Genomic DNA, 57,115 nt, shown 5'->3' with positions numbered 1-57,115 from the left:
CGAGGACAGCGACACCGCCTGCGCGGTACCCAGGCCCTTGATCTGTGTCGCGGTGAGGGCGGCAATCTGCGTCGTCGCGGCCTGCACCGAGGTGGTGGTCAATGCCGCAACCTGCGTGGAGCTCAACCCGGCCAGCTGGGTGGTGCCAAGGCTGGTCACCTGCGTCGTGTTCAGCGCTGCCACGGCTGCGGTGCCAAGCCCGGCAACCTGCGTGGAGGCCAATCCGCCGACCGCCGTGCTGGTCAGGCCGGCGATGTTCGCCGAGGTCAGACCCGCCATCGCGCCGGCTGTCATCCCGGGCATGTTGGTCGTGGTCAGCGTGCCGATATCGGTGGAGTTCAGCGCTGCGACCTGGGTCGAACTGAGTCCCGCCAGCTGCGTCGACACCAACGCGCCGAAGTCGGTGGACGTCATCGCAGCCAGGTAGGAAGTCGGCAGCGCTGCGACGTTGGTCGAGGTCAGGGTCGAGACGGTCATGGAGCTCTCTTCTCTGCACGAGACGACGCGCAACGATGCACCGTCTGCTGTCGGAACTGGCGACCTGGCCCGGTTCCTACCGGCGGCAGAGCGGCCGGCACGTACCGGCGGCTCGTTCTCGGCTTTTATTGGTGAAGATCTCGTTAATGGATATTGAGGAAGCCTGCCTGCGCTCCGGGCTGCCGCTGCCCGGTGTCAAAGCAGCTCGAGTGTGAGTTCACGCGACGCCCCCGCATCGATCGCCTGTGGCTGCACAGCGGCCGGGCACCGATCGCGCGCGGGATATCGCGCGGCGAGTGCGGCCATGGCGCCGGCATGACCCTGCTCCGCCGCCCGGCGCAGAAACACCCTGGCAGCCTGCGGATCTTCTGGCTCTTGGTAGTAGCCGAGCGCCATGAGGCCGAGGGCATACAGCGCTCCGGCATGGCCACCCTCGGCCGCCTGGCGGAACAGGATCTTCGCGGTGCCGAGATCCGCCGGCCCACCCCGGCCGTTGAGCAGCATCTCTCCGGCGAGCGCCTCCGCCTCCGGAAGACCCTGTTCGGAAGCTTGCAGCAGAAGCCTGCGGCCAGCGACGAGATCCTGTGCAGCACCCCTGCCCTCGACCAGCATGAGACCGCACGAGTATTGCGCTATGGGAAGATGCTCGGCTGCGATCCGGAACCAGGGCAGCGCCTCCGCATCGTTCGCCGCCATGCCGATGCCCGCCACGCAGCAGACGCCGACATTGTAGGCCGCCGCCGGATCCCCCTGCGTGGCCCGCTCGCGGAACCAGGCGAGGATTGCCCGACTCTCGTCATGCCCGGCGGAGCTTGCGATGCTACGGTTTGCAAGCACGACGGCTGCCAGCTCGTCGCAGGCCGCCTGATCGCCAAGCTCGGCCGCGCCGCGCAGCAGTCGCAAAGCTTCGCCACGGTCGGCTCCGGCTCCGACATTCTGCAAATGCAGCCTCGCAAGCGCGCAGGCCGCACCCATGTGGCCTGACGCCGAGGCGCGTCCAAACCAGAGCATCGCCTCCGCAAAATTCGGCGGCAGAGGAGACGTCGTGTCCGCTGCCCCGCCCGCCGACTGGCCATACAGTTTACCAAGTGCGGCGAATGCCTCCACCTCGCCGGCGAGTGCCGCACGACGGATCCAGCTCTCGCCCTGGAAGGCGTCGGGTCGCACGCCGTCGCCATGCAGCAGGGACAGGCCGCAGGCGAGCTGCGATGGCGCGTGTCCCAGTCGCGCGCCTGCCAGAAAATGAGCGGCCATCTCCGGCGCCGCCTCGGACGCGGGGCTGTCACGCCCGGCCAGCACGCCGAGCAGGTAGTGTGCGATGGGCAGATCCGCCCGCGCCGCCTCGGTTAGCAGACTGCGTGCGTCGTCGGCATTCGCCACCGGATCGGCCCGCAACAGCGCGAGCGACCAGCCGAGCTGTCCATGCGCGCAGCCCGCGTCGGCGGCACGCCGGTAACAATCGTCGCCACGCCGGACATCGCGCAAAGCCGGCGGCCCAGAGGTCAGGATGAAGCCGAGCAGCGCTTGCGATGGCGCATGGCCGCTGGATGCGGCCTGCTCCACCCAGCGTAGTGCCATCGGATAGTCGGCCGCTCCGGCTTTCGCGCCGGAAGCATTCTCGAACCAGTTCTGCGACGGCGAATTCGTGTGGCCCTGCAGGGCAAGTGACGCAATCATGAACTGCGCTTCGACCACGCCGCCCACCGCGGCGCGATCGAGCCAATGCAGCGCCGCCGCGGCACAGTGCGGCAGCCCGATTCCAAAGAGATAGGCGCGCCCGAGTTCGAGACAGGCGGCGCTGGATCCTGCCTTCGCTGCCTGGACGAACAGATCCACCGCTTGCCGATGGTTGCCACGCGCCGCGAGTTGGCACGCATGCTCGACCAGCGAGGGGGGTGACCCGAACAGACGCAGAAATTTCAGGTGGATTGCGCGAAAGACAGACATCCTGCCGGCCCGTATAACCATTTGTCACAGTCTACCGCGACCGTATGAATGAACGGTAAGTAGAGACTAGAGTTAGGTCATCATCAGTCGGTAGGATCTTCGATATTAACAACGCTTTAATGAGAAGTTACTTGAAGGTTGATAATCTCTGCAGCATACGCCGCTGCGAAGCGGCTGCCGTCGACCGCCAGGCTGCTTCTGCTGGACAAAGGAACGTCCCGGACTGTAGTTATCAAACCGTATTGAGTTTGGCCGCTACCCGACCCGGGTGCGGCGCTCGGCCGCGACGCAAGCGCTGCACTGGAAATCCTGATGACCAAGCGTGTCCTGCATGTCGGGTGCGGCGCCCAGACGCCTGGCAAGCTGCACCCTGTTTTCGAGGATCAGGACTGGAACGAGGTGCGCCTCGACATCGACGCTTCCGTATCGCCGGACATCGTCGCCAGCATGACCGATATGTCGCCGGTCGCGGATGGCACCGTCGATGCGGTGTTCTCGTCGCATAACCTCGAGCATCTCTATCCGCACGAGGTTCCGGTGGCGCTGGCGGAGTTCCGGCGGGTGCTGAGATCCGACGGGTTTGCGCTTATCACCCTTCCCGATCTGCAGGAGGTGGCGCGTCTCGTCGCCTCCGAAGGACTCTCGGCCACCGCCTACATGTCGGCACTTGGGCCGATCGAGCCGCTCGACATCCTGTTCGGCTATCGTGGCGCGCTTGCGGGTGGCAACCTGTTCATGGCGCACCATACCGGCTTCACCAGTGCCAGCCTGATGGGTGCGCTCGGTTCGGCCGGCTTTGCCGCGGTCACCGTGCAGCGGGTACCGTCTTCGTTCAGCCTCTGGGCGATCGGCTTCTGCACCCGACCCGGGGAACAGGAACTGCAGGAGGCGCAGGACCGCATGCTGCCGTTGCACGCGGCGGTGCTGGCGGCACGCAGCGAACCCGGACTGGCAGCGACCTGAGGGGGCCACCCGATCCCGTGACCGCCGCCCGGAGTTGACCCGGCCGTTCGGCTCGGCTGGACTGCCGCCCGCGTGCAGGGAGGCATCGGCATGGAGACGTGGCTGAAGCGCGGATCGGAGGCGTCGGGGATTGCCGAGGCCGATGCCCGCGTGCGGGAAACGGTCGAGGCCATCCTGGCGGACGTGCAGGCTCGCGGCGACCAGGCGGTGCGCGACCTCTCGATACGGTTCGACAAGTGGGAGCGCGACGACTACCGGCTCAGCGACACCGAGATCGAGGCCTGCCTGTCGCAACTGCGGCCGCGCGACATCGAGGATATCGAGTTCGCCCAGGCGCAGGTGCGGAACTTCGCGCAGCACCAGCGCGAGGCGTTGCGCGACATCGAGGTCGAGACGCTGCCCGGCGTGGTGCTGGGCCATCGCAATATCCCGGTGCAGGCGGCCGGCTGCTACGTGCCGGGCGGCAAGTATCCTCTCCTCGCGTCGGCGCACATGTCGGTAATCACCGCCAAGGTCGCCGGCGTGCCGCGCATCGTCACCTGCGCGCCGCCGTACCACGGGAAACCGGCGCCGGCCATCGTGGCGGCGCAGCATCTTGCCGGGGCCGACGAGATCTACTGCCTCGGCGGCATCCAGGCAGTGGCGGCGATGGCCCTCGGCACCGAGAGCATCGCCACAGTGGACATGCTGGTCGGCCCTGGCAACGCCTTCGTGGCGGAGGCCAAGCGGCAGTTGTTCGGCCGCGTCGGCATCGACCTGTTCGCGGGGCCGACCGAGACGCTGGTGATCGCCGACGAGACCTCGGACGGCGAGATCTGCGCGACCGACCTGCTTGGCCAGGCGGAGCACGGGCCGGACAGCCCGGCGATCCTGCTGACCACCTCCGAGCGGCTGGCCCGCGATACCATCGCCGAGATCGAGCGGCTGCTGCGCATCCTGCCGACGGCGCCGATCGCTCGCGTCGCGTGGGAAAACCATGGCGCGGTTATCGTCGTCGAGGACGAGGCGGAGATGGTCGCGGTCGCCAACCGCCTCGCCTTCGAGCATGTGCAGGTGATGACGCGCGATCCGGACTACTTCCTCGCCAACATGACCAACTACGGTGCGCTGTTCCTGGGCGCGCGCACCAACGTGGCGTATGGCGACAAGGCGATCGGTACCAACCACACGCTGCCGACGAAGCGGGCCGCGCGCTACACCGGCGGGCTGTGGGTCGGCAAGTTCCTCAAGACCTGCACCTACCAGCGCGTGCTGACGGACGAGGCCTCGGCGCGGATCGGCGGCCATGTGTCGCGGCTGTGCGCCCTGGAAGGCTTCGTCGGCCATGGCGAGCAGGCGAATATCCGCGTTCGCCGCTACGGTGGCCGCAACGTGCCGTATGGCGGGACGGTGGACTAGGCGATGGCGCCGGGAAACATCGGCATCGTCGGCGCCGGGCTGGTCGGGCTCGGCTGGGCCATCGTGTTCGCGCGTGCCGGCCATGCTGTCAGGCTCTACGACAACGCGCCGGGTGCCGCGGCGGAAGCGCGCAGGACCATCGCCCTGCGGCTGGATGATCTGCGGCAGGCCGGCCTGATCGACGAGGCGCCGGCCACGATCCTCGCGCGCGTCTCGGTGGCCGATAGCCTCGCGGAGGCGCTCGAGGATGCGCTCTACGTGCAGGAAAGCGTGCTGGAGCGCGTCGACGTCAAGAATTCCGTGATGCGCGAGATCGATGCGCTGGTCGGGCCCGCGACCTGGATCGGCAGTTCCTCCTCCGGGCTGCCGGCCTCGCTCTACACCGAGGGGCTCGGCTGCCGCGATCGGTGCCTGGTGGCGCATCCGGTCAATCCGCCATACCTGGCGCCGATCGTCGAGCTGGTGCCGGCGCCGTGGACCAGCCCGGCCACCCTCGACAGCGTGCGGACGCTGATGCAGGCGGTCGGCCAGGCGCCGGTGACGATGAGCCAGGAGGCACCCGGCTTCATCCTCAACCGGCTGCAGGCGGTGCTGCTGATGGAGGCGTGGCGGCTGGTCGAGGCCGGGCTTGCCAGTGTGGCCGACGTCGATCTCACCGTCTCGCAGGGCCTAGGCCTGCGCTGGGCCTTCATGGGGCCGTTCGAGACCATCGACCTGAACGCGCCGGGCGGCATCGCCGACTATGCAAGGCGGCTCGGCGGCCTGTATCGCGACATCGCCGCCGAGACGACGGAGCAGCGCGGCTGGGACAACGAATTGATCGCGCGCATCGAGGCGCAGCGGCGGGAGGTACTGCCGGAAGCGGAACTCGTCGCCCGCAGCGCCTGGCGCGATCGCCGGCTGATGGCGCTGGCCCTGCACAAGCGCCGGATGGACTCGGCCGATGCGGCCGGCACGGACCCCGCCGCTACGCCGGGAACGCAGTGACCATCGCCGATGCGTCGCTGCCCCGTACACCGTCGTTCCGGCTCGACGGCAGGCGGGCGCTGGTAACCGGCGGCAGCCGCGGTATCGGGCATGCCGCCGCCGCCGCCCTTGCGGAAGCCGGCGCCTCCGTCACGCTGGCGGCGCGCGGCAGGGCGGAGGTCGAGGCAGCCGCGCAATCGATCTGCGCAGCGGGCGGCGCGGCGGAAGGCTGGGTGCTGGACGTCGCCGACCTCGACGCCGTCCGCGACGGGATCGAGGCCCGGGCGCCGTTCGACATCCTGGTCAACAATGTCGGCACCAACCGGCCGGCGCCGTTCCTCGACGTCAGCGTCGCGGACTTCGACGCGGTGATGGCGCTCAACCTGCGCGCGGCGTTCTTCGTGGCGCAGGCGGTGGCGCGGCGACAGGTTGCGGCGGGATTGGCCGGCTCGATCATCCATGTCTCGTCGCAGATGGGGCATGTCGGGGGTGCCGGGCGCACGGTCTACTGCGCCTCGAAGCACGCCATCGAGGGGTTGACCAAGGCGATGGCGATCGATCTCGCCCCTTCGCGCATCCGCGTGAACTCGCTCTGCCCGACCTTCATCGAGACCCCGCTGACAGCGCCGTTTCTCGAAGATGCACGCTTCAGAAACGACGTGCTGGGCCGCATCAAGCTCGGCCGGCTCGGCACCGTCGAGGACCTGATGGGCGCGATCCTGTTCCTGGCATCGGATGCTTCGGCCCTGATGACCGGCGCCTCGCTGCTCATCGACGGCGGCTGGACCGCGGACTAGTGCTTTTCCGATCGAGGTGGATCGAAAGGAAGCTCCAGCTTGTTGTCTTGCCCAGCATCTCTATCCGATCGAGTAGCAAAATCGGTTGGTTGATGCGCTAGCACGCCACGCAACCGGCCCGCCCCGAGGGCCGGACAACAAGGCTCTGGAGGTTTGCGTTGTCTCTACTGGTCGCCCTGCTCGGGCTCGCCTTCCTGATCCTCGTCGCCTATCGCGGCTTCAGCGTCATCATGTTCGCGCCGGTGGCGGCGATGATCCCGGTGCTGCTGACCGCGCCCTCGGCGATCCCCACGGTGTTCACCACGCTGTTCATGGCCAAGACGGTCATGTTCGTGAAGCTCTACTTTCCGATCTTCCTGCTCGGGGCGGTGTTCGGCAAGCTGATCGAGCTGTCCGGCTTCTCGAGCTCGATCGTGGCCGCGATCCTGCGCCTGGCGGGGCCGCGCCGGGCGATCCTGTCGATCGTGCTGGTCTCCGCCGTGCTCTGCTACGGCGGCGTCTCGCTGTTCGTGGTGGTGTTCGCGGTCTATCCGTTCGCCGCCGAGCTGTTCCGGCAGGCGCGCATCCCCAAGCGCCTGATGCCGGCGACGCTTGCACTCGGCGCGTTCAGCTTCACGATGGATGCGCTACCGGGCACGCCGCAGATACAGAACATCATCCCGACCGCCTTCCTGCATACCACCGCCTGGGCGGCGCCGTGGCTCGGCACCGTCGGCGGCCTGTTCATCCTGGTGGCCGGCCTCGCCTACCTGCAATGGCGGGCCCGGCGCGCCGGCGACGAAGGTTACGGCACCGATCACCTGAACGAGCCGGCGGTACCGGACACCAGCCGCCTCGCCCCCTGGCCGGTGGCGATCGCACCGCTGGTCGCGGTCGGCGTGCTGAACAAGCTGTTCACCAATGCAATCCCGCGTATATTCGGCACCACCGACACCGTGCATCTGGCCGGACTCAAGGAGCCGCTGGTCACGCCGGTTGCGACGGTGACCGCGATCTGGGCACTCGAGGCGGCACTGCTCGCCGGCGTGCTGCTGGTGGTGGCACTGGCGTTCAGGACCATCTGCGGGACCTTTGTCGAAGGCACCAAGGCAGCGGTTGCCGGCGCGCTGCTCGCGGTGATGAACACCGGCTCGGAATTCGGCTTCGGCGGGGTGATCGCCGCGATGCCGGGCTTCCTCGTCGCGCGCGATGCGCTGTCGGCGATCCCCAATCCGCTGGTGAACGCGGCGATCGCCACCACCGCGCTCGCCGGGATCACGGGCTCGGCGTCCGGCGGCCTCAGCATCGCGCTGTCGGCGCTCGGCGACGGGTTCATCGCAGCCGCGCGCGCCCACCACATCCCGCTCGAGGTGCTGCACCGGGTGGTGGCGATGGCCAGCGGCGGCATGGACTGCCTGCCGCACAACGGCGCGGTGATCACCGTGCTGGCGGTCACCGGACTGACCCATCGCCAGTCCTACGGGGACATCTTCGTCATCACGCTGATCAAGACCGCGGCCGTGTTCCTGATCATCGGTATCTACTACGCAACCGGCCTGGTCTGAGACCGAGCCGGCCCGGCGGACGATGCGGCTAGCGCAGGTCCTCGCGGTCGGCGATCGAGCGGATGTCGCCGCGGGTGATGCCGAGGTCGGCGAGCTGGCGGTCGCTGTAGCTCTCGAGCTCCATGCGGACGCGGCTGCGCTCGGCAAGATCGTGCCGGTAGGTGCGGACACGGGTCAGCAATGAGGCGACGAGGCCGGGATTGCGGCCGGTGGTGACGTCGAGAGCGCCGATCGATGCGTTAGCCATTTTGCATGCTCCTGCAGAGGAATGGTGCAGTGCAATATAGCGTGCTTTTCACAGACGTCGAGCAGATTGTGCAGCGCACAAATTCATTACATTGTCGTGTGGCTTTTGCGCCGCATCGCGTTGCGTGCATCAGGCCACCTGGCGCCCCGCTACCCAGACTTCCCTGACCTGCAGGCCGGCATCCAGCACGACGATGTCGGCGCGCATGCCAGCACGCAGGACGCCACGATCGTGCAGCCCGAGATAGCGTGCCGGATTGCCGCTCAGCAGGCGGGATGCGTGCGCGAGACCGGTCGACGCCGTCACCGCGTGCCGCAGTGCCGCGTCCATTGTCAGCAGGCTGCCGGCGAGCGCGCCGTCCGGCAGCCTGGCGATCCCGTCGCGTATGGTCACCGCCCGGCCGCCCAGTTCGCTCTCGCCATCACCCAGGCCGGCGCCGCGCATGGCATCGGTGATCAGCAGCAGACGGTCGCCGAGGATATCGCGTGCGATGCGGAAATTCGCCGGATGAACGTGCCGGGTGTCCAGGATCAGCTCGGCATGGGCATCCCGATCCTGCAGCACCGCGCCGACCAGTCCCGGCGCACGGCCCTCGACGCCGCCCATGGCGTTGAACAGGTGCGTTGCCCCGGCGATGCCGCCCGCATCGCGCACGGTGGCAAAACCCTGCATCGCCTGCTCGAAGCTGCATCGCGTATGCCCGGCGCTGACCCGCACGCCGGACTGCGCGAACAGCCGCATGGCCGCGTCCGCGCCGGCCAGTTCCGGCGCGATGGTGACCACCCTGACCACCTCTGTCGCCAGCGCCTCGCGCACCAGCGGCAGCGACGGCTCGATTGCGAACGGCGGCTGCGCGCCGAGCCGCTGCGGGCTGATGAACGGGCCCTCCAGATGCGCGCCGGCAATATCGGGACCGCCCTCAAGGCCACGCGAGCGCACTTCCGCGACCGCACGCAGGGCATCCATCACCTCGGGCCAGGGCCGCGTCATCGTCGTCGGCAGCAGCGTGGTGGTGCCGTGGCGCAGGTGGTAGCGCGCGAGCCGGTCAATGCCGGCGACCCCATCCATGGTGTCGCCGCCATCGCCGCCATGCACATGGATGTCGATGAAGCCCGGCAGGATGATGCGCTCGCCGCGGTATTCGCCGGCGCCGGCGCCTGCCTCGATGCCGGCGATCGTCTCGCCGAAATCGATGGTGCCGTCGCAGATCCGGTCCTCCAGCACGATCCGTCCGCTCAGCTGCATGATGGTCGCATCCTTCCGCCGGTCAGTGTCCCGGTCCGGATGCTACAACCTGCGCTTCGCCGTACGCGACCGGGTGCGCCACGAGGTGGAGCCTCAGATCCGCTCGCCCTCCAGCAGGACACGCTCAAGGACCAGGTAGGCGGTCTTGGTGCGGTCGTAGAAGTCCGCCTCCGCGCCATGGCGGGATGCCTCCGCCGCCAGTGCGAGCAGGCTCGCCGCCACCATCATCAGGTCACCATCCTCGAGTTGCCAGACCACGCGGCGCAGCACCTCCATGGTCTTCTCGACCACCGGGAATGGAATGATCTCGCACGTCATCGCGTCCAGCATTGCAACCCCTCCACCACTGCATTAGACGCCATCGAGATTGATGCCCCGTTAAAGCCTGGACGATTAGTCGGCCATGGCCGCGTTCGAGGCGCGCCAGTGGCCGGCGGTTCACAACATCGCCCCCCGACTGGCAAGCTGCGGTTCAGGCGGCGGGGGTTTCGATGACAGAGTTCGACTGGTCGAAGCGGATGCGGCAGGCGCCCGGCCTCGTCCTCGAGATGATGGCGAACTTCGTCCTTCCCTATCTGATCTATCTCGAAGCCGCCCCGAAGACCGGCGAGGTCGAGGCGCTGCTGTTGTCGTCGCTGCCGCCGATCCTCTGGAGCCTGGTGGAGTTCGCCCGGTCGCGGCGCATCGACGCCCTTTCCATCCTGGTCGTCGCCGGGATCGTGCTGTCCCTGCTGGCGTTCGTCGGCGGCGGATCGGTGCGGATGCTGCAGCTGCGCGAGAACCTGGTGACCGGCCTGATTGCGCTGCTGTTCCTCGGCTCCGCCGCCATCGGGCGGCCGCTGATGGTGCAACTGGCGCTCGCCACCGCGCGACGCAGATCGGAGGCCGAGGCCGCGCTGCTCGAGCAGGCGAGCGACCACCAGCGTTTCAGGCGCACCATGACGCTGATGACCGTGGTGTGGGGCGCCGGCCTCATGGCGCAGACGATCCTGGCCTGCGTGCTGGTGTTCACGATGCCGGTCGCCAACTACCTCATCGTCAGCCCGATCGTCGGCTATGGCTGCATGGGTGCGCTCGGCCTGTGGACGCTGCTGTTCGCCCGGCGCGCGAGGCGACGCGCAGGCGAAGCGATCCCGATGCCGCCCCCGGCCGATCGGGTCTGAGGCGGGCATGGCCGACCACGACAGCAATGCCACCGGACCGGCCTTCGACTGGTCGTCGACGACGCTCGGCGCGGTCGAAGGCTGGCCGCCCGGCGTGGCGACGGTGCTGGCGGCGCTGCTCGACAGCAGGCTGCCGGGCCTTCTTGCAGTCGGGCCGGATCTGGTCTGCCTGCCGAACGACGCCTGCGCCGCCCTGCTCGGGGATGCGCGCGAGACGATCGGAATGCCGTTGCGGTCGCTGTGGCCCGGAGCACTCGACAGCTTCGACGCCGCAATCCGGCAGGCCCTGGACGGCGCCGGGGTCGTGGCGCCGGTGGCGTTGCGGGTGCGGCGTGGCGGCGTGCTGCGGGAGGCCTGGTTCGATTGCGGCTTCAGCCCGATCCGCGACCCGGACGGACGTGTCCGCGCAATCCTCGTGCAGGGAAACGAGACCACCGTGCAGGTCCTGGCCGGGCGCCGTCAGGCCTTCCGCGCCAGCCTCGCCGCAACCCTGCAAGGCGAGACCGAGCCGCACCGGATCATCATGGCGGGGGCCGGGCTGCTCGGCAGGCGGATCGGCGCCGAGCGGGTCGGCTACGTGGAGTTCGATCCAGCCGGTCATGCGCGCGACCATGGCTGGTGCGCACCGGATGTGCCGGAACTCGCCGGCGGCGTTCTGGACGGCCCGATCGGACCGGCACTGACAGCCGCGTTGCAGGCTAACCGCCTCTCTGCGATTGCCGACCTGGCGCAGGACCCTACCGCCCGGGCGGCGACCCCGGCCGATACATCCGCAAAGCCTGCTGTGCGGGCCGCCATCGTGGTGCCGATGGTCACCGGCGGCGAAACCGCGGCCCTCATCGTGCACCAGGGCACGCCGCGGCAGTGGACCCGCGAGGAGGAGGACTGCGCTGCCATAGCCGCGGCCGAAATCCATCATGAGATCGCGCGCAGCGGTGTCCAGGCCCGGATGCAGGAGGGCGAGGCCAACTGGCGTGCGCTGTTCAATCGCCTGCAGGAAGGCTTCATCATCGGCGAGCTGATGCGCGATCGCGCCGGCCAGGCGGTGGACTGGCGCTATGTCGACGTCAACCCGGCCTGGGAGCGGCTGATCGGCATGTCGAGGACGGCGGCGGTAGGCCGGACGATCCGCGAGATCCTGCCCGGCATCGAGGCCGAGTGGGTAAGCCGTTTCGCGCAGGTGGTCGAGACCGGCCAGGCCACCACGTTCAGCGACCGGGTGGCGTCGTCCGGCCGCTGGTACGAGGGGCACGCCTTCGTGCTTGGCGGCGAGCGCTTCGCGGTGCTGTTCCTCGAAATCACCGCGCGACGGCGGGACGAGGAGCGCAAGCTCGCCCTTCTCGATCTCGGCGACCGGCTGCGCGGACTGCGCGAGCCGGAGCTGATCGCCGAGGCGGCCGCGACCGCCATCGGCGTGGCGCTCGGTACCGCGCAGGCGGCCTATGCCGTCATCCATCCGGATGGCGACAGCGCGAGCGTGCTGCGGCCGTGGCGACGCGACGAGGGCGTGGTTTCGGTCGAAGGTGCGCAGCGCCTCTCGCAATCCGGGCGGTTTGCCGACCGGCTGCATGCCGGCGATGCGGTCGTCGTCGACGACGTCGAGACCACCGGCCTCTCGATCAACCGGCGAGGCCTGGTCGAGCAGGCCGGCATACGCGCCTTCGTCAACCTGCCGCTGCTCGAGGGCGGCAGGCTGGCCGGCCTGATCCTGGCCAGCGACGATCGTCCGCGCGCCTGGACGGTGGAGGATCTGGCGTTCATGCGCAGCGTCGCCGACCGCACCTGGGCGGCGCTGCAGACGGCCGCCGCGGAAGCCGGGCTGCTGGCGCTCAATCTCGATCTGGAGCGCCAGGTCGAGGCGCGCACGATCGAGCGCGATCGGGTCTGGAAGAATTCGCAGGACCTGCTCTGCGTGCTCGAGCGAGGCCTGGTGCAGTCCGCCAACCCGGCATGGACCACGCTGCTCGGCTGGCTGCCGGGCGAGCTTCTCGGGCGCCAGTACCAGACCCTGTGCCATCCGGACGATTTCGCGCCGGCAACCGCACGGGTGGGGCAGGAAGCCGCCGGCAGGCTGCCGCGCACCGAGACGCGGATGCGCCACCGGGACGGCAGCTGGCACTGGTTTGCCTGGGTGGGCACGGTGGAGGACGAGCTGGTCTATGCGAGCGGACGCGACATCGCCGCCGAGCGCGCCGCCGCGGAGGCGCTGGCACGCGCCGACGAGCGTCTGCGGCAGTCGCAGAAGATGGAGGCGGTCGGACAGCTCACCGGCGGCATCGCGCACGACTTCAACAACATGCTGCAGGGTATCGGCAGTGGCGTGGAGCTGATGCGGCGGCGTCTCGATGACGGACGGGCCGACCTCGCCGCACGCTATCTCGACGCCATCGCACAGAGCGTGGAGCGGGCGGCCGCGCTGACCAACCGCCTGCTGGCCTTCTCGCGACGCCAGGCCCTGGCGCCGGCGCGGGTCAACCTCGACGGGCTGCTGCCGGGTACCGCCGAGCTGATCCGGCAGACGGTGGGTCCGGCGATCGCGGTCGAGACCAGCCTACGCGATGGCAGCTGGCCGGTGCGCTGCGACCCGAACCAGATGGAAAACGCACTGCTCAACCTGGCTATCAATGCCCGTGACGCAATGCTGCCGGATGGTGGCAGGCTGCTGATCGAGACCGCGCATGTTGTGCTGGACCGCCACGACCTGACCGGCTGGGACGACGCGCAGCCGGGGGATTTCGTGCGGGTGACGGTGACGGATACCGGCACCGGCATGACGCCGGACGTGCTGGAGCACGCCTTCGAGCCGTTCTACACCACCAAGGCGGCGGGCCAGGGTACCGGTCTCGGCCTGAGCCAGGTGTTCGGCTTCGTCAGCCAGTCGCACGGCGTCGTCCGGCTGCAGACCGAGCAGGGGCGAGGCACCGCGGTGCAGCTGTTCCTGCCGCGCGACACCGGCATTCACGAAGACGAGGTCCGCAGCGCGCCACCGCCGGCCAGCGGCGACGGTCTGCGGGCACGCACCGTGCTGCTTGGTCGAGGACGAATTGCATGTTCGTCGCACGACAGCCGAGGCGCTGCGCGACCTTGGCTGCCGGGTCCTGGAGGCCGGCGACGGAGCCAGGGGGTTGGCCCTGCTCAGGCAGGCTTCCGGCGCCGCCTCGCCGCTGATCGACATGCTGGTGGCCGATATCGGGCTGCCGGGCGGCCTCAACGGGCGGCAGCTTGCGGATGCGGCACGCGAGCTGCTGCCGGGCCTGCCGGTGCTGCTGATCACCGGCTATGCCGGCAGCGCACTGGACGACCCGGCCGGCCTCGGCGCCGGGATGCGCCTGCTCGGCAAGCCTTTCACGCTCGATGCGCTTAGCGCCCAGGTGCAGGCGGCACTTGCCTTGGCCGGACCAGCAACGGGGTGGTCAGCGCCGCAGGACGAGGGTGGCTGACACCTCGGCGGCGACATCCTCGGGTGCCGCAGTCATTTCGGGGACAGGCATCGGCGTCGTCGCGGTGCGGATCGCCGTGGCGAAGAAGCGCAGCATCGGGCGGGGCCGATCGTCGGGACTGTCCAGCTGCAGATCCTGGATGTGGTCGACCTGCAGCCCCAGCGTATGGGCGTCAGACAGTGCCCTCGCCTCCATGTCCCGCAGGGCGGCGATTATCGCCTCGTCTCAACGCGTCCGCTCTTGGTCAATAGCGGTCGGACATGCCGGTGCTTTCAGCGGCGTCCCTGCCTGCTGTCGATCGCGCGGTTGAGCAGGATCGCCAAGATGATGATCAGGCCGGTGATCGTCATCTGGTAGAACGACCCCAGCCCCAGCAGGTTGAAGATGTTGCGCAGCACCTGCAGCAGCATGACCGCGAAGACCGTGCCGACGACACCGCCGCGGCCGCCAAAGAGGCTGGTGCCGCCGAGCACCACTGCCGCGATCGCATCGAGTTCGAGGCCCTGGGCGGCGGTAGGCTGCCCGATACGCAGGCGAGCCGCGAGCAGCACGCCGGACAGGGAGGCAAGCATGCCGGACAGGGCGAAGACGATGGTGACGATTACGCGGACAGGCAATCCGGACAGCCGGGCGGCCTCGGCATTGCCTCCGGTGGCGAACACATATTCCCCGAAGACCGTGTAGCGCAGGACCAGGGCGGCCAAGGCAACGACCGCCAGGAAGAGCAGCGCCAGCAACGGAAAATGCAGGCCGGGCAACAGCGGCACCTGCATCGAGCCGAACTGCCCGAAGGACGCCGGCAGGCCGCCGATCGGCACACCGTTGGACATCAGGTAGGTGACGCCACGCACGGTCACCAGGCCGGCCAGGGTGACGATGAAGCTGGGCACCGCGGCATAGGCGGAAATGGCGCCGAGCACCCCACCGATCGCGGCGCCGACCGCGAGCGCCGCGGCAACCGCGACCAGGGGCGGGATACCGGAGGCCATCAGCAGCGATGCGACCATGCCGCCGCAGGCAACCACGCTGCCGACCGAAAGATCGATGTTTGCGGTCAGGATGACGAAGGTCATGCCGACCGCCACGATGCCCACGACGCTCGCCTGCTGGAACAGGTTGGAGATGTTGCGGAAGGTAAGGAAGTTTGGGGACAGGCAGGTGGCGATGATGACGACGGCGAAGAAAATCACGATGAAGTTGTATCGAAGCATGAGCTCGACCAGCCGCCGGCCGGAGAACGACGCGGCGCTCGTGCCTGGCTCCGAAGCTTGGGTAAGCGTCTTCATGAGAGCGTCTCCGCAGTTGTGTCAGAGCCGACCAGGCCGACCTTCAGGATTTCGTCGCGGGACGCGTGCGTCGGATCGAAACGATGGATGTTCCGGCCCTCGTGGAAGACCCAGATGTAGTCGCAGTTCACATAGATCTCGTCCAACTCGCTGCTCGCCACGATGATCGCGGCACCATCCTCGGCAAGACGGCGGACAAGCGCGTATAGTTCGGCCTTGGCGCCGACATCGAGTCCCCGCGAGGGTTCGTCGAGCAGCAGGATGCGGCTCCCCGCGACGACCCATTTCGCGAACACCACCTTCTGCTGGTTGCCGCCGGAGAGCTGGCGCACCGGCTGGTCGAGCGAATGAAAGCGCGTCGAGAGATCGGACAACACGGGCCGCGCTGTCCCGCGCATGCGTTCGTGCGTCAGCAGCCGTCGATGACGCAGGGAGGGCAGCATCGCGTTGCGGTAGATCGCGGCATCGAGGAACAGGCCCTGCGTCTTGCGGTCCTCGGGCACCAGTGCGACGCCGCGGCCGATCGCATCGCCGGGACGGCGCGGTGCATAGGGGGTGCCCGACAGCATGACCTCGCCAGTGAAGCGCAGGTCGCCGAAGAGGGCGTGCAGGAAGCTGGTGCGGCCCGAGCCGTTCAGGCCGGACAGGCCGATGATCTCGCCCTGCCGGACACGCAGGTCGCGTATGTCCAGGCCCTGCGGACCGCGCAGCCGCCGGACGTCGAGCGCCAATGCCTCGCCCGCCGGCCGACGCGCCTGGCGCTCCAGCAGCGCCTGGTTCCGGCCTAGTACGGCTTCGACCAGGATCTGTTCGGTCGTGGTGGCGACGGCAAAGGTATCGACGGTGCGGCCGTTGCGCAGCACCGTCACGCGGTCGCCGATGGCCCTGATCTCGCCGAGGCGGTGGCTGACATACAGGATCGCGACGCCCAGCCTGGTGATCTCGCGTATCACCTCGAAGACGCGCTCCAGCTCGGTCTCGTTCAGGGCGGCCGACGGTTCATCCATGATGATGACCTTGGCGTCCATGGTCAGCGACCGGGCGATGGCGGTGAGCTGCTGGTTGGCGATGGAGAGCGAGCCCACGGCAGCGCTCGCGCTGAAGTTCGCTCCGACCCGGGCCAGGGCGGCCTCGGCCACGCGCAGGCGCCGGGCGCGGTCGATCATGCCCCATCGTCCCGGTACGCGGCCGAGCAGCATGTTCTGCGCCACGGTCAGCTGCGGCACCAGGTCGAGTTCCTGGTAGATCATCGAGATGCCCGCGAGCGCTGCTTCCTGCGGCGAGCGGAAGCGGCACGGAACGCCATCGAGCAGCAGGGTGCCGCGCGTCAGCGAATGGGCGCCGGCAATGATCTTCAGGAGCGTGCTCTTGCCGGCACCGTTTGCGCCGAGCAGGCAATGCACCTCGCCGCGCCGGATCGAGAGCGACGCATCCTCCAGCGCCACCACGTTGCCGGAAAAGATCTTGGCGGCACCGGCCACGTCGAGCACGATGTCATCGAGCGACGGGGCCGCGGCTTCGGAATGCAGGGCAGCGTCAGGCGCCACGGGCGGCCTCCAGGGCGGCGAGCGCCGTCTGTTCGTCGGTAACCAGGACGTTGATCAGTCGGGCCTTCAGGGCCGCCTGCACCACCAGATGCTTGCGCAGGCCCACCGCGACGCCGATCGAAATCGCCTTGCCGCGCAGTGCTGCGGGAGACAATCCGATGGTGCGGGCATCCAGCTCCGCATCGACGATCCTGGCGTCGGCGTCGATGAAGCGGCCGAGCACGTCGCCGACCGCACCGGCCTTGCGCAGCCGCGCGATCTCGGACTCCGCAATGTAGCCCGAGCGCACCAGCACGGATTCCGGCGTCATGCTGCCGAGTCCCAGGCAGACCACCGGCGCCTGCTCGCCCAGGGCAAGCACGGTCTCGATGACCGGATCGCGCTCCAGCACCATCCGGGTCTCGGAACGGCCGACCATGGCGGGCACCGGCAGCAGCGTCGCGCGACCGTTGCCGGCGACCGCGAACAGCTCGGCGATGTTGTTGGTGCGGGTCGCGGTGGCGTGCACGTTCATCGCGCCGTTCAGCAGCACCACCTCGACACCGTCGTTCCAGCGCCTGGGCAGCCAGTGCGCGACGGATGCCATGGTGCGGCCCCAGGACACGCCGACCAGGGGTGGCCGTGGCGTGAGGGCGGCGAGGAACTGGCCCGCCGCCTGGGCGACGCTGTCGACCGCCAGGCCGTCGTCGTCGCCCTCGCCCGGCACCACGATCGCCTCGATCAGGCCGTAGGCGCGCTGCAGCCGGGTTTCGAGTTCGGGGCGGCGCTGGGCGCGCGGAATGATCTCGATGCGTACGACGCCCTGCTCGCGTGCGTCCTTGAGCAGGCGGGCCACCTGCCAACGGGTCAGGCCGAGCTGCTTGGCGATGTCCGCCATGGTGCGGTCGAGATTGTAGTAGCCCTTCGCCGCCTGCAGCATCAGGACCTCGCGCCCCTCGGTCGAGAGGCTGCGCAGGTCGACGTCGTCGGAGTCAGGACGCACGGGCATGCGGCGCCTCCTCGCAGGCAGCGCGCGGCACGGTGTCGGTCGCGCGCGGCTTCTGCATCGACAGGCTGTGCAGGATCGGCGTGAGGCAGGTGGTGGCCTCGCGGTAGCGCTCCAGCGCCTCGACGCAGCGCCGGTGCGCCGCCATGTCGGGCTCCACCAGGCGGCCGTCGCGGGCGACCGCGGCCGCGGCGGTGCGCAGGTCGGGGAACAGGCCGATGCCGGTCGCCGCAACCGCGGCGGTGCCGACGATCGTGAGGTTCTCCTCGGCGGCCATATGCACCGGCAGTCCGATGGCATCGACGGTGGCGCGCAGCCAGAGCGAATTCCTGGAAAATCCGCCGGCACTCACGATGCGATCGATCGGCACCCCCAGCGACAGCGCCTGCGCCACCACGTTCGCGGAGGCCAGGGCGACGCCCTCGACGGCGGCGCGGTAGATCGTGGCGCGGTCATGGCCCAGCGACAGGCCGAGTATGGCGCCACGCAGATGCGGGTCGCGATACGGCGTGCGGTTGCCCATGAAGTAGTCGAGCACGAGCAGGCCGCTGCGCTCGGACGGCAGGTGGGAGGCCTCGGCGATCAGGGCCTGGGTGCCGGCGGCGTCGAGCTGGAAGATCTGCCTGGACAGCCATGTCAGCACCGAACCGGCGGAGACCTGCCCGCCCTCCACCAGCCACAGCCCGTCCATCAGGGCGTGCGGATAGGCTCCCCAGAAGCCGGGGACGGGCCGGTCGGCGTCGAGATGGAACAGGTGGACCGTGGAGGTGCCGCCGATGACCAGCAGGTTGCCTGGGTCGACGGTGTCGGCGCCGAGGATGCCGATATGCGCGTCGATGCCACCCTGCGCCACCACCGGCCGCTGGCCGCCGAGCCCGAGATGGGCGGCGGCTTCGGCGGAGAGCCTGGCGATCGGCGCACCCACGGGGATCACCTCGGCGGGCAGCCGGTCGCCCAGGCCGGGCGCGCCGAACGCCTCGTACAACTCCGGGTGGAAGCGCCTGGCCGCGCCGTCATAGTTCCACTTGCAGGTCGCGTTCATGCGCGAGGCGACCCAGCGGCCGGTGAGCTTGAAATTCACCCAGTCCAGGCATTCGCAGATGATCTCTGCCGAGTCGTAGATCTCCGGCTCGTGTGCCGCGAGCCACATGGCCTTGGGCACCAGCCACTCCGCCGCGTCGCTGCCACCGCTCTGCGCCATGACGGGATGATCGTTGAGACCGGTACGATGCGCCTCGTCGCCGGCCCGGCAATCCATCCAGAGCAAGGCCGGACGCAGCGGCATGCCATCGCGACGGCAGGCGACGACCGTGGAGGCGGTGGTGGCGACGGCGATGCCCGCGATGGTGGGATAACCGGCGCTCTCCAGGGTCCGCCGGCACGCGTCCCCGAGTGCCGCCCACCAATCCTCCGGCGACTGTTCCGCCCAGCCCGGGTACGGATGCGTGGTGACGTACGTCGCCTCGGCGGTGGCGGTGATCGCACGCCGTTCCGGGTCGAACACGCCCACGCGAATACCGCCGGTGCCGAAATCAAGACCCAGGAGCAGGCTCATGGCGTGTATGCCCCACGCGTTCGGCCAGGCCCTACGGCCGGACCATGACCTTGGAGATGAACTCGTTCCTCTCGCGGAACTTGCCCATCATGTCGGGCAGTTCGTCGAGCCCGGGCTCGTGGGTGATCATGAACTCCCACTTGAGTTCGCCGCTGCCGAGCTTCTCCAGCGTCGTCGTCCATTGCGGACCTGGGAACGGCGCGCCGAACGAGTTCCAAGAGCCATGCAGCGAGATCTCCTGGCGCAGCATGTGGTTGAACGTCGCGATCTCCAGCCCGACGTCCTGGGTGGGGATCCCGATGAACACCACGTGCCCGCCCGGGCCGGCCAGGCGCACCGCGAGATTGGCGGTGGAAGGATGGCCTGCCGCCTCGATGATCAGGTCACACGGGGGCACGACAGGCCTCGGCCCATGGCTCAGGAAGGTATGCGTCGCACCGGCTTCGCGCGCCTGTTCCAGCTTCTGTTCCGACACATCCACCGCAACGACGGAGGATGCCCCCATCAGGCGCATCCACTGTATCGCGAACAGCCCGATCGGGCCGCAGCCGACGACGCCACCGGTCTGGCCGATGGTCAACGGAGCCTTCCAGATCGCGTGCAGCGCTATCGAGGCGGGATCCGTCATGGCGGCGGCGCGCGGGTCGATGCCGGTCGGCGTCTTCAACAGGTTGCCGCGCGGGACCGCCACGTATTCGGCATAGGCACCATCGCGGCGGCTGCCGAAATAGTCATAGTCCCGGCAACGCGAGAAGCTGCCGGTCAGGCACTGGTCGCATCTGCGGCAGGGGATCAACGGCGCGACCGAGACCAGTTCGCCTTCCGACCAGCCGTCGACATCGCCGCCCAGTCCGACGATGTGTCCGGAGAACTCATGCCCGCAGATGATCGGCATGCGGTGCGCGCCCTTGGTCAGCATGCGCGGGATGTCGGAACCGCAGACGCCGCAGGCGGCGACCTTGAGCAGCACGTCGTCGGGACCGGCGACCGGCTTTGCGACATCCTCGACGCGTATATCACCCGGAGCATACATGACGGCTGCGCGCATCGAAGTCATTCCCCGTTGTGATGCCTGCCTGGTGTCTAGTTGTGACGGGCAAACAGGCTGTCTGTGTTGTACTGATTGACCGTCTGCTTATCGATCAGGGAGGTCCCGGCATCGATGAAGGGCTGGACCTTCTGGCCGCCCGCGACCTTCTGCGCGGTCTCGATCGTCACGGCACCGAGACGGATCGGATCGTTCGCCGCAGTGGCTACATACTGGTTGCCGCCGGCGATGTCCTTGACGGCCTCGGAGAGACCATCGACACCCGCCACCAGCACGTCGGTGCGGTTGTTCTCGCGCAGGACCTGGAGCGCGCCCAGCGCCATGTCGTCGTTGTGGGCGTAGACGGCCTTCACGTCGGCATTGGCCTGCAGCAGATCCTGCATGGCAGTCACCGCGTTCGACCGCACATACTCGGCGTACGGCCCCATCACCACGCGATAGCCGGCGGCCTGGACAACCTTGTTGAACCCGTCACGACGCGCCGCCATCACGGTGCCACCGGCGTCGCCCTGGATTTCGATGATCTTGGCACCCGGCTTCGCGCCGGCCGCCTTGAGCCTGGCCGCAAGCTCTTCGCCCACGATATGGCCCATCGCCTCGTTGTTGCGTCCGACATAGGTGGCGACGTCGCCATGTATGGCCCGATCGACGGTCATCACCGGAATATGCGCGTCGGCGGCAGCGGACAATGCCGGCGCCACCGCATCCGGGTTGACCGGGTTCACGATCAGGACTTTGACACCGCGGGTCACCAGATCCTGGATATCGTTGTTCTGCTTGTTCACGTCGCCGTTGGCGTCGAGAACGATGACTGTGTCGCCGGAAGCCTTCGCCGCCGCCTCGGCACCGGTCTTGAGCTGCACGTAGAACGGCGACTGCAGCGTTGCCTGGCTGAAGCCGATCAGCAGCCCCTTGGCCTGCGCCTCGTGGTGTCCGCCCAGCAGGCCTGTCGCGAGAGCGATCGCACCGACCGCGACCGTCCGCGAAGCCGTTCTTCTAGTCGTTCCTGACATCTTTGCTTCCTCACATTCGAGCATTGACTGCTCTTCTGAGAGAAAGCCATAAGTCGGGTGTCAGAGGGTGTCAACGCCTATCGCATCTTGTGCTGCGCACAATCAGGCGCGGACGTTCGCAGGGGCGGCTGTCACGCCGTTGAGGTTCGGCGATCCGGGCCGATATCAGATCGATTGTACAGGGAGATTTATGATGAATCAGGTTCAGCCCGTATCGAGCCGGGAAGTCGCACTGTTGGTGGACCACACCATCCTCAAGCCGGATGCTACGGAGGAAACGGTCAAGACTTTCTGCGAAGAGGCAAAGCAGCATGGCTTCAGATCGGTCTGCGTGAACTCGATCCATGTCCCATTTGTTGCAGGGCAGTTGCGAGGCACCGATGTCAGGGTCTGCGCGGTCGTCGGATTTCCGTTGGGGGCGATGCCCTCCGCGGTGAAGGCGGCAGAGACCGCTGCCGCCGTTGCGGCGGGCGCCCAGGAAATCGACATGGTCATTCCTGTGGGTGCGCTGAAGGACGGACGCGAGGATGTCGTGCAGGCGGATATCGCAGCGGTTCGCGCCGCCTGCCCGGATGCCGTGCTCAAGGTGATCATCGAGACGTGCCTGCTGTCGGATGCCGAGAAGCGTGCAGCATGCCGCCTGTCGGTCGCGGCCGGTGCGGACTTCGTCAAGACCTCGACCGGCTTCTCGACCGGCGGAGCCACGGTGGAGGACGTTGCCCTCATGCGCGAGGTGGTCGGACCATCGATTGGAGTGAAAGCGTCGGGAGGGATCCGATCCGCGGAGAGCCTGCGAGCAATGCTTGCTGCAGGAGCGACCCGCATCGGGACAAGCTCTGGAATTGCCCTGATCGGGCAGGCCGAGCCGACTTCCGGAACCTACTAGCGCGCTTCGCCGAGCCGCATGTGGGTGGCGCTGATCCGGCAACCGGCATCCGGCTTGCCGACTTGAGCCGTGCGCTCTTGGAAAAAGATCCTGCTCTGGACTAAGTGATCCGTGCGGGCAGACTGGCTTCCGGCACCACGGTCCGTACGATGGAGGCATCGAGCGCCTCGTAGTCGTGCAGACCGATCATGTCGTAGAGTTCGTGGCGGGTCTGCATGCGCTCGACCATGGCGTGGGTGCCGCCGTTCTCGCGGATCGAGGCATAGAGCTCGGCCTGCGCCTTGTTGGCGACCCGCAGCGAGGAGACCGGCCAGATCACCATGCCGTACCCCATCGCCTCGAACTCGGCGGCGGTGAAGAACGGCGTGCGGCCGAACTCGGTCATGTTGGCGAGCAGCTTCACGCCGGGCATGCGCGCGGCGAAGGCGCGGAACATCTCGGCGGTGTTCAGCGCCTCCGGGAAGATCGCATCGGCGCCGGCCTCGACATACAGCTTCGCACGCGCCACCGCGCCGTCGAGACCCTCGGACGCGGCGGCATCGGTGCGCGCCACGATCACCAGGTCGCGCCTTGCCTTCGCCGCGGCGGCCACCTTGGCTGCCATGTCGTGCGCGTCGGCAAGCTTCTTGTCGTTGAGGTGGCCGCATTTCTTCGGCAGCAGCTGGTCCTCGAGATGCACCGCGCCCGCACCGGCCTCCTCGAAGGTCCGCACCATGTGCATGACGTTGAGCGCCTCGCCGTAGCCGGTATCGCCGTCCACCAGCACCGGCAGACCCGAAGCACGCGTCACCTGGCGGATGAAGAAGGCCACCTCGTCGACGGTGATGATGCCGAGATCCGGCAGCCCCATCGACGCGGTCATCGCCGCCCCCGACAGGTAGCATGCGGAAAATCCCGCCGCCTTTGCCTGCAGCGCCGCCATACCGTTGTGCGTGCCAGGGATCTGCAGGATGCCGGGCTGGTCGAGCAACTGGCGGAAGCGGCGTCCGGCGGTCCCGGTGGGCGCGTCGGACGCGAGCAGGTAGGGCATGGTCTGGGCTCTCCGGAAACTCAGGGGCGCTGGTCGAGCGGCACGAAGGCGAGGTTGTCGGGTCCCACATAGTTGGCCGACGGACGGATGATCTTGCCGTCGGCGCGCTGCTCGACGACATGCGCCGCCCAGCCGGCGGTGCGCGCGATGACGAACAGCGGCGTGAACATCGCCGTCGGCACGCCCATCTGCTGGTAGGAGACGGCGGAGAACCAGTCCAGGTTGGGGAACATCCGCTTGGCGTCTGCCATCACGGCCTCGATGCGTTCGGCGACGTCGTAGCCCGCCCGCGAGCCGTTCTCCTGCGAGAGCTGGTGCGCGACCTGCTTGATCACCACGTTGCGCGGATCGGAGATCGTGTAGACCGGGTGGCCGAAGCCGATGACCACCTCGCGTGCCTCGACGCGGCGACGGATATCGGCCTCCGCCTCGTCCGGCGTTGCGTAGCGCTGCTGGATTTCGAGTGCCACTTCGTTGGCGCCGCCATGCTTGGGGCCGCGCAACGCGCCGATGCCGCCGGCGATGGCGGAATACAGATCCGAGCCAGTGCCGGCGATCACCCGCGCGGTGAAGGTCGAGGCGTTGAACTCGTGCTCCGCATAGAGATTGAGCGAGATGTGCATGGCGCGCACCCAGCTCTCCGGCGGCTCCTCGCCATGCAGCAGGCTGAGGAAATGGCCGCCGATGCTGTCGTCGTCGGTCTCGACATCGATGCTGATGCCGCTATGCGAGTAGTGGTACCAGGCCAGCAGCATCGACCCGAGCGAGGCCAGCAGCCGGTCGGCGATCTCGCGCGCACCGGCGGCCGAGTGGTCGTCCTTTTCCGGCAGCACGCAGCCGAGCGCCGACACTCCGGTGCGCATCACATCCATCGGATGCGCCGATGCCGGCAGCGCTTCCAGCACCTCGCGCACGGCGGCGGGCAGCCCGCGCAGGCGCCTGAGGCGGCGCTTGTAGGCGGCAAGCTCGGCGCGGTTCGGCAGCCTGCCATGCACCAGCAGATGCGCGATCTCCTCGAACTCGCAGGCGGTGGCGATGTCGATGATGTCGTAGCCGCGATAGTGCAGGTCGTTGCCGGTGCGGCCTACGGAGCACAGCGCGGTGTTGCCGGCGACCACGCCGGACAGCGCGACCGACTTTTTCGGCTTCGGAAGGGAATTGTCCGTGGCGCTCATGGGCGTTGCTCCTTCGATCAGCCGAACAACCCGGGCAGGCCCCTGCCAAGGGAAGCCGCCGGGATCGCGACGTTGAGCTGCAGCAGCTCGTCGGCGGTGAGCGAAGGCAGCCGCTGCACCGTCTCGAGGAACCGTCCGGATTCGGACTTCTCGACGATCCCGTCGGTCAGGATCTCGAACTTGCGTATGTAGTCCGCGCGCTGCCAGGGGGTTGCGCCAAGCGTATGGGCGTTGGCCACCGCGAGTTCGTCGGCGATCACGCGACCGTCGCGCAGGGTTATGATCACCCGGCCGCCGAATGCCTTGATCGCCGGATCGGTGGAATGATAGCGCTCGGTCCAGCGTGGATCCTCCACCGTGCGGATCTTGCGCCACAGCGCCACCGTGTCCGGCCGCTGCGCCCGCTCCGGCGCGTAGGAGCGCACATGGTGCCAGGCGCCGTCCTGCAGCGCGACCGCCACGATATACATGATCGAGTGGTCGAGCGTCTCGCGCGATGCGGTCGGATCGAACTTCTGCGGATCGTTCGAGCCGGTGCCGATGACGTAGTGCGTATGGTGCGAGGTCTCGATCAGCACGTCCTGCACGGCGTCCCAATCCTGCACCTGCCTGCCGAGCCGGAAGCACAGATCGATCAACGCCTGGCTCTGGTACTCGGCGGAATGCTCCTTGGTGTAGGTGTCGAGGATCGCCCGCTTGGGCTCGCCCGGCGCCGGCAGCGGCACCTTGTACTGCGCGTCGCGTCCGTCGAGCATCCAGGCGATGACGCTGTCCTCGCCCTCGTAGATCGGGCTCGGCGCGCCCTCGCCGCGCATGGCGCGATCGACCGCCTCGATGGCGAGCTTGCCGGCGTGCGACGGCGCGAACGCCTTCCACGACGAGATCTCGCCCTTGCGCGACTGCCGGGTCGCGGTGGTGACGTGCAGCGCCTGCTGCACCGCCTGGAAGATGGTCTCCGGCGGCAGCGCCAGCAGCGTACCGATACCGGCGGCGGCCGACGGGCCGAGATGCGCCACATGGTCGATCTTGTGCCTGTGCAGGCAGATCGCGCGCACGAGGTCGACCTGGATCTCGTAGCCGGTGGCGATGCCGCGTATCAGCTCGGCGCCGCTGCGCCCGGTCTGCTGGGCGGCGGCCAGGATCGGCGGGATGTTGTCGCCGGGATGCGAATACTCGGCGGCGAGAAACGTGTCGTGATAGTCCAGCTCGCGCACCGCGGTGCCATTCGCCCAGGCCGCCCATTCGGCATGCACACGCACCTCCGGGCCGCAGCCGAACACCGCAGCTCCGCCGGGACGCGCATGCGCCAGCGCCTGGTCGCGCGCCGTCGTCACCGGATGGCGGTTCACCGAGGCGATCGCCACCGAGGCGTTGTCGATGATGCGGTTCACGATCATGTCCGCAACCGCCGGCTCGACCGCCACCGCATCGGCCGCGACCTGCGCGATCTTCCATGCCAGCTGGTCCTCGCGGGCAAGCCGGTCGCTCTCGGGATGCACACGGACATCGTGGATGATCATGACCGGCCTGGATCCTGTCTTATGGCTACCGAGTGCGGATGATCGCGCAGGCGGGCAGCCCCGTGAAGTGACGGTTTTCGCCTAGCCGGGCGTGCCGGGGCGCATGCGAGAGGTTCAGCCCCTGCCGGCGGTGGGCTTCTTGAACCCGCGCAGGTCGATCACGCCAACCTCCTGGCGCGGGTCCACGCCCTTCGGGAACAGCGTCATCTTCTGCAGCTTCTGCGACGCCCCGGTGGGCAGCGTGTCCATGAACACCACCCAGGCCGGCGCCTTGAAGTAGGCCAGCTGCGCCAGGCACCAGTCGAACAGGCGATGCGCCACATCCGGCCCGGCATGCTCGCGCACACCGTCCTGCAGCACGATGCAGGCCATCACCTCCTCCTCGCGGATCTCGTCCGGGACCGCGATCACGGCGGCCTGCTTGACGTGCGCATGGGCGCACAGGCAGTCCTCGACCTCGGCAGCGGCGATGTTTTCGCCGGCGCGCCGGATGATGTTCTTCTTGCGGTCGAGGAAGAAGAACATCCCGGTCTCGTCGCAGCGCGCAGTGTCGCCGCTATGGAACCAGCCGCCGCGCCAGGCCTCCTCGGTCGCCGCCGGATCGTCGAGGTAGCCGGAAAAGAAGCCGCCGCGCGGATCAGCCTCGGTGTGCCGGATCACCAGCTCGCCCGGCACGTCCGGCGGCAGCGTGTGGCCGGCCTCGTCGACCACCCTCGCCTCGAGTCCGGGCACCGAGCGGCCGAAGGCGCGACCATGGATGCTGCGCGGCTCCTCGTGGTCGGTCATCATCCGGCCGGTCTCGGACATCGCCCACATCTCGACCACCGGGAAGCCGTAGCGCTCCTCGAACACCGCGTGGTGGGCCGGCTCGATGCCGGCGCACAGGCCGAAGCGCACCCGATGCCGGCGCTCCTCCGGCACCGGATCGAGCTTGAGCAGCAGATTGGGGATGATGCCCTGCATCTGCACCGCGGTGATGTCGCAGGCGACCAGGTCCTGCCACCAGCTGCGCGGATGGAAGCGGTCCGGGAACACCAGGCAGCCGCCGTTCAGCAGCATCGCCGAGGTCGAGATGGACAGGCAGTTGGCGTGATGCAGCGGCAGCGGGTTGTAGAGCCGCTCGGCGCCGTCCCGCATGGCCAGCGCGCCGCCGCGCGACAGGTACCAGCGGCCGAAGGTGTGGAAGTAGCGGTTCGACATGATGCAGCCCTTGGGCCGCCCGGTCGTCCCGGAAGTGTACAGCAGGGCCGCCTCGGTGGTGGCGTCCGGCGCTCCCGCGGCGGCCCGCGTGCGCGCCTCCGGCAGCGTCGCCGGCAGATCCTCGAAGCACAGGATCGGCGGCGCCGGGTTCAGCATGGCCGCCGCCTCGCGCAGGTCGGCGAGCCGGTTCTCGATGCCGATCACCAGCGACGCGCCGGAGTGCGACAGCAGGTAGGCCAGCTCGTCGACCCGGTAGTCCGGGTTGATCGGCACCATGCTGCAGCCGAGCGAATTCAGCGCGTAGTAGTGGAAGAACATCTCCGGCCGCTGGTGGAACAGGATTGCGACCCGATGCCCGCGCCCGTAGCCGGCGGCGCGGTAGCGGACGCGCATGCGCTCGACTTCGCGCGCCACCTCGTTCCAGGTGAAGCTGGCGCCGTCCGGGTGGTAGGCGCGCCTGGCCATCGGGGGCACCGCGTAGGCCGCCTGCGGACCCCATGTCCCGACCGTCCGGAGCAGGGTCTCGTAGAGGGTGCCGTCACCCTCGGTGCTGCTGGAATGCCGTGTCGTCATTGCTGCCGCCGCACCTTTTCCGCGTCATCCCAGGCGGTCAGCGCCTGGTAGTCCGGTACGAAGCCGAGCCCCTTGTTGCCGTCCGAGGACGGCACCTGCTGCGAGACCACGACGTCGACGACCGCCGGCGCGTTGGCCAGCGCGCGTTCGAGAGCGGCGGGCAGATCCTCGGCCCGCTCCACGCGCTCGCCATGCGCGCCGAGCGCCCGGGCGAGCGCCGCGTAGTCCGAGTGACGCAGCGTGGTGCCGACGACGCGGCCGCCGTAGTTGGTTTCCTGGTCGTAGCGCTCGATGTTCCAGGCGGCGTTGTTGGCGATGATGAACACCGGGGTGGCGCCGTGCCGGACCGCGGTGTCGATCTCCATGGCGTTGAAGCCGAACGAACCGTCGCCGACGACGGCGATGACCTGCCGGCCGGGGAAGGCGAGCGACGCCGCGTTCGCATATGGCACGCCAACCCCGAGACAGCCGAAGGTGCCGGAGTCCAGGTAGCTCGTGGTCTGCAGTCCGATCCGGGCGAAGCTCAGTATGTCGCCGCCGTCGGCGATGCCGATCGCATCCGGCTCCGCCACCGCGGCGATTGCGCTGAAGATGCGCGCCGGGTGGATCAGGCCGTCCGGTCCGGTCGCGGGCGGCAACGCCAGGGCTGCCGCCACGCGCTCCTCGTGCCTGCGACGCAACCCGGCTGACCAGTCCCGATCGGCCGCCGGGGTCAGCCTCGATGCCTCAGAGGAGCCGGAGGCTTCCGACAGGATCGCCTCCAGCGCACAGCGCGGCGTGCAGAGCAGCTCGGGCTCGCCCCGGCGATTGTCGATCAGCTCGCCGGCGTTGTCGGCGATGCGTATGAAGCGGGCCCGGAACACCGCCGGCGATCCGTACGCGAGCTGGTAGTCGAGCTTGCGGCCGATGACCACGACGAGGTCGGCCTGCGCCATCGCCGCCGCGCGCATGGCGCCGACATTGGCAGCATGGTCCGGCGGCAGCAGCCCACGGCTCTCCTGGGTGTCGAGATAGACGGCGCCGGTGGCCTCGAGGAAACGCGCCAGCGAGGGTCCGAGGTCACGCGCGCCGCGTCCGGCGATGACCAGCGGTCGCTGGGCGGCAAATATTGCCTCCGCCGCCTGGCGGGCCAGTTCGGGCGGCGGCAGGGAGACGCGCGCCGGTGGGATGCGCATCCATTCGTCCAGCACCATCGCGCGCGGCACGTCGATGCGCAGGACGTCGGTGGGGATCTCGACATAGACCGGCCCGGGCTCGCCGCCATCGCCGAGCGCACGCGCCACCGCCTCGTCGAGCTCGCGGATCACCTGGTCGGCAACGCGGGCGGTGCGCGCCGCACGGGTGACCGGCCGCAGGATATCGACATGCGGAATATCCTGCAGCGGCCCCATGTTGACCTGTGGCCGCGGCGAACAGCCGCCGATCACCAGCAGCGGCATGCGTGCCAGCGAGGCGTTGGCGATGGCGGTGACGGTGTTGGTCACCCCCGGGCCGGCGGTGACCATGGCGACCCCGAAGCCCCCGGTGAGTTCGGCATGGGCATGCGCCATGTGCACGGCGGCACCTTCGTCGCGCACGTCGACGATGCGTATGCCGAGCTGTGCGGCGTAGTCCCAGATCGGCTGGATATGACCGCCCTGCAGGCCGAATATGCGATCTATGCCGCGTGCCCTGAGGAACCGCGCGATCCAGGCGGCGCAACTCCGGTTCGTCTCGGCGTCAGGCTGCATCGGAAGTTTCCGCTCTCGTTCTGATGTCGTGCCAGATGTGGCAGGCGATCATTGCCCACGCGTCGGCGTGGTCGGGTTGATCAAGGCGATCCGGTAGCCATCCGCGGTCCGGCCGGCCAGGAAGGCGAGCGGATCGAGGCCGTCGGCATCGGTGAACGTCACACGCACCCGCGCCGAGATATCCATGTTCAGCCTGAACCGCCCCGACTGGGTGATCGCGGCCACCGCATCCGGGCCGATCGCCTCGGCGGTCGCCGCCTGCACATGCAGGCCGAAGCAGCGACGCAACTCGTAGGCGACGATGCGATGCTTGACCGGGCTCGCGCCATCCCAGTTGAACAGGCTCTCGAGCAGCACGAGATCGCGGTGCTCGAGGCCGTTCCGGATTGTCTGCGCCAACGCCTCCGGAGAAGCCGGACCTGCCGCCGCCGCGTGGGTCGACAACGACACCCACGGCAGCAGCAGGAAGGCGGCCAGCCCGATCCGCCGCACCGCCCGCCCCTTACCGCGAGGCGGTCTCGGTCTTCGGGCCCATCAGCGCGAACACGTGGATGGTTCCGTCGTTAGGCACCACCTGGTGGTCGAGCCGCGGCGCCAGCATCTTCTTCAGGCCGTTGTTCTGGCGTTCGGCATCCACCCCGTAGCCGCTCAGGACGGCGATATATTGCACGCCGTTGACCATGAAGGTGCTGGGCGTGCCTTCGACGCCGGAATTCAGCCTGGTCTCCCACTCGAGTTTGCCGTTGCTGGCGTCGAAGGCGCGGAACATGCGGTCGTTGGTGCCGCCGCTGAAGACGAGGTCGCCGGCGGTTGCCAGGATCGGTGCCCACATCGCGCTGTCGAGGAAGTCGTGGCTCCACACCTTCTTGCCGGTGGAAAGATCCCAGGCCTGCAGCTGGCCGATCTTCATCGGCTTCGAGGTATCGACGCCCGGACGCGGACGCAGGCTGGAGAAGATGTCGTCGATCGGGACGCCGACATACAGGGAGCCCGGCTCGCGCGGCCCGAGTTTCTCGCCGGCGATCTCCGCGCAGAGATTGTCGTTTGCCGGCACATACAGCAGCTTGGTCTTCGGGCTGTAGGCTTCCATCGGCCAGTCCTTGCCGCCCCATAGCGACGGGCAGAACAGCGCCTTCTTGTTGGTGCCTGGAACCTTGGCTTCGTCGTAGGTCGGGCGGCCGGTCTTGGGATCGATGGACTTGAAGACGTCCTGGTGCACGAAGGGCTGTCCGGAGATGAAGCCGATCTTGCCCGAGGGGTCGCGCTGCAGCTGCCACAGATAGCCGTCGCGTCCGGCATGGACGAGTTCATGCACGGCGCGTCCGTTGCGGTTGACGTCGATCAGCAAGGGCGCCGAGACCTCGTCCCAGTCCCAGGCATCGTTCCAGTGATATTGGTGGTAGCCCTTGAGCTTGCCTGTCTCGACGTCGAGCGCGATCGCCGACGTCGCGAACAGGTTGTCGCCGGGACGCGTGTCGGGCATCCAGGGGCCACCGTTGCCGGTGCCGAAATAGACCGTCCTGGTGGCGGGGTCGTAGTTGCCCTGCATCCAGATCGGCACGCCGCCGGTCTTCCAGCTGTCACCTTTCCAGGTGTCGCCGCCAGGCTCGCCGGGACCGGCCACCGTATAGAACTTCCAGTCCTCCTTGCCGGTCTCGGCGTCTAGCGCGTCGATGAAGCCGCGGATGCCGAGTTCGCCGCCCGAAACGCCGACGAGGATCTTGCCGTCGGCGGCCAGCGGCGCAAGCGTCATGTAGTAGCCGTCGCGCCATTTCGCGACGCAGTGCTGCCACGCCACCTTGCCGGTGGTCGCGGTCAACGCCACCACGCAGGCATCCATGGTCGCCATGTAGACCTTGTCGCCATACAGCGCGACGCCGCGATTGGTCGGGTGCAGCTGCTGCATGTCGGGCGGCAGATGCCGCTCGTAGCGCCAGATGGTGTCGCCGGTCCTGGCATCGACCGCGATGATGCGGTTCTGCGGCGTGGAGACGAACATGATGCCGTTGTTGACGATCGGCGCCGCCTGGTGGGCGTCGGTCACACCGGTGGACAGCGACCAGACCGGGATCAGACGCTTGACGTTCTTCGCGTTGATCTGGTCGAGGGGGGAATAACCCCAGCCATTATAAGTGCCCCGTGGCATCAGCCAGTTCTGCGGCTCGGGCTTGTCCAGCCGATCCTGGCTGACCGTGGCGTAGCTGGGGGCGGTGGCGTCGTAGGCACCGGCCCGGCTGCAGATCGCAAGGCCGGCCAGGACGGCGACCGAGAAGAGCGTTCTCTTCCGCATGGTATTTCCTCGTTGGTCGTTTCTATCGTTGCTGGGTTGTCGTCGCTATCAAGTTCTTGTCGTTGCCGAAATTCTTGTCGTGATCAGGTGATGATGCCGAGATGTCCCACGAATGGCGCCGCGGCGACGAAATGTCCGTCCACCAGCTTCAGCGACAAGGCGGCAAGGGGTCCTTTTGCCGGGCCGCCGGTGACTTCGGCGCCGTGCCGGGGATCGTACAGCGAGCTGTGGCAGTGGCAGATTATGACGTTCTCCTGCGCATGATAGGTCTCGATCCAGCAGCCTGCATGCACGCAGAAATCGGAATAGGCGACGACGCCATTCACCGATCGTGCCCGGGTCGCATCGTCCATGCCGGCGGGATCGATCTTCACCAGCAGGATGCGGTTGAGACGGCTCAGGTTGCGCACCACGCCGGTCTTGGGGTCCTTTGCCCAGGCCTGGATCAGCGTGTTCGGCGTGGTGAAGGCGTCCACGCCGATCGGCTTGCCGGCATCGCCGCCGGTTGCCTGGATCAGCAGGTCATCGGCTTTCGGCGGCGCGACGGCGTTGGGATCGTCGCCGTCGTCCGCATGGGCCGCACTCCCCGCCAGGGCGGCGATCCCGGCTCCCAGCAGAAGCGTGCGACGGTTGACGCCGTCGCCCGGCCGGCCGGCGCAACAGCCGGCGCACCTCTCCTCGTCCATCGCCGCGATCCTAGTTCTGGATGTAGGAGACATGGGTCATGGTATATTCGTAGAGCCCGTGCTTGCCGTCGGCGCCACCGATGCCGGACTTCTTGGTGCCGGCGTGGAAGCCCTGCATTGCCTCGAAATGATCGCGGTTGACGTAGGTTTCGCCGAACTCCAGCTCGTTGCATGCACGGAATGCGCTCGCGAGGTCGCGGGTGAAGATGGACGAGGTCAACCCGAACTCGCTGTCGTTGGCACGCTCGATCGCCTCGTCGAGGCTGTCGACGATGTTCACCGGCAGCACCGGACCAAAGATCTCCTGTCGCATGATCGGCGAGTTCTGCTGCACGTTCAGCAGCACCGTCGGCTCGAAGTAGTTGCCGGTGCCAAGATCGGCGACCTTGCCGCCGGTGACGACTTCCGCGCCCTCCGACAGGGCGGAATCCACCAGCTTGCGTACCTTGTCGAGGCCGGCGCGGTTGATCAGCGGCCCCATGTCGATCTCGCTGTCGCCCAGCGGATCGCCGTAGCGGGTGGCCTTCATCGCGTTCGCCAGCCCGCTGACGAACTCGTCGGCAACCTTGCGCTCGACGTAGAGACGCTCGGGGCAGTTGCAGAGCTGGCCGCTGTTGAGCACGCGGGACGCGGCGAGATTGCGGATCGCCGCCGGGATGTCGGCGTCGCCGAGCACGATGGCCGGCGCCTTGCCGCCGAGCTCCAGGTTGACCTTGGTGATGTTGGCTGCCGCATTCGCCATGATCCGCGAGCCGGTCGGAACGCTGCCGGTGAAGCTGATCAGCCCGACATCGGGATGCCGTGACAGCGCCTCCCCGGTGGTCCGGCCGCTGCCGTGCACGAAATTGATGACGCCGCGCGGAAGATCGAGGCCCTGCAGCAGTTCGACGAACAGCGCCGCATTGTGCGGCGTCTCCTCGCTCGGCTTGATGACGATGGTGTTGCCGGTAATCAGCGCCGGGCCCAGCTTGCGCGCGATCAGGAAGAACGGGAAGTTCCACGGCAGGATGCCGGCGACCACCCCGATCGGCTGGCGCAGCAGCAGCACGGTCTCTCCCGGTCGGTCGCTGCTGATGACCTCGCCCTCGATCCGGCGCGCCCACTCCGCCATGTAGTCGAGATATTCGGCGGTGAAGTTCGCCTCCAGCGTGGCCAGCGGCAGCGGCTTGCCCTGCTCCTCGGAAATTACCCGCGCGATCCGGTCGGCATTCTCGCGGATACGGCCGGAGATCTTGCGCAACGCTGCGGCACGCTGGATGGCCGGCAGGCGCTTCCACGCGGGTTGCGCGGCCTTGGCGGCGGCCACGGCGCGATCGACCGTGTCGGCCGAGCTGTCGGGAATTTCGCAGATCACGGTGTCGCGGGCCGGATTGAAGACTTCGAGCCGACCCGTCTCGCGCGGCTCGAGTGCGAGACCGTCGACATAGTTATCGAGCAGCAGAACCATCTGACCTCCCCGGGGGCCGCGGTTGATCCGCCGCCCCGCTTTTTGTCGTCGTGGATATTTCTCGTGCCGAGCACCGTTGGTGATCGGATCGCAACTTTTATCTAACGCCTTCCACCGTGCACAGCGAGTGGAATAATGAAGAACATTTCATAACTTCGTGTTCCGATCTGGTCATACGCCCTCGCCCTGCATCCCGGCCCGGCGGGCCTGCTCGGCGGCGAGTGCGATCAGTTCCGGTAGCACCTCCACACGCTGGTGGGCCTGCGCCGACGCCGCCGTGCCGCGCAGCACCCGGCCCTTGATGCCGTGGAAGACCGCGGCGAGCCGGAAGAAATTGAATGCGATGTAGAAATCGAGGTGCTCGATCCGCCTGCGGCCGGTGCGCCGGCAATAGGCTTCGACATAGTCGGCCTCGTCCGGGATATTCAGCCGAGCGAGGTCGGCGCCGGCAAGACCCGGTACGATCTCCGGGGGCATGCGATACATCATCACGCTGTAGGCGAAGTCGGCCAGCGGATGGCCCAGGGTGGAGAGTTCCCAATCGAGGACAGCGACGATCCTGGCTTCCTGCGGATGGAAGATGACGTTGTCCAGCCGGTAGTCACCATGGATGATTGCGGTCTCGTCCCCGGGCGGAATGGCCGTCGGAAGCCAGGCCACTAGGCGATCCATGAGCGGATCGCGGCCTGCCTCGGAATCAGCGAGATACTGCTTCGACCAGCGTTCGATCTGGCGCTGGAAGTAGTTCCCGGGCCGGCCGTAGTCGGCAAGCCCGATGGCTTTGTAGTCGACGGCGTGCAGGGCGGCGAGCGTCCGGTTCAACGCGTCGATGTAGTCGAGCCGTTCCCGGCGCGGCACCTCGGGCAGGGCGGCATCCCAGAAGATGCGGCCCTCCACCAGGTCCATGACGTAGAACCAGGTGCCGATGACGGCATCGTCGGTGCACAGCCCATGCACGTGCGGAACCGGAAACCTCGCCCGTTCGAGGGCCGCAAGCACGCGGGCCTCCCTCTCGATGGCGTGCGCGCCCTTGAGCAAGGGTCCGGGCGGCTTGCGTCGCATGACGTAGCTGCGCCGCGGCGTGACCAGCTTGAAGGTCGGGTTCGACTGGCCGCCCTTGAACTGCTCGACGACAAGTTCGCCGGCCGACGCGTCGACATGTTGCCGCATCCAGCACGCAAGGGCACCCTCGTCGAAGCGGTGCGCGTCGCGTACCGCCCCTGAACCGGTGTTATGCTCCGCGAGGCCGCTCACGCTGCGCTGCCGGTGCGGCCGCCACCGAGGACATCGCGCTTGATCTTCTTGGCGAGCGACCATTTGTGGACTTCGCTGGGCCCGTCATAGACACGGAAGGCGCGGATCTCGCGGTAGAACTGCTCGACCACGGTTCCGGCGATCAGGCCGGATCCGCCCATCACCTGCACGCAGCGATCGGCGACGCGGCTCAGCGCCTCCGAGACCGCGACCTTGGTCATCGAGCTTTCGACCGTTCCCAGCGAGCCGGCATCGAGCACGTCGGCGCACCAGTCGATCATCAGCGCGGCCTGCTGGAGGTCGATCAGGTTCTCCGCGAGCATGAAGCCGACACCCTCGTGCTCGATCAGCAGCTTGCCGAAGGCGGTGCGCCGGCAGGCGTAGGCGCTCGCCACTTCCTGGGCCCGGGTCGCTACTCCATGCCATCGCATGCAGTGCGACAGACGGGCGGGACTGAGGCGGACCTGAGCGTATCTGAAGCCGTCGCCGGGGGCGCCGAGCATCTGGCCGGCCGGCACGCGCAGGTTCTCGATCACGATCTCGGCGTGGCCGCCGGGCATGGAGCCGTCGATGGTCGGGATGATGCGCTCGATGCGGATCGCCGGGTCGGGCAGGTCGACCAGGAACATGCAGGCGCCGGCATCGGACTTCGCCATCACGATGCCGACCGAGGCACCCTTCACCCCGGTGATGAAGCGCTTGCGGCCATCGATCACCCAGTGGTTGCCGTCCAGCCGGCAGGTGGTCTTCATCATCGACGGGTCCGAGCCGGCGCCATCGTCCTCGGCCGGCTCCGTCATGAAGAAGGCCGAGCGGACGCGTCCCTCCACCAGTGGCTTCAGGAACCGGGCCTTGAGCTCCGGACTGGCGACCTTGCCGAGGAGGTGCATGTTGCCTTCCTCAGGCGCGCAGGTGTTCAGCGCGACCGGACCCAGGATCGACAGGCCGGATTTCTTCAGGATGGTCGCGGTGTCGCGCTGCGACAGCTGGCTGCCATCCGGCAGGATGTGTGGCGTCAGCAGGCCGGCTGCCCTCGCCTGCTGGCGCAGTTCGTCGACGAGCCCGTCGGTCGGCCCGTGCTCCTCGCCATGCGCACGCGGATCGTTCTCGTATGGGACGACGATGTCGCGGACGAAGCGCTCGATGCGTTCAGCGAGCGCCGAGACATCATGCTGCGGGGGAAGCGGCTTCACAGCGTGCTGCATAGATGTCCACCATCGATCTCGATCACCGCGCCGGTCATGTATCGCGATGCGTCCGACGCCAGCAGTATCAGCGCACCATCCAGGTCGTTGGCCTGGCCCAGCCTGCGCTGCGGGATGCGGCGGATCATCGCGCGGCCGGAATCGCTATCCCAGAATTCGCGGTTGATGTCGGTTTCGATATAGCCCGGCGCCAGCGCATTCACCCGTATCCCGTAGCGTGCGAGCTCCAGCGCCGAGACCTTGGTGAGCTGGATCGCGGCGGCCTTCGAGACCGCGTAGGACACGATGTTGCCGCTCTGGCGCAGGCCGACGATGGAGGCGATATTGATCACCGAGCCGCCGCGGCCAGCTGCCTTCATCGCGCCGGCCACAGCCTGCGTCGCGAGAAACATGCCCTTCACGTTGGTGTCCAGGACCGCGTCCCAGTCGGCAGCGTCATGCTCCAAGAAAGCTGACTCGCGGACGATACCGGCATTGTTCACCAGGATGTCGACCTGCGCGAAAGACGGCGCCGCCGCGGCCAGACTCGCCGCATCGGTCACGTCGAGCGCCAAGGTCGAGCAGCGTCCACCGGTTTCCCTGATTGCGCCCGCGACATCGGCGAGCGCGTCGGCACGCCGGGCGCCCAGGATGACTTCGGCTCCGCACGAGGCGAGCGTCGCCGCGAAATGCGCACCGAGGCCGCCGGAGGCGCCGGTGACGAAGGCCGTCTTTCCCTGCAAGCCGAATGTCGGGAGCATATCTCCCCCTCCGAGCCCTTGTTCGTTGGACAAAGCTATGGAACAGGATTGTGGAACAATCAAGCGGGTAAACATGACGGACGATGTCGGTGCTGGGTGATGGGGAGGACGGCTTCGCCGGCGGCGGGCCGGGTGGATCGACCCTGCTGGTCTGCCTCGGCATCCTCGCCGATCTCGACCACGGCCGCCTCTCGCCAGGGCAGCGCCTGACCGAGACCGACCTCGCGGCCCGCTTCAAGGTTGGCCGCAACGCGGTGCGCGAGGCGATGCAGCACCTGGCCGCGCGCGGCATCGTCGATCTCAGCCCCAACCGCTCGCCGGCGATCAGGATGCTCGATCTCGCGGAGGCCTTCGAGGTGCTCGATGTCGCCGAGGCGATGCTGCGGCTGGCGGCACGCGGTGCCGCCGCGGGGTACGATGCGGCGCTGCATGCGGCAGGTCTGGACGCGGCGGTGACGGGCCTGGAGCACGCCGGAACGGTCGAGGATGCCGGGCTTTTCGCGCGCGCGCGGCGCCATTTCTACCGGGCCCTGCTGGCGGCTGGCGGCAACCGCGAGCTGCAGCGCCTGCTGCCGGCGGTGAGCATGCATATCCTGCACGTGCAGTATGCCTCGCCGGCGCTGCAGCGCATCCGTCTGCGCGACTACGCCGCCATCGCCGATGCCGTACGCCGGCGTGACGTGGCGGCCGCCGATCTTGCCGCCGCCGCGCATGTCGGGAATGTCCGCGTGTCTATCAGGCAGAACGCGTCGACATCGTGAACGGACGATGACATACGCATGGAGCCGGTCGCCGGCGCAAAAACGAGATGTCGGTGCCCAATCCGTGCTAATATAGGACTACCCTCCGCCCCAGGGTCAGGGGCGTCTCGCAGGCAAGGTTGGGCTGGCCATGACGATCGCCTCCATCATCCGCAACAAGAGCGCCACCATCATCAAGGTGGCGCCGCAGACGCTTATTTCCGAGGTCGTCCAGGTGCTAGCGGAGCACAAGATCGGCGCCGTCCTGGTGATGGATGGCCGGGACCTGCGCGGCGTGCTGTCGGAGCGAGACATCGTGCGCGCGATGGCGCGGCAGCCGAGCGGCGTCAGGGCGCTGACCGCGGAAAACCTGATGACACCGCCGCGTGCGCTGACCAAGTCCGACGCCAGTATCGCCAGCGTCATGCAGATCATGACCGAGAAGCGGGTCCGCCACCTTCCGGTGATCGAGGATGGCGTGGTGGTCGGCGTGGTCAGCATCGGCGACGTGGTGAAGGCGCTGCTCGACCAGCAGAGCGTGGAGGTCGAGACCATGCGCGCCTACGTCGTAGGCGCGGCCTGACCTTCCGGAGGACTATCCCGCCGACGTCACCTGCTCCGCCATGCGGCGGATGAAGGCGAGCGTGCGTTCGGGCGCCGTGACAGGGATCATGTGTCCGGCGCCCTCGACCAGTTCCAGATCCAGCGCAGGCAGCACCTCCTTCAGGGCGGTGCCGTTGGCGTCGTAGTCGAGCACCCGGTCCGCGGTGCCGAACAGGATGCCGACCGGAACCTTGATCGAGCCGAAGCGGGCGACCAGGCCCGGCATGTCCTGGTTGACCGCGGTGAGATCGGTGGAGGCGGAAAAGAATGCCGCGGGCCGCAGGGCGAGCATCCCACCGTTGACCGTGGGGAACTCGCCCGGCACCGCATCGGGGCCGAACACGGTGTGCATCACCTCGTCGCGGTTGCGGATCGCCATCGGGGTCGCAACGGTCCAGGCGACCAGCATTCGCAACAGCCGCGAGCGCAGCACCAGCCGGCGGAACGGCACCGGCACCCGGTCCTGCACGCTGGTCAGCGGCGCCAGCAAGGCCAGCCCACCGACGCAGTCGGGATGGTTGAGCGCGAGCGTCAGGGCGAGCGCGCCACCGAGCGAATGCCCGACGATCAGCGGCCGACCGAGCCCGAGGGCGCGGATGAAGCCGGCCACCGTCGCCGCCTGCGCGCCGAGCGCCGCGGACGCCAGGAACGGACGCCTCGAATAGCCGCTGCCGGGCCGGTCGAGAGCGATGACGCGGTGGTCGTCGCCGAGTGATTGCAGTCCGGCACCGGCGAAGTTCAGCAACTGGCCGCCCAGACCGTGGATCAGCAGGATCGGCGGCCCCTTGCCCGTATCGACATAATGCAGCTGCGAACCGGCGACATCGAGGAAACGGCCCTTCGGAGGCAGCGCCGCCTCGACCTTGCGCGCCGTCCACCAGCTGAACGCCGCAAGGCCGCCGGTCGCCAGCGCCGATCCCCCGAGCAGCCACTTCAACAATCTGATCATCCGCGTTCCTCGTCCGCCCGGCGCCGGTTGCATCCGGCGGGACACGCACCCTACGGCCGGAACGGCAGGAAGTTCGAGGTCAGTCCTGACGTCCGCAGACGGTTCCCGGGCCTTCCAGGTGACAGGTCAGCGGGGCCTGGATGTTGTTGTCGGCCGGCGGACCAGAGGCGCGGATACCGGCCGGACCGACATAGGGGTGGCCGGACTGGTTCAACTCGTCGGCGGCCGACCGGCGCTGTTCGGCACTTGGCCCGGGGCCGCCGCAGGCGCACACCGAGACCGCCGCCAGCATTGCCATGACGATGAGGGCCACGCGCATGGGGATCTCCATCCAGCCTGTCATGGCATCCCGGACAGGAACCGCCGCAGCAGCGCGTTCACCCTGTCCGGGGCGTCCTGCTGCACCCAATGCGATACCCCGGGCAGGCGTTCCACCGCCAGATGACGCACGTAGCGTTCGGTGCCGCGCAGGCAGATCAGGTCGAGGGCGACATCCTGCTCGCCCCAGATCACCAGGGTCGGCACCTCGATGATGCGCGACAGGCCGGGCGTCTTCTGTCCGGGCAGCCGCATGGCGCGGTACCAGTTCAGCATGGCGGTGGCGGCGCCGGGCTGCGCGATCTGGTCGGCGTAGACCGCCAGGATCTCCGGCGGCAGCGACAGGCCGGCGAACATGCGGCGAACCGAAGCTCCCCGCTTGGCCGCCAGCAGGCGGTCGGGCAGCATCGGGATCTGGAAGAACGCCACATACCAGGAGCGCCGCTTCTGGCGCCAATGCCGGAGGGCATCGCGGAAGCAGAGCGGGTGGGGAACGTTCATGATCACCAGCCGCTCGAGCGGACGGACCCGTGCCGCCGCGAAGCACCAGGCCACCATCGCGCCCCAGTCATGGCCGATCAGGGTGACGCTGGTGGCGCCGGACGCATCGATCAGGGCCGCGATGTCGGCGACAAGCTCGGCGAGCGCGTAGGCCGGCACCCCGCGCGGACGGGAGCTGCGCCCGTAGCCGCGCTGGTTCACCGCCCAGACGCGATAGCCGAGGCCGGCCAGCACCGGCATCTGGTGGCGCCAGGACACCGCATGCTCGGGGAAGCCGTGCAGGCAGAGCGCCAAGCGATCGCCCTCGCCGGCCTCGACTACCTCGAACCGCTGACCGTTCGCCTCGACGAAGATGGTCTGCATGGGTGTCTGGCGCCCGGTTGCCTCGCGCATCGTGGCGCCGGTCATGGGCTCTCCTCGACGGGTGCGACGTCCGGGGTGCGGATGAAGGACAACAGGACGCCGATCCCGAACCAGAGGATCCAGAGCAGCGCCAGACGCCACGGCAGGCTCTGCAGCAGCAGCCCCACGGTGGCGAGCTGCGCCGCGATGGCGAGGATCGAGACCAGCAGCAGCAGCGGGCGCGGGATCGCCAGCGGCGAGCGTGCATAGGCCTCCGGATCGGCCCGCGCGTTGAGCGAGGCGCAGGCGATCGACAGGATCGCCGAGCCGCTCGCCCCCAGGCCGCCGATGCGTATGACGTCGGCGACGTCGATCCTGGCGAGCAGCGGCACCGCTCCGATCAGGCCGAGCAGGCAGAGCGGGAAGATCGGCGCGCCGCGACGGTTGGGCGTGGCCAGGGATCGTGGCAGCCAGTTGTCGCGGCACACCATCAGGATGCTCCGGCTGCCCCAGAGCAGGTGGGTGTTCATGATGCCGAGCATGCTGACGATGCCGGTGCCGATCGCGAACGCCACCGCGCCGGTGCTTCCCATCACATGCTGCGCCACCACGCCCAGGCTCGGCGCCTCCGGGAGGCCGGGAACGCAGGCAGCGACCAAAGCCACAGCGACGTAGAGGGCGGCAGCGGCGGCGGTGGCGCCGAGGATGGCGACCGGCACGTCGCGCGCCGGACGCTTCATCTCGCCGGCAAGCTCGGACACCAGCGTGGCGCCGCTGATCGGGAAGGTCAGCAGCGCCGCCGCCGCCAGCAGGCTGAACCAGCCATTCGGCAGCAGGCGCGCCAGACGGTGCGGATCGATGGCCGGGATGCCGGCCAGCGCCAGCGCCGCCAGTGCCACCGCAACCAGCGCCACCACCACGATGTTGGCGCCTCCGGACACCTCGGTGCCGAGCAGGTTCAGGCCCAGCACCAACGCCAGCGCGAACAGGCCGGCCGCCGGCGCCGGGACGACAGGCAGCAGGGCGTGCAGCGAAGTACCGAAGGTCGCTGCATAGGCGGCGAGCGCCACATGGGTGCCGAGCACCATCCAGAAGCCGAGGAACCCCGCCCGGGGATGGATGAAGCGCGCGGGCCAGCGGTACAGTGCGCCGGAGACCGGCCGGGCGGCGCCGAGCACGGCATAGGGCAGGCTGACGAGCAGGACGACAATGCAGGCGATCCCGTAGGCCAGCGCGGCGCCGGCGCCGGTCATCCCGACCGCGGTGCCGGTCAGCACGATCACCCCGCCGCCGATCACCTGCTTCAGCGCCACCGAGAAGGCGATCGGCAGTCCGATCCGCCCGTGCAGGTCAGTACCGGAAGCGGAAGCCCTCATTCGTCGCGCCACGGGAGTTGCCGCACGGCCGGGACGGCGAACAACGCAAGCGTGCTGACGATCGCGAAGCAGCCGCCGAACAGCAGCACGGCCGACGGCCCGGCGAGATGCGCGGCCGGCCCGGCGAGCGCGAAGCCCAGGGGCGAGAGCGCGATGGTGCCGAGCCAGTTGTAGGCCGAGACCCGCGACAGCAGCGTCTCCGGAACGTTGCGCTGGATCACGGTGTCGAACAGCGACAGGAACAGGGCGACCCCGGCGCCGGAGATCACCGAGACCGCGAGCAGCAACGGCAGCGGCGCATGCAGGGCGAGCAGGATGGGCGTGCCGGCGAGGCCCAGGCTGCCGAGCAGGGCGACCACCAGGGGGCGCTTCGGCCGCAGCCGCATCGCGAACAGCGCGCCGGCAAGCCCGCCGACGCCATCGGCCGCCAGGATGGCGCCCCAGGCAATCGAGCCGCTGCCGTGGCTGAACAGAGTGGCCCCGATGACCAGGAACGGGGAGAAGGTGAACAGCTGCGCCAGTCCGCCCTGCGCCACCACCGACCACAGCCAGCGCCGCTCGCGAAACCCCTGCCAGCCTTTGATGAGGCCGATGCGCACCGGCTCGGGCTCAGGCTTCTCGGCCGGACGCGGCCGCAGCCTGACCAGGCAGAACAGGCTGACCGCGTAGGTCATGGCGTCGGCCGCCACCGCCGACCAGGCGCCGACGGTGGCGATCAGCACTCCCGCGATGCCGGGCCCGGATACCCGCGCCACCGCCTTCGACAGGCCGAGCAGCGCATTTGCGTCCTGCAGGCGCTCGCCGCTGACGATCTGCGGCACGAAGCCGGTCAGCGACGGATTGAAGAAGGCTTGCCCCACCCCGAGGGTGGCGGAGAGCAGCATGATGACCCACACCGCCGGATGCCCCGACACCAGCAGGATGGTCAGCAGCGTCTCGCTCAGCAGGCGCAGCACGTCGGCGGCAATCATCACCCGGTGGCGGGGCATGCGGTCGGCGATGGCGCCACCCAGCAGCAGCAGCAGGACGAGCGGGATGGTCTCGGCGGCGAGCACGGCGCCCACTGCGCCGGAGCCGTGACCGCCCTTAAGGACCACGAAGGAAAGCGCCACCGGGACCATGGAGGAGCCGGCAAGCGAGGCGGTGAAGCCGATGAAGAACAGCCGGCAGTCGCGCTCGCGAAGCACCCCGAGACGGGTGTCGACGAACATGCGGATCGCCGACTGGTTGGTGACCGCAGGCGCCGCGTCAGTCGCGGGCATCGTGCTGTCGTGGTTGGGCGGACGGTCCACCGGCGGCTACTTGAAGGCCATCGGTCGCTCGTCGAGCATCCGGCGTTCCCAGCGCAGCGACGAGCCGACGATATTGTCCAGTCCGGCGCGGCGCGGATGCCAGCCCAGCACCTGCCGCACCCGCTCGGCACGCGCGACCAGGGCGGGAATGTCACCGGGACGACGCGGCGAGAAACGCACCGGCAGGCGATGCCCGGTCTCCGCCTCGATCGCACGGATCACCGATCGCACGGAATGGCCGGTGCCGTACCCACAATTCAGCGTCTCCGATGGGCCGCCTTGCTCGAGATACCGCAAGGCCAGCACATGAGCGTCGGCAAGGTCGGACACGTGGATGAAGTCGCGCACGCAGGTGCCGTCGGGCGTGTCGTAGTCGGCACCGAACACCTCGAGCGCACCACGCTGGCCGGTGGCGACCTCGCAGGCGACCTTGATGAGATGCGACGCTCCCGGTGTGCGCTGGCCAATACGCCCGCGCATATCGGAGCCGGCGACGTTGAAGTAGCGCAGTACCGCAAGGCGCATCCCATGGGCGGCGGCGAGATCGGACAGCATGCGCTCGGCGGCGAGCTTGCTGCTGCCATACGGCGAGATCGGAGCGAGCTCGGCCTGCTCGTCGACGGTGCCGGCGGACGATGGTCCGTAGACGGCAGCGGTCGAGGAGAATACCAGCCTTCGCACGCCCGCCATCACGCAGCTCTCCGCAAGAGCGAGCGTGTTGCAGAGATTGTTGCGCCAGTAGCTGATCGGACGTTCGAGCGATTCCGAGACAATTAGCGAGCCGGCGATATGCAGCACCGTGCCGATCCGGTGGTGGCGAAGCGTGTCGCGGACCAGTGCGGCATCGCCGGTGCTGCCGTGCACGAACTTGACGCCGTCCGGCAACGCGGCCAGGCTTCCGGTGGAGAGATCGTCGAGCACGACCACCGGAATGTTTTCGTCGCGCAGGGCGAGAGCGACATGGCTGCCGATATAGCCGGCACCACCGGTGACCAGCACCGGACCATCGACGTTCATGACAGGGCTCCAATGGACGTCACGATGCTGGCGCCGGGAATGGTGGAAAGCAGCGCCGGCGTCATGCGCTCGCAACGAAAGCGGTCCTGCAGGCCGGTCTCGGCCAGCATCGTCGCCAACCGATCCTTGCCGCCGAACTGGAAGCCGAGCTGGCTTTCGTACGCTTCGCAAGCCAGGCTGCGTGGCTGCGGCTCGACCGGCACCGCAATCTCGTCGAGGCGCGCCATGATGTCGGCGAACGGGACCCGCTCGGCGGCGCGAACGACGTAGGGGAAATCCCGCCACCAGAGCATGGGAGATTTCGTCGCCAGAGACAGTATGGCGCTTACTGCGATGACATGATCGACATGCCCGCCGATTGCCTGGGGCGCCAGCAGCAGGTCAGGTCGCAGTTGTTCGAGAAGGTCCTGCAGCGCCGGACGAAGCAAGTCGGCAGCCTTGTCCTCGGCGTGCACCGGCCCGAACAGCTCCTTTGCAGACTCGTAGCCGCGATGCGGGGCTTCCGGGAATGGCAGCCAGCGCGCTTGCGCCATCAGGCGATCACAGGCGGTGGCGTCCTCGTGGCGCCTGAGCTCCATGTAGTCGACCGATGCCTCGAGGCCCTTGTCGAGTTGGCAGGCAAGCGCGAAACCCTGCGGTGCCGGGACCGACGCGGTGAACAGCGTTGCCACCACGACACGCCAGCCCGCATCCGCCAGGCGTGCCAGCGTGCCGCCGCAGGAAAACACCGCATCGTCGAGATGGGGCGATAGAGCCAGCGCGATGCGTGTCACAGCAGGTGCGGTGCTTCGCGATAGCGGCACTCGGATTCCGGTAGCACCGGATCGAAACCGTCCGGTGGTGCCTGATGGATCACCTGGCTGTACACGTCCATGATCTGCCGGCCGACCGGCTGCCAGGCGTAGGTCGACCGGCACTCCTCCAGCGCCGCGGCGGCAAGGCGCCGACGGAGTTCACTGTCGTCGATCAGCCGGCGCATGGCGTCGGCGAGTGCCGCCACATCGCCCGGCTGCACCAGCAACCCGTTCTCGTCGTCGCGGATGCAGTCCATCACGCCGACCGCCACGCACGACACGATCGGCAACCCGCTCGCCATGGCCTCCAGCACGGTATTGGAGAAACCCTCCATGTAGGTCGGCGACACGAACACGTCCTGGTCGTGATAGACCCGTGGCGCGTCGTCATAGGCGGCAACGCCGGTGAAGCGGACCGCCTGGTCAAGACCGCGCTCTGCGACCAGGGCCTTTGCCGCGTCGAGGTCCGGACCGATGCCGGAGATGGTGGCGACGAACGGCTTGTCGCCGGCACGCAGCAGGACCAGCGCCTCGATGAAGTCAAGCACGCCTTTCCGCCGGTCGACCCGCCCGTGATACAGGAGACGTACGGGCTGGTGCGCCTGCCCGATGACATGTCCTTCCGCAGGCCGGAAGCGCGACACATCCACCGCGCCCGGCACGATGGTGAACAGCGACCGATCAACGGAGAGGCGCTCGACCACCTCGCCTGCGAAGCTCTCGCAGCCGATCAGCACGGCGTTGGCGTGCTGCAGCACACGCAGCATGCCGAGCCGGTGCATCTCGCAGCACGATCCCACCCAGTGACCGTCGCCACCCTGGATCGACACCACGCAGGGCAGCCCGAGTTCACGCGCTGCCAACAGTACCGCCCAGCCGTTCGGGTAACCGTACTGGGCATGCAACAGGTCGAACGGCTGCTTTGCATGCTCCTCCCGGATGGTCTGGACCATGTCGTCGATGTCGCGCTCGAAGCGACCGCCTTCCTCCTCGCCGAGGGATCGGCGACCGATGACGGTGACGCCGGGAACCGGAGGTGGCGGTCCGCCGCCGTAGACCCGCGTGCCGACCGGATCACCGCGGTATTGGCTCACCATGGTGACGTCATGACCGGCTTCGACCAGTTCATGCAGCAGGTTGGAAGCGTACACGCTCATCCCGCTGATCGCCGGGAAATACCGGCGCGAGCAGAACAGGATCCTCATGCGGCGGCACGTGCCCGGCGACACGCGCGGATCCATTCCAGCGCGTGCGGCACCATCGTGTCGGCCCGGCCGCTATCGGAAGACAGCTCGACACAGACCAGGCGACGGAAGTCGATCTGTTCCAGGGCGTCGAGACAGGCCGGGATATTCATGTCGCCATCGCCGAATGCCAGATGCTGGTGAACGCCACGCTTCATGTCCTCCAGCGAGACGCTGCCGATGCGGCGATCGAATTCGAGGATGGCTTCCTCCGGCACGCGCTCCTGCGTCACCATGACGTGCCCAAGGTCGAGGGCGAGCTCCAGGGACGGAAAGCGCTTCTGCAGGGCGGCATACTGATCGACATTGCGGACCACAACCTCGACCTCCGGCTCCGGCTCCATCGCAGCCGGGACGCCGACGCGCTCGGCATGGGCGAGCACCTGTTCGACACCCTCGTCGAGCCAGATCCGGGCGTCGGCGACCGGCACGCCCGGCTTCAGTGCGCCGGCCCAGAACGACATCACTTCCGCGCCCAGCATGGCGCCGATATCCAGGCAGCGGCGCAGGTATTCGAGGCGCAGCGCACGTCCCTCGGGGGCGGCGCTGACCAGCGTCGGCTGGTGACGATCGCGGGGATCGAGCACGAAGCGCGCACCGCTCTCGATCACCACGCCCAGGTTGCGCCCGGATAGGGTGCGGGCCAGCGTTTCCGTGCGTTGCTGCCAGCCCTCGTTCATCGGGTCCAGCACATGATGGTCGAGCGTCAACGCGATGCCGTCATAGAAGCTGTCCGCGATGAGCGCGACGGCATCCTCCATGCGGTGATGAACCGTGCCATTTGTGTTGTAGGCAAAACGAAGTGCCATGATTAGTCCTCCAGGATCTGGATGGCGCGTGTCACGAATGCGACGCCTCGCGTAGCTGCCGGAATGACTGGGCGGCGAAACAGCCGGGCTCGCGATAGAGGGGGTACAGGCTGCCGACGAGCTGGTCGGCATAGGCGGCGTCGAACCAGGCAGGTCCGCCCGCACGCGCCTCGTCGTCCGGCGAGAGCAGCACGCGGCGCGCATCCCCGGTCGGGCTATCGAGGATCAACCGGTCGCCACGGGCCCGCAGCTGCTGAACGCCGCGCCAGCCGATCCGCCCATAGCTCATGGTCTCGCTTTCCAGCCCGGGGACCACGACCTTCACGGCCTTCACGACGTCATCGGGTGGCGAGCAGACCACCACCACAGGCTCGAGATCCTCGGCAGCCAGGCGGTTCAGCAACAGCTGGAGCCGGGCCGCGGAACTGATGGTCTGTCCGGAGTCCGCATCCGGCAACGTGGAGAACGCAACCGTGCTGGTGTGCGAGAACACCGTGCTCTCCAGGCGGGTACGCAGGCCGGCCGCGTCCATGTCCAGCCATTCCGCCATCGCGGACAGCGCACGCGGCTCTTCATGGTCTAGCTGCACCGCAGCGAGCTGGCGCTCCATCTGGTCCGCCGGCATCACCGTCCGCAGCAGCTCCAGCTCGCCGTGGGTGCCGATCTTGCGGGCGCGCGAACCGCAGAACTCGAGCAGCGCCTTGCGCAACGCCCGGTTGCGATCCGGATGCGCCGCCTCCCCGCAGGCCGTCACCTGCAGGGGTGAGATCGGCGAGCCGCGATCATCGCCGACGACGTACAGGTTGGTGATGTCGAAGTCGGTGCCGGCCAGCTTTGCCGTGACCACGATCCCGAGTTGCTTCAGATGGTCGAGCAGCCCCGCCACCATCGGGTCACCGACGGCATCGAGATCGATGACGACGCCCTGGTCGAGGGCGCGGAACCTGACCACGTTGCCGTGCCGCTGCAGCAGCTCCATGATGCCGTGCGCGACTGCGTGCTCGAGATCGAAGCCTGCGCCAAGACCATTGGTGATCGGGGTGATCAGGCGCGGCCCGGGCGGCAGGTCGGAATTGTGCGATGCCACCCATTCGTCGGGCAGCAGCACCGGTTCACCGGAACGCCAGCGTCGGCCCTCGACCCACCGCAGCCTCGTATCCCCGTCGTAGGAGGCGCCGGCGGGCAGGCACAGCTGCAGCGGATCGATCGCCGCAGCGGCACCACGCGTGCGGACCAGTTCGTTGTAGGACGAGACGAAGCCGGGGTTTTGCTCGACCCACCGGGCGTTGTGCACCTCTTCGCAGAGTTCGCCGAGGGCGCCGACCTCGGCCTCGACCAGCTCGAAGCCATAGCCGTGTCCGGTCAGCGCCGGCTTGCCAGGTGACAACAGGTTGGCCTGCACCACCGCAATGCCGGTGCGGTCCAGTCCCTGCAGCGGAACGACGATCGTCTCGCCGGCGGTCTTGACGGAATGCCGGAACGCGGCCGCGATATCCTGCAACTCGCTCATTTCATGCTCCTGCGCTTCAGGTCCTCGATCGGGATCCGCCGCACCGCGGGAGGGTCGCGCATGCCGTCCTGCAGCACCGCGACCGCCATGCCGGGCGTGATGCCGGTGCCGATCTCGAACGGCGTGCACACGGTGTCGAAATCAAGCGGTTCGACAACCGCGCGATAGCGGGAAAGTTCGGCGGGTGTCAGCGGGATGTCCTTGTGGAAGGCCTTGTGCGACGACATCGCCACGTTGTTGCCGAGCGAATCCTGGTCGATCTTGAAGGCATCTCCGCAGAACAGGGTACGACGCCGCGGATCGTGCAGTACCGCCTGCCCCTCGTAGTGGCCGCCGACATGCACCAGCGTCTGGCCGGTAGGGAGCTCGAGCCGGTCGTCGAACGGCCAGTTCACGCGGAACGCCTTCGTCATGCGCAGATCCTCACGCTGGATCGCCACGATCTCGGGCTGGAACTCGCGCTGCAGTTGCCAGAGCGCGCCATATCCGTGCACGTGGCTGGCGCTCAGATAGCGTATCCCTCCAAGCCGGTGGATTTCATCGAGCATCGGCGGCGTGTAGTACGGCGCGGCCTCGAAGGCGACGTTGCCACGCGGGTCCGGCAGCAGCCATCCGGTGCCGTTCAGGCCGAACCGCGGCCCGGTGGTGAAGGCCACCATGTCACGACCCACCTTTCGCCAGCTCCCGGTCAGCATGGCAGCCACCGCAGCCTCGGTGCGGAAATCCCAGCCATCCTCGGGCAGGTCGTTGCGAACGTCGGTGCAGACGGGGCAGTCCGGCGGCGTGGCGAAATAGTGCTGCCAGTGACCGCAGTTCGAGCAGGCGAAATAACTCAGCGGCATGCCGGGGATTCCGCGAGAGCCGCACTCTGGTCGTAGGCGCGCTGCAGCAGGCGCATCGTCCGCAGGTCGCGAACGGCATCGAAATCGTCACGCGGGCCGCCGCGAACAGCCTCGCCGAAGGCGTTCATCTGCCGCGTGAACGGCGAGGCGTGCGCATTCTCCACGGCGATCGGTGTCGCCTGACCGGAGGCTGCATCGTGCAGGATGAGCGAGCCGCCGGGCTCCTGCCCCATGGTGTTCTCCGCCACCAGCATGCCGCCAGTGCCGATCACCTCCAATCTCCGGCGCGGCAAGCTCTCCGGATGATTATAGGCCACATGCAGCGAAGCCAGCACGCCGCCGCGGGTGCGGCCCAGGATCATCGCGCCATCATCGACCGCGTAGCGATGCACGCGGTGCTGGACCAGGGCGGTGACGGTTTCGATGGGATCCCCGAGCAAGAAATGCACGAGATCGAGTCCGTGCGGCGCCAGATCCATCAGCGCCCCGCCCCCGGCCGCGGCGGGGTCGATACGCCAGTTCGATGCGTCTTCGGTCGCCGACCAGTCGGCACCCAGCCAGCAGGCATAGCAGATGCGTATCGCGGTGACCGTCCCGAGGCGACCGTTCCGCAGCATGTCACGCATGGCGGCGTGCGACGGATGGTGTCGCTGATCGAAGGCGGTTCCGTACAGTACGCCGGTCCGGATGGCCGCAGCCGCGATCGCCTCCGCCTCGACAACGGTGGCTGCCATCGGCTTCTCGCACAGCACCGGGCGGCCGGTTTCGAGAGCGGCGACGGCGGGGTCGCGGTGCCGATGGTTCGGTGTGGCGACATAGACGATTTCGACGGCCGGATCCGCCAGCAGAGCATCCACCGACGAATGGGCAACGATCCCCGCAGCGCGAGCTGCCGCCTGCGCGGTCGCCGAAGGATCGTGGATCGCATGCACGCGATGTCCGGCCGCCTGGATCGCGGGGGCGGCGAAATCACGCGCCACCCAGCCGTAGCCGACGATCCCCCAGTTGAGCGGCCCTGCGACGGCGATCACCCCCACCGCTCCGGCAGGTCGACCAGTTCGCGGCGCCTGATGCATTCGGCCGGCGCCTGGCTGCGAAGCATGCTGGGCGGCATCCGGCTCCTTTCGGGATAGGTAGCCCGTTCGGCGTACTCGCGCCGGTATCGCTCCGAGGGCCACTCGACCTCGCCGTCGGCGGCGTAGAGCGGATTGCGACGCAACAATGCGTCGCTGTGGGGCAGGCCGAGCCAGCCTTCGACAGGACGCGCAGGCCCCTTCCCGATCGCCAGCCCGAATGCCTCCACATGCGCCAGGTCGTCCGGATGCGCGATCGCAGCCGCACGGGCCTCGACCAGCGCCCGGGTCAGTTCGCTGTCATCGTAGATCGTAGCGTCTGGCGCCATCGCTTGAAGGTCGGGGGCCGTCATCGCGGCGCCCGAGGAAAGGTTGGGCCAGTCGCGGTTATGGACGTGGCTCACCAGCAGCACGCCGGAGCCGGACAACGCGCGCAGGCGATCGAGAATAACTGCCTTGGGCTCCAGGAAATAGAAGGCGTCGTGACAGGCGACAAGGTCGAATTCCTGTCCCGCGATCGGCCAGGGCGCCGCGGCGTCGAAGCAGATCAGGGTCGCGTTCCGGACGATCCAGTGACGGGCGATCCACAGCTTCGAGAAAACCACGTCCGCACCAACGACGGTCACGCCCTGCTGGTGAAGCGCGCGAAGATGGTGCCCGATCCCGCAGGCGAGCTCGAAAGCGACCGACGGGTCGTTCCAATGCGCCTCTGTGAGGGCGAGGCCGGCAAGGAACGTGGGGTCGGTCCAACGGTGGGAAAAATAGTCGCCGACGCGGCCCCAGCCCAGATGCGTCATCGCTTCCCGCAATGTCAGCTGGTCACGTTGCCTGATCAGGCCGAGCAGGGAGCCTGGTGCCATCGGAGGGCCGGTCCACCAGTCATCCTGATCAGCGAGCAGCAACGCCAACGCCGCGTCCGGGCGGCCCTCATCCAGGTGACGTAGCGATGCTTCCACCAGCGCTTCACGACCGACGCGGAGGAAGGGAATGCCATCGACGACGGGCCACCGGCGTTCGCCGTCATGAAGAGCGTGTGGGCCGTCGCGCCGCAACTTCTGTCCGTTCGCAGGGCTCAGCAGTCCGGTCACGTCAGCAGGCCTGCAGCGCGCAGCAACTCATCCTGGAACGCCTTCACCGGGCCGTCATGGACAAGCGCCATGTCGTTCAGCACGTAGTTCAGGTCGAGGCGGCCGGCGCGCAGGTGCTGGTCGATCTGCCACACACGATCCAGCGTATCGGCCGCATGGAAAGCCCGGCCTTCCGGCGTCTCGGCATCGGCAAGACAATGCCGCGCATTGCGGACACGATCACGCAGGTCCGGTGACAGCCCGTCCAGTGCGCGCTCCGTCGCGCGCTGCATGACGGGTTCTAGCTGGTCTCCTAGCAGCACTTCGCCGGCAAAACCGGAGTCTGGCAGGAACGCGTTGTGGAGATGATGAGCCATCCCGGCAAGCCAGACCGTCACCGGATCTGCTCCGAAACCTTGCGCGAGCGCCACGCCGAAGACGGCAACGGCCCAGCAATGCTCGGCGTGGTTTTCCGGCGGCTCCAGGATGATGCGAGGACGGCCCGGGCAGGTGATGCCGGCGCGGGGCTGGTGTGCAAGCAGAACAGCGAAGCCGGGCGCCGGCTGGTCTTGTGGCAATGCTGCAGCTTCGCCGAACCAAGGCAGGCTCCGAACTGACCGGGCGGCCTCTTGCAGGATCCGCGCTGCAACTTCGGGAGCTACATCGAGGTCGTGCAATGTGTTGCTGTCGATATCGCCGAGGACCGAGGCTGCGGCGGTGGCAGTCACGCATGACCGCATCACGTCTTCGACATCGACCCCGTTGTCGAGGGCGGACCATGAATTCAGGAACAGGCGCTCGCCAATGCTGCCGCCACGCGAGGCCGACCGCACTCGCTTGAGCTCGCCGATTTCTCTCAGGGACGACAACAGAGCCAGATCGAGATGGAGAAACAGGAGCCAATCCTCGGCGCGGAATGCGGATGCACTGATCTAGAGGGTTGGCGAACGTCTCCATTCCTACGAGGTTCCAGGCCCAGGCATCGGGCAGCTGCTGCCGTCCTCGTGATGAGGGGCGGGCGGCTTCGAAGGATTTCAGCCAGGCTTCAGCGCCTGCTCGAGGTCAGCCACGATATCATCGATATGCTCGATGCCGATCGACAGGCGCACGTAGCCCGTGCTCACCCCGGTCGCCTGCTGCTCGATCTCGGTAAGCTGTGAATGGGTCGTCGTAGCCGGATGGATCGCAAGAGAGCGGGCGTCGCCGATGTTGGCCACGTGATAGAACAGCCTGAGGCGCTCGATGAAATTCCGCCCGGCCTCCGCGCTACGCAATTCGAAGCCGACCAGCGCCCCATGGCCACCACGCAAGATGGCATCCGCGCGTCGACGGGCCTCGCCGGTCTGCAGGGACGGATGCACCACGCGCACGACGGCTTCATGCCCGTTCAGGTAAGCGGCCACGGCTTCGGCATTCGCGCTGTGCTGCCGCATGCGCAGCGGCAGGGTCTCGAGGCCCTGGATCAACTGGAATGCCGAGAAGGGCGACAAGGCAGCGCCAAGATCGCGCAGCAGCACGACGCGCGTCCGCAGGGCGAAGGCGACCGGTCCAAGCGGCTTCGCAGCTTCGATCCAGTTCACGCCGTGATAGGCATTGTCCGGCTGCGACAGCAGGGGGAAGCGCTCGGCATGCTGCTCCCACGGGAAGGTGCCGCCATCGATGATCACGCCGCCGATGGTCGTGCCGTGGCCGCCGATGAACTTGGTCGCCGAATAGACCACCACAGCCGCGCCGTGATCGAGCGGCCGGGCAATCACCGGCGAGGCGGTGTTGTCGACGATGAGCGGGATCCCGAGCCGGCGTCCCAGGGCGGCGACCTCGGCGACCGGGAAGACCTCCAGCTTGGGGTTGGGCAGGGTCTCGCCATACCAGGCCCGGGTCCGCTCGTCGGACACCCGGGCAAAGGCCTCAGGATCCGCTGGGTCGACGAACCGGGCCTCGATGCCGAGCCGCCCGAGCGTGTTGGCGAACAGCGCCCATGTGCCACCATAGAGGTCGGTCGAGCTCACGATATTGTCGCCTGACTGCGCCACCGTCAGCACCGCCATGGCGGACGCGGCCTGGCCGGAGGCAAGCGCCACCGCGGCCGCTCCGCCCTCGAGCGCGCTCAGGCGCGTCTCCAGCACGTCGTGGGTCGGATTGCCGATCCGCGTGTAGATGTTGCCAGGTTCCTCCAGTCCGAACAGCCGGGCGGCGTGGGCGGTGTTGTGGAACTGGTAGGAGGTGGTCTGGTAGATCGGCACCGCAACGGCGCCGGTCGCCGGATCGGCCCGCCAGTTGCCGCCGTGCAGGGCCAGCGTCTCGGGCCGCCAATGGGCGCGCTGTTCTGGCGGGGTCACCGGGGCATCTGCACTGGCCATGGCTGCTCTCCTGCACGGTCGATGAACGTTGATTTTTGATATGAACACCTGTCGGCCGTGCAAAAGCCAGTGCGCAAGCGGGGGTACTACGCTCTCCGGCTGCTGGTTGTTCAAACGACTGGACTATGTGATCGTTAAGGCATCCGTACTGCGAGAGGACCGGCCTTGATCCTGCATTTCATGCCCTCGCCGCGATTGCACGGCGCGATGGACCACATCCGCAAGGCGGTTGCGATCGTCGCGTGCACGGGGCTTTGGCTTCTTGGGATCGCCCCGGCCCACGCCGCCGAGACGATCGGGATCTCGTTCGCCTACTACGATCCGCTCAGCCTGGTCCTGAAGGAAAAGGGGTTCCTGCAGGAAGCGGTCGGAACTGGCGTGCAGGTTCGCTGGATCCTGAGCCAGGGCAGCAACAAGGCGCTGGAGTATCTTCGAAGCAATTCGATCCAGTTCGGCCAGACATCGGGCTCGGCTGCCTTGCTCGGCCGCACCAACGGCACACCGGTGCAGGTCATCGCCACCACCGCGCTTTCGGAATGGACCGCGCTGGTGGTCCGACGAGATGAGAAGCTCTCCGGCCTAGCAGACCTGAAGGGCAAGCGCGTCGCGGTGACGCCGGGCACCGATCCGAACATCTTCCTGCTGCGCGCACTCGCCACCGTCGGCCTGGGTGCCGGGGACATCGTCGTCGTGCCGCTGCAGCATCCTCTGGGCCGGCAGGCGCTCGACAGCGGCCAGGTCGACGCCTGGGCGGGGCTCGACCCGTTCATGGCGGAAGCCCAGTTGCAGAACCACGACCACCTTCTGTACCGCAACAGGAGCCTGGTGTCCCCCGGCACCTTGCTGGTACGCGAGGATTTCGAAGCGGCGCATCCCGAGATCGTCAGGCAGGTGCTGCATGCCTACGCGAGGGCCCGAAGCTGGGCGATCGCCAATCCGGCTTCGGTCGCGCAGATCCTGGGGCAGGCGACCGGCCTCAGCCTTGACATCGCGAAGCTCCAGCTAAGCCGCATCGATTTTGCTGGCGAGGCGGTTGGGCCGGAGCAACGGGCCAGCATCCTGGCGGCAGCGCCGATCCTGAAGAGCAGCGGCAAGATCACTACCGGCGCCGACATCGACAAGGCCGCCGCGACCCTGGTCAACACCAAGTTCACGACGGAACTCGGCCTGGATTGACGATGCGGCGCCTGCATCTGCCAGGGTCGACGGGCCTGATACTACCGGCCTGTGTGCTGGGGTTGTGGGAGATCGCGACGGCAAGTGGAGAGGTCGGCGCTGCCGTGCTGCCGCCGCCGCTGCAGGTCGTCCGGGCCCTGATCGCGATGGCATCGAGCGGCGAGCTGATGCAGGCGGTGGGAGCCACCATCGGACGGCTTGCCGGCGGGTTTCTGCTGGGCGCTGTCGCAGGCACCGTTCTGGGGGCGTTGAGCGGCGCGTCGGGGTTTGCGAGGCGTATGCTCGACCCGACGATCCAGGCGCTGCGCAGCGTGCCCTCGCTGGCCTGGGTGCCGTTGTTCATCCTCTGGCTGGGTATCTTCGAGGCGTCGAAGATCAGCCTGATCGCGGTCGGCGTGTTCTTCCCGATCTACCTCAACCTGATGAGCGGCATCGCCGGCGTCGACCGCAAGCTGCTCGAGGTCGGCAGGGTGCACGGATTGTCCCGGCCGCAATGCCTGTTGCGGATCCAACTGCCGGCCGCGCTGCCGTCCTACATCGTAGGGCTGCGCAGCGAGCTGGGGCTGGGCTGGATGTTCGTGTCCGCAGCTGAACTGCTTGGGGCGTCGAGCGGGTTGGGTTTCGTGCTGGACGACGGCGAGCAGACCGGGCGGCCCGAGCGGATTCTCGCGGCGATCCTGCTGTTCGGGATCTGCGGCAAGGCGACCGATCTTGTCCTGGCCGCGATCGGCGCCCGCCTGGTGGCCTGGCAGGATACGGACCTACGCTGATGGCTCATGATCTTCTGGTCGAGAGGCTGAGCAAGTCCTATGGCGCCGCGACGGTGCTTGGCCCGATCGATCTGCGCCTGGAGGCCGGCACCATCACGGTGATCATCGGACGCAGCGGCTGCGGCAAGACGACGCTGCTGCGTTGCCTGGGCGGTCTGGAGCAGCCTGACAGCGGCATGATCCGCATCGGCGACGGCCTGCTGAAGCCCGAACTGGTCGGATACGTGTTCCAGGAACCGCGGCTGATGCCGTGGCTGACGGTGGCGGACAATGTCGGGTTCGGGCTGAGGCGCTACGAGAAGGCAGACCGCGACAGGGCCGTCGGCGCGGCGCTCGATCGCATCGGTCTGCCGGAGGCGGGCCGCCTGTTGCCGAAGCAGTTGTCGGGGGGCATGGCGCAGCGGGTGGCGCTGGCACGGGGGCTGGTGGGGGAACCCGAGGTCCTGCTGCTCGACGAGCCGTTCAGCGCGTTGGATCCGTTTACGCGAGAGCAGATGCAGGATCACCTGCTGCAACTGCACCGCATGTACGCCACGACGATTGTCCTGATAACGCACGACATGGATGAGGCGCTGGTTCTCGCCGATCGCATCCTAGTAATGCGCGGACGCCCGGGCCTGATCGAATCCAACCTTGCGATCGAGACGGGCAGGCCGCGGTCGCGCATTTCGGCGGATGTCTTGAGGGGTCGTATGCGGCTTGCTGCGTTGCTCTAGCGAGCCTGAACATCATGAGACAACGTGACCAGCATTGCAGTCACCCAGTCGATATCCCTAAGTGTCCAGGACGGTAATCGGCGGGATCTCGGCGATGCGTGCCCTCGGCATGGCTTGTGGACACGCAAAGACGCCGGCCAAGCTGACCAGCGTTCCGTCTCTGTTAGCGTGTTCAGTGAACTTGGTTGCGGGGACAGGATTTGAACCTGTGACCTTCAGGTTATGAGCCTGACGAGCTACCGGGCTGCTCCACCCCGCG

52 protein-coding genes, 1 tRNA gene and 1 pseudogene are annotated in these 57,115 nt (G+C 68.0%); 14 read left to right on the top strand and 40 right to left on the bottom strand.

Features of this window, described 5'->3' with window-relative positions; genetic code table 11:
• A partial coding sequence (locus FE263_RS22245; protein ID WP_456306582.1) for a hypothetical protein occupies positions 1-477 on the bottom strand: 477 nt, incomplete at its 3' end.
• A gap of 195 nt (positions 478-672) precedes the next feature.
• Positions 673-2,313: a tetratricopeptide repeat protein gene (locus FE263_RS19025; protein ID WP_171034221.1), complete on the bottom strand. Its 1,641-nt coding sequence runs from the start codon at positions 2,311-2,313 to the stop codon at positions 673-675.
• Positions 2,314-2,736: 423 nt separating this feature from the next.
• Here FE263_RS19025 and FE263_RS19020 point away from each other — a divergent pair, with 423 nt between their 5' ends.
• The 5 genes from FE263_RS19020 to FE263_RS19000 all read left to right on the top strand — a co-directional run bounded on the left by FE263_RS19020 (position 2,737) and on the right by FE263_RS19000 (position 8,092).
• Complete coding sequence (locus FE263_RS19020; protein WP_138327621.1) at positions 2,737-3,387, top strand: class I SAM-dependent methyltransferase; 651 nt, start codon at positions 2,737-2,739, stop codon at positions 3,385-3,387.
• 90 nt (positions 3,388-3,477) lie between these two features.
• On the top strand, positions 3,478-4,785 hold the full coding sequence (gene hisD, locus FE263_RS19015; protein ID WP_138327620.1) for a histidinol dehydrogenase: 1,308 nt from the start codon (positions 3,478-3,480) through the stop codon (positions 4,783-4,785).
• A gap of 3 nt (positions 4,786-4,788) precedes the next feature.
• Positions 4,789-5,772 (top strand): 3-hydroxyacyl-CoA dehydrogenase, encoded by a 984-nt coding sequence (locus FE263_RS19010; RefSeq protein ID WP_138327619.1) that lies wholly within the window; start codon positions 4,789-4,791, stop codon positions 5,770-5,772.
• The gene (locus FE263_RS19005; protein WP_138327618.1) at positions 5,769-6,548 is read left to right on the top strand and encodes an SDR family NAD(P)-dependent oxidoreductase; all 780 of its coding nucleotides are present in this window, start codon (positions 5,769-5,771) and stop codon (positions 6,546-6,548) included. Before FE263_RS19010 ends, FE263_RS19005 begins: the two co-directional genes overlap by 4 nt.
• A 158-nt stretch (positions 6,549-6,706) precedes the next feature.
• Positions 6,707-8,092, top strand: coding sequence for a GntP family permease (locus FE263_RS19000; RefSeq protein WP_138327617.1), 1,386 nt, complete (start codon positions 6,707-6,709; stop codon positions 8,090-8,092).
• A gap of 28 nt (positions 8,093-8,120) precedes the next feature.
• Here the strand turns inward: FE263_RS19000 and FE263_RS18995 are convergent, their stop codons facing one another.
• The 3 genes from FE263_RS18995 to FE263_RS18985 form a co-directional block, all read right to left on the bottom strand.
• Positions 8,121-8,339, bottom strand: coding sequence for a DUF1127 domain-containing protein (locus FE263_RS18995; protein WP_138327616.1), 219 nt, complete (start codon positions 8,337-8,339; stop codon positions 8,121-8,123).
• A 129-nt stretch (positions 8,340-8,468) separates the two neighbouring features.
• On the bottom strand, positions 8,469-9,587 hold the full coding sequence (gene nagA, locus FE263_RS18990) for an N-acetylglucosamine-6-phosphate deacetylase (protein ID WP_205880468.1): 1,119 nt from the start codon (positions 9,585-9,587) through the stop codon (positions 8,469-8,471).
• Positions 9,588-9,677: 90 nt separating this feature from the next.
• Complete coding sequence (locus FE263_RS18985) at positions 9,678-9,914, bottom strand: hypothetical protein (protein ID WP_138327614.1); 237 nt, start codon at positions 9,912-9,914, stop codon at positions 9,678-9,680.
• A gap of 161 nt (positions 9,915-10,075) precedes the next feature.
• On the opposite strand from FE263_RS18985, the gene FE263_RS18980 reads away from it, so the two are divergent.
• From FE263_RS18980 to FE263_RS22995, 3 genes and pseudogenes are all read left to right on the top strand, one after another.
• Positions 10,076-10,747: a VC0807 family protein gene (locus FE263_RS18980; RefSeq protein WP_240759946.1), complete on the top strand. Its 672-nt coding sequence runs from the start codon at positions 10,076-10,078 to the stop codon at positions 10,745-10,747.
• A pseudogene (locus FE263_RS18975) lies at positions 10,641-13,685 on the top strand (PAS domain-containing protein); the annotation flags it as partial. The gene FE263_RS18980 and the pseudogene FE263_RS18975, both read left to right, overlap by 107 nt.
• A gap of 91 nt (positions 13,686-13,776) precedes the next feature.
• Entirely contained in the window at positions 13,777-14,187 is a 411-nt protein-coding gene (locus FE263_RS22995) for a response regulator (protein WP_408886219.1), read from the top strand.
• Here FE263_RS22995 and FE263_RS18970 read toward each other — a convergent pair.
• The 7 genes from FE263_RS18970 to FE263_RS18940 all read right to left on the bottom strand — a co-directional run bounded on the left by FE263_RS18970 (position 14,161) and on the right by FE263_RS18940 (position 21,621).
• Positions 14,161-14,382: a hypothetical protein gene (locus tag FE263_RS18970; RefSeq protein WP_138327612.1), complete on the bottom strand. Its 222-nt coding sequence runs from the start codon at positions 14,380-14,382 to the stop codon at positions 14,161-14,163. The two genes, FE263_RS22995 and FE263_RS18970, sit on opposite strands and share 27 nt — an antisense overlap.
• Positions 14,383-14,459: 77 nt before the next feature.
• Positions 14,460-15,473: an ABC transporter permease gene (locus FE263_RS18965; RefSeq protein ID WP_138327611.1), complete on the bottom strand. Its 1,014-nt coding sequence runs from the start codon at positions 15,471-15,473 to the stop codon at positions 14,460-14,462.
• Positions 15,470-17,020, bottom strand: coding sequence for a sugar ABC transporter ATP-binding protein (locus tag FE263_RS18960; RefSeq protein WP_205880455.1), 1,551 nt, complete (start codon positions 17,018-17,020; stop codon positions 15,470-15,472). The genes FE263_RS18965 and FE263_RS18960 overlap by 4 nt, the downstream gene beginning before the upstream one ends.
• On the bottom strand, positions 17,010-18,008 hold the full coding sequence (locus FE263_RS18955) for a sugar-binding transcriptional regulator (protein ID WP_138327610.1): 999 nt from the start codon (positions 18,006-18,008) through the stop codon (positions 17,010-17,012). Before FE263_RS18955 ends, FE263_RS18960 begins: the two co-directional genes overlap by 11 nt.
• Positions 17,992-19,560, bottom strand: a complete 1,569-nt coding sequence (locus tag FE263_RS18950) for an FGGY-family carbohydrate kinase (RefSeq protein WP_138327609.1) — start codon at positions 19,558-19,560, stop codon at positions 17,992-17,994. Before FE263_RS18950 ends, FE263_RS18955 begins: the two co-directional genes overlap by 17 nt.
• 31 nt (positions 19,561-19,591) lie before the next feature.
• Complete coding sequence (locus tag FE263_RS18945; protein ID WP_138327608.1) at positions 19,592-20,608, bottom strand: galactitol-1-phosphate 5-dehydrogenase; 1,017 nt, start codon at positions 20,606-20,608, stop codon at positions 19,592-19,594.
• Between the two features lie 35 nt (positions 20,609-20,643).
• Positions 20,644-21,621 carry a substrate-binding domain-containing protein gene (locus FE263_RS18940; protein ID WP_138327607.1) on the bottom strand — a complete coding sequence of 326 codons (978 nt, stop codon included), beginning with the start codon at positions 21,619-21,621 and terminating at the stop codon, positions 20,644-20,646.
• Positions 21,622-21,760: 139 nt separating this feature from the next.
• Between FE263_RS18940 and deoC the strand changes: the two genes are divergently transcribed.
• Complete coding sequence (gene deoC / locus FE263_RS18935) at positions 21,761-22,507, top strand: deoxyribose-phosphate aldolase (protein WP_456306581.1); 747 nt, start codon at positions 21,761-21,763, stop codon at positions 22,505-22,507.
• A gap of 100 nt (positions 22,508-22,607) precedes the next feature.
• Here the strand turns inward: deoC and prpB are convergent, their stop codons facing one another.
• The 12 genes from prpB to FE263_RS18875 form a co-directional block, all read right to left on the bottom strand.
• Complete coding sequence (gene prpB, locus FE263_RS18930; RefSeq protein WP_138327606.1) at positions 22,608-23,537, bottom strand: methylisocitrate lyase; 930 nt, start codon at positions 23,535-23,537, stop codon at positions 22,608-22,610.
• Positions 23,538-23,557: 20 nt separating this feature from the next.
• Positions 23,558-24,712 (bottom strand): bifunctional 2-methylcitrate synthase/citrate synthase, encoded by a 1,155-nt coding sequence (prpC, locus tag FE263_RS18925; protein ID WP_138327605.1) that lies wholly within the window; start codon positions 24,710-24,712, stop codon positions 23,558-23,560.
• 17 nt (positions 24,713-24,729) lie between these two features.
• On the bottom strand, positions 24,730-26,232 hold the full coding sequence (locus FE263_RS18920; RefSeq protein WP_138327604.1) for an MmgE/PrpD family protein: 1,503 nt from the start codon (positions 26,230-26,232) through the stop codon (positions 24,730-24,732).
• Between the two features lie 114 nt (positions 26,233-26,346).
• A complete protein-coding gene (locus tag FE263_RS18915; RefSeq protein WP_138327603.1) occupies positions 26,347-28,005 on the bottom strand; it encodes an AMP-binding protein in 1,659 nt (552 codons plus the stop codon).
• On the bottom strand, positions 28,002-29,735 hold the full coding sequence (locus FE263_RS18910) for a thiamine pyrophosphate-binding protein (RefSeq protein WP_138327602.1): 1,734 nt from the start codon (positions 29,733-29,735) through the stop codon (positions 28,002-28,004). Before FE263_RS18910 ends, FE263_RS18915 begins: the two co-directional genes overlap by 4 nt.
• Before the next feature lie 48 nt (positions 29,736-29,783).
• Positions 29,784-30,227, bottom strand: coding sequence for a hypothetical protein (locus FE263_RS18905; RefSeq protein WP_138327601.1), 444 nt, complete (start codon positions 30,225-30,227; stop codon positions 29,784-29,786).
• A 10-nt stretch (positions 30,228-30,237) separates the two neighbouring features.
• On the bottom strand, positions 30,238-32,025 hold the full coding sequence (locus tag FE263_RS18900; protein WP_138327600.1) for a PQQ-dependent dehydrogenase, methanol/ethanol family: 1,788 nt from the start codon (positions 32,023-32,025) through the stop codon (positions 30,238-30,240).
• An 83-nt stretch (positions 32,026-32,108) separates the two neighbouring features.
• Positions 32,109-32,711, bottom strand: a complete 603-nt coding sequence (locus FE263_RS18895; RefSeq protein WP_171034219.1) for a QcrA and Rieske domain-containing protein — start codon at positions 32,709-32,711, stop codon at positions 32,109-32,111.
• A 10-nt stretch (positions 32,712-32,721) separates the two neighbouring features.
• Positions 32,722-34,158 (bottom strand): aldehyde dehydrogenase, encoded by a 1,437-nt coding sequence (aldA, locus tag FE263_RS18890; RefSeq protein ID WP_138327598.1) that lies wholly within the window; start codon positions 34,156-34,158, stop codon positions 32,722-32,724.
• Between the two features lie 171 nt (positions 34,159-34,329).
• Positions 34,330-35,412: a phosphotransferase gene (locus tag FE263_RS18885; RefSeq protein ID WP_205880454.1), complete on the bottom strand. Its 1,083-nt coding sequence runs from the start codon at positions 35,410-35,412 to the stop codon at positions 34,330-34,332.
• Positions 35,409-36,605, bottom strand: a complete 1,197-nt coding sequence (locus FE263_RS18880) for an acyl-CoA dehydrogenase family protein (RefSeq protein ID WP_240759945.1) — start codon at positions 36,603-36,605, stop codon at positions 35,409-35,411. The genes FE263_RS18885 and FE263_RS18880 overlap by 4 nt, the downstream gene beginning before the upstream one ends.
• The gene (locus FE263_RS18875) at positions 36,602-37,357 is read right to left on the bottom strand and encodes an SDR family NAD(P)-dependent oxidoreductase (RefSeq protein ID WP_138327595.1); all 756 of its coding nucleotides are present in this window, start codon (positions 37,355-37,357) and stop codon (positions 36,602-36,604) included. The genes FE263_RS18880 and FE263_RS18875 overlap by 4 nt, the downstream gene beginning before the upstream one ends.
• 89 nt (positions 37,358-37,446) lie before the next feature.
• Here FE263_RS18875 and FE263_RS18870 point away from each other — a divergent pair, with 89 nt between their 5' ends.
• Both FE263_RS18870 and FE263_RS18865 read left to right on the top strand, forming a co-directional pair.
• On the top strand, positions 37,447-38,118 hold the full coding sequence (locus tag FE263_RS18870; protein ID WP_205880453.1) for a GntR family transcriptional regulator: 672 nt from the start codon (positions 37,447-37,449) through the stop codon (positions 38,116-38,118).
• Positions 38,119-38,248: 130 nt separating this feature from the next.
• Positions 38,249-38,680 carry a CBS domain-containing protein gene (locus FE263_RS18865; RefSeq protein ID WP_138327593.1) on the top strand — a complete coding sequence of 144 codons (432 nt, stop codon included), beginning with the start codon at positions 38,249-38,251 and terminating at the stop codon, positions 38,678-38,680.
• Positions 38,681-38,692: 12 nt separating this feature from the next.
• On the opposite strand, the gene FE263_RS18860 is transcribed toward FE263_RS18865, so the two are convergent.
• The 15 genes from FE263_RS18860 to FE263_RS18790 form a co-directional block, all read right to left on the bottom strand.
• On the bottom strand, positions 38,693-39,649 hold the full coding sequence (locus FE263_RS18860) for an alpha/beta fold hydrolase (protein WP_138327592.1): 957 nt from the start codon (positions 39,647-39,649) through the stop codon (positions 38,693-38,695).
• A gap of 79 nt (positions 39,650-39,728) precedes the next feature.
• Positions 39,729-39,968, bottom strand: coding sequence for a hypothetical protein (locus tag FE263_RS18855; protein WP_138327591.1), 240 nt, complete (start codon positions 39,966-39,968; stop codon positions 39,729-39,731).
• A gap of 20 nt (positions 39,969-39,988) precedes the next feature.
• Positions 39,989-40,876 (bottom strand): alpha/beta fold hydrolase, encoded by an 888-nt coding sequence (locus FE263_RS18850; RefSeq protein ID WP_240759938.1) that lies wholly within the window; start codon positions 40,874-40,876, stop codon positions 39,989-39,991.
• Positions 40,873-42,186 carry an APC family permease gene (locus FE263_RS18845; protein WP_138327590.1) on the bottom strand — a complete coding sequence of 438 codons (1,314 nt, stop codon included), beginning with the start codon at positions 42,184-42,186 and terminating at the stop codon, positions 40,873-40,875. Before FE263_RS18845 ends, FE263_RS18850 begins: the two co-directional genes overlap by 4 nt.
• A complete protein-coding gene (locus FE263_RS18840) occupies positions 42,183-43,448 on the bottom strand; it encodes an MFS transporter (protein ID WP_138327589.1) in 1,266 nt (421 codons plus the stop codon). The genes FE263_RS18845 and FE263_RS18840 overlap by 4 nt, the downstream gene beginning before the upstream one ends.
• A 36-nt stretch (positions 43,449-43,484) precedes the next feature.
• Positions 43,485-44,495: a UDP-glucose 4-epimerase GalE gene (gene galE / locus FE263_RS18835; RefSeq protein ID WP_138327588.1), complete on the bottom strand. Its 1,011-nt coding sequence runs from the start codon at positions 44,493-44,495 to the stop codon at positions 43,485-43,487.
• A complete protein-coding gene (locus FE263_RS18830) occupies positions 44,492-45,268 on the bottom strand; it encodes a PIG-L deacetylase family protein (RefSeq protein ID WP_205880452.1) in 777 nt (258 codons plus the stop codon). Before FE263_RS18830 ends, galE begins: the two co-directional genes overlap by 4 nt.
• Positions 45,265-46,494: a glycosyltransferase family 4 protein gene (locus tag FE263_RS18825; protein WP_138327587.1), complete on the bottom strand. Its 1,230-nt coding sequence runs from the start codon at positions 46,492-46,494 to the stop codon at positions 45,265-45,267. Before FE263_RS18825 ends, FE263_RS18830 begins: the two co-directional genes overlap by 4 nt.
• Complete coding sequence (locus FE263_RS18820; protein ID WP_138327586.1) at positions 46,491-47,342, bottom strand: sugar phosphate isomerase/epimerase family protein; 852 nt, start codon at positions 47,340-47,342, stop codon at positions 46,491-46,493. The genes FE263_RS18825 and FE263_RS18820 overlap by 4 nt, the downstream gene beginning before the upstream one ends.
• Positions 47,343-47,373: 31 nt before the next feature.
• Positions 47,374-48,852, bottom strand: a complete 1,479-nt coding sequence (locus tag FE263_RS18815) for a YcaO-like family protein (protein WP_138327585.1) — start codon at positions 48,850-48,852, stop codon at positions 47,374-47,376.
• Complete coding sequence (locus FE263_RS18810; protein ID WP_138327584.1) at positions 48,849-49,694, bottom strand: MBL fold metallo-hydrolase; 846 nt, start codon at positions 49,692-49,694, stop codon at positions 48,849-48,851. The genes FE263_RS18815 and FE263_RS18810 overlap by 4 nt, the downstream gene beginning before the upstream one ends.
• Entirely contained in the window at positions 49,685-50,725 is a 1,041-nt protein-coding gene (locus FE263_RS18805) for a Gfo/Idh/MocA family protein (protein ID WP_205880451.1), read from the bottom strand. Before FE263_RS18805 ends, FE263_RS18810 begins: the two co-directional genes overlap by 10 nt.
• Positions 50,722-51,855, bottom strand: a complete 1,134-nt coding sequence (locus FE263_RS18800) for a class I SAM-dependent methyltransferase (protein WP_138327582.1) — start codon at positions 51,853-51,855, stop codon at positions 50,722-50,724. The genes FE263_RS18805 and FE263_RS18800 overlap by 4 nt, the downstream gene beginning before the upstream one ends.
• Positions 51,852-52,562 (bottom strand): HD domain-containing protein, encoded by a 711-nt coding sequence (locus tag FE263_RS18795; RefSeq protein ID WP_205880450.1) that lies wholly within the window; start codon positions 52,560-52,562, stop codon positions 51,852-51,854. Before FE263_RS18795 ends, FE263_RS18800 begins: the two co-directional genes overlap by 4 nt.
• A 306-nt stretch (positions 52,563-52,868) precedes the next feature.
• Entirely contained in the window at positions 52,869-54,194 is a 1,326-nt protein-coding gene (locus FE263_RS18790; RefSeq protein WP_138327580.1) for an O-acetylhomoserine aminocarboxypropyltransferase/cysteine synthase family protein, read from the bottom strand.
• 165 nt (positions 54,195-54,359) lie between these two features.
• Here FE263_RS18790 and FE263_RS18785 point away from each other — a divergent pair, with 165 nt between their 5' ends.
• The 3 genes from FE263_RS18785 to FE263_RS18775 are packed head-to-tail and all read left to right on the top strand — an operon-like array spanning position 54,360 to position 56,856.
• Positions 54,360-55,370, top strand: a complete 1,011-nt coding sequence (locus FE263_RS18785) for an aliphatic sulfonate ABC transporter substrate-binding protein (RefSeq protein ID WP_138327579.1) — start codon at positions 54,360-54,362, stop codon at positions 55,368-55,370.
• 2 nt (positions 55,371-55,372) lie between these two features.
• Positions 55,373-56,140, top strand: coding sequence for an ABC transporter permease (locus FE263_RS18780; RefSeq protein WP_138327578.1), 768 nt, complete (start codon positions 55,373-55,375; stop codon positions 56,138-56,140).
• A 53-nt stretch (positions 56,141-56,193) separates the two neighbouring features.
• The gene (locus tag FE263_RS18775) at positions 56,194-56,856 is read left to right on the top strand and encodes an ABC transporter ATP-binding protein (protein WP_240759937.1); all 663 of its coding nucleotides are present in this window, start codon (positions 56,194-56,196) and stop codon (positions 56,854-56,856) included.
• 182 nt (positions 56,857-57,038) lie between these two features.
• On the opposite strand, the gene FE263_RS18770 is transcribed toward FE263_RS18775, so the two are convergent.
• Positions 57,039-57,115, bottom strand: a tRNA-Met gene (locus tag FE263_RS18770).

Source organism: Lichenicoccus roseus, from assembly GCF_005844085.1.
Lineage (GTDB): Bacteria > Pseudomonadota > Alphaproteobacteria > Acetobacterales > Acetobacteraceae > Lichenicoccus > Lichenicoccus roseus.
This window is presented reverse-complemented; position numbering and strand designations above follow the sequence as displayed.

What these genes read in the sequence shown, in the direction of transcription:
- FE263_RS18840 (WP_138327589.1), bottom strand. Translation starts at nt 43,448, where the DNA reads ATGCCCGCGACTGACGCGGCGCCTGCGGTCACCAACCAGTCGGCGATC.
- FE263_RS18915 (WP_138327603.1), bottom strand. Translation starts at nt 28,005, where the DNA reads ATGACGACACGGCATTCCAGCAGCACCGAGGGTGACGGCACCCTCTAC.
- FE263_RS18820 (WP_138327586.1), bottom strand. Translation starts at nt 47,342, where the DNA reads ATGGCACTTCGTTTTGCCTACAACACAAATGGCACGGTTCATCACCGC.
- FE263_RS18980 (WP_240759946.1), top strand. Translation starts at nt 10,076, where the DNA reads ATGACAGAGTTCGACTGGTCGAAGCGGATGCGGCAGGCGCCCGGCCTC.
- prpB (WP_138327606.1), bottom strand. Translation starts at nt 23,537, where the DNA reads ATGCCCTACCTGCTCGCGTCCGACGCGCCCACCGGGACCGCCGGACGC.
- prpC (WP_138327605.1), bottom strand. Translation starts at nt 24,712, where the DNA reads ATGAGCGCCACGGACAATTCCCTTCCGAAGCCGAAAAAGTCGGTCGCG.
- FE263_RS18810 (WP_138327584.1), bottom strand. Translation starts at nt 49,694, where the DNA reads ATGCCGCTGAGTTATTTCGCCTGCTCGAACTGCGGTCACTGGCAGCAC.
- FE263_RS18815 (WP_138327585.1), bottom strand. Translation starts at nt 48,852, where the DNA reads ATGAGCGAGTTGCAGGATATCGCGGCCGCGTTCCGGCATTCCGTCAAG.
- FE263_RS18950 (WP_138327609.1), bottom strand. Translation starts at nt 19,560, where the DNA reads ATGAGCCTGCTCCTGGGTCTTGATTTCGGCACCGGCGGTATTCGCGTG.
- FE263_RS18780 (WP_138327578.1), top strand. Translation starts at nt 55,373, where the DNA reads ATGCGGCGCCTGCATCTGCCAGGGTCGACGGGCCTGATACTACCGGCC.
- FE263_RS18850 (WP_240759938.1), bottom strand. Translation starts at nt 40,876, where the DNA reads ATGACCGGCGCCACGATGCGCGAGGCAACCGGGCGCCAGACACCCATG.
- hisD (WP_138327620.1), top strand. Translation starts at nt 3,478, where the DNA reads ATGGAGACGTGGCTGAAGCGCGGATCGGAGGCGTCGGGGATTGCCGAG.
- FE263_RS18920 (WP_138327604.1), bottom strand. Translation starts at nt 26,232, where the DNA reads ATGATCATCCACGATGTCCGTGTGCATCCCGAGAGCGACCGGCTTGCC.
- FE263_RS18985 (WP_138327614.1), bottom strand. Translation starts at nt 9,914, where the DNA reads ATGCTGGACGCGATGACGTGCGAGATCATTCCATTCCCGGTGGTCGAG.
- FE263_RS18860 (WP_138327592.1), bottom strand. Translation starts at nt 39,649, where the DNA reads ATGATCAGATTGTTGAAGTGGCTGCTCGGGGGATCGGCGCTGGCGACC.
- aldA (WP_138327598.1), bottom strand. Translation starts at nt 34,158, where the DNA reads ATGGTTCTGCTGCTCGATAACTATGTCGACGGTCTCGCACTCGAGCCG.
- FE263_RS18825 (WP_138327587.1), bottom strand. Translation starts at nt 46,494, where the DNA reads ATGAGGATCCTGTTCTGCTCGCGCCGGTATTTCCCGGCGATCAGCGGG.
- FE263_RS18970 (WP_138327612.1), bottom strand. Translation starts at nt 14,382, where the DNA reads ATGGAGGCGAGGGCACTGTCTGACGCCCATACGCTGGGGCTGCAGGTC.
- FE263_RS18910 (WP_138327602.1), bottom strand. Translation starts at nt 29,735, where the DNA reads ATGCAGCCTGACGCCGAGACGAACCGGAGTTGCGCCGCCTGGATCGCG.
- galE (WP_138327588.1), bottom strand. Translation starts at nt 44,495, where the DNA reads ATGAACGTCGATGGTCCGGTGCTGGTCACCGGTGGTGCCGGCTATATC.
- FE263_RS19010 (WP_138327619.1), top strand. Translation starts at nt 4,789, where the DNA reads ATGGCGCCGGGAAACATCGGCATCGTCGGCGCCGGGCTGGTCGGGCTC.
- FE263_RS18790 (WP_138327580.1), bottom strand. Translation starts at nt 54,194, where the DNA reads ATGGCCAGTGCAGATGCCCCGGTGACCCCGCCAGAACAGCGCGCCCAT.
- FE263_RS18845 (WP_138327590.1), bottom strand. Translation starts at nt 42,186, where the DNA reads ATGAGGGCTTCCGCTTCCGGTACTGACCTGCACGGGCGGATCGGACTG.
- FE263_RS19020 (WP_138327621.1), top strand. Translation starts at nt 2,737, where the DNA reads ATGACCAAGCGTGTCCTGCATGTCGGGTGCGGCGCCCAGACGCCTGGC.
- FE263_RS18995 (WP_138327616.1), bottom strand. Translation starts at nt 8,339, where the DNA reads ATGGCTAACGCATCGATCGGCGCTCTCGACGTCACCACCGGCCGCAAT.
- FE263_RS18895 (WP_171034219.1), bottom strand. Translation starts at nt 32,711, where the DNA reads ATGGACGAGGAGAGGTGCGCCGGCTGTTGCGCCGGCCGGCCGGGCGAC.
- FE263_RS18900 (WP_138327600.1), bottom strand. Translation starts at nt 32,025, where the DNA reads ATGCGGAAGAGAACGCTCTTCTCGGTCGCCGTCCTGGCCGGCCTTGCG.
- FE263_RS18945 (WP_138327608.1), bottom strand. Translation starts at nt 20,608, where the DNA reads ATGCGCGCAGCCGTCATGTATGCTCCGGGTGATATACGCGTCGAGGAT.
- FE263_RS18965 (WP_138327611.1), bottom strand. Translation starts at nt 15,473, where the DNA reads ATGAAGACGCTTACCCAAGCTTCGGAGCCAGGCACGAGCGCCGCGTCG.
- FE263_RS18855 (WP_138327591.1), bottom strand. Translation starts at nt 39,968, where the DNA reads ATGCGCGTGGCCCTCATCGTCATGGCAATGCTGGCGGCGGTCTCGGTG.
- FE263_RS18955 (WP_138327610.1), bottom strand. Translation starts at nt 18,008, where the DNA reads ATGCCCGTGCGTCCTGACTCCGACGACGTCGACCTGCGCAGCCTCTCG.
- FE263_RS18875 (WP_138327595.1), bottom strand. Translation starts at nt 37,357, where the DNA reads ATGCTCCCGACATTCGGCTTGCAGGGAAAGACGGCCTTCGTCACCGGC.
- FE263_RS18940 (WP_138327607.1), bottom strand. Translation starts at nt 21,621, where the DNA reads ATGTCAGGAACGACTAGAAGAACGGCTTCGCGGACGGTCGCGGTCGGT.
- FE263_RS18865 (WP_138327593.1), top strand. Translation starts at nt 38,249, where the DNA reads ATGACGATCGCCTCCATCATCCGCAACAAGAGCGCCACCATCATCAAG.